This window comes from Lacticaseibacillus sp. 866-1 (genome assembly GCF_016861825.1).
In the GTDB taxonomy this organism is placed as follows: domain Bacteria; phylum Bacillota; class Bacilli; order Lactobacillales; family Lactobacillaceae; genus Lacticaseibacillus.
This window is the reverse complement of the sequence record NZ_BOLU01000023.1, coordinates 1-44,532: the sequence shown is the minus strand read 5'-3', so window position 1 is coordinate 44,532 and position 44,532 is coordinate 1. Positions and strand designations below refer to the sequence as shown.

Here is a 44,532-nt window from a genome sequence, read left to right as displayed (position 1 = left end):
CTCGCTTTCGTGATGGTTTTTGTCGACTCAACCTTAGCATATAGGCGCACCCAATGGGTGAAACACCAAAGCAGCGCAGTCCCGTGTGAATCGTGGGATTACGCTGCTTTTTTGAAATTCTATGAATAATCCAGGTTAGTCGCTTCAAACCGCTCATCGCGATTCGCGATGGGATCACCACCACGATTCCACTTATCATCGTCGGGTCATTCTTCATGATTCTGGCGAATTTTCCGGTCGCGGCCTGGACCGCCTGGATCGGCAGCGTCAGCATGCACGGCGTGGCCCTGCTCTCAATTTTTACCAAAATCACCAACGGGTCATTCGGGTTGCTGGGCCTGATCGGGTGCTTTGGCATCGCCTCTAGTTACGCCGAGCAGCACAATACCGACGGCAAGTCCGCCGGCATCATCGCTGTCGCCTCGTACTTTGTCGTCACCCCCAGCATTTTCACTGGGGCCAAGGCGCCGGCCGAGGGCATGCCGTACGACTTTCTGGGCTTCAAGGGTCTGTTCGTCGGCATCATCATCGGCCTGCTCGCCGGCGGCATTTTCCAATGGTTCATCAACCACGACGTGCAGATCCACATGCCCGATTCCGTGCCGCCGGCCATCGGGAAAAGCTTCTCTGCGCTGATTCCTGGGTTTGCCATTATTACCTTATTCGGTGCGGTGTACGCCCTGTTTTCTTGGACCGGGATGGGCAACATCCATCTGCTCATCATGCACGTGTTGTCGAAACCGCTGGGACTGCTCGGCGATACCCTGGGCGGCACCCTGGTCATCACGTTCTTGAACAGCGCCTTCTGGTTCGTCGGGATTCACGGCGCCAACGTGGTCAACAACATGATCCAGCCAGTGTGGCTGATGAACTCCGGCGCCAACCTGAAGCTCGCTCAGGCCGGCAAGCTGTCGCTCGACCACGGCGCCCACATCATCACCGAACCGTTCATCGACAATTTTGTCTTCATGGGCGGCGGCGGTGCTACACTGGGATTGGTCCTTGGCATCGGGATCTTGGTGCTCGTGCACCGCTCCAGCAAGCAACTGGAAACACTGGCGCCGTTGACCATCGTGCCTGGCCTGTTCAACATCAATGAACCGACCATGTTCGGGATGCCGATCGTGTTAAACATGACGCTGATCATCCCCTTCATCCTCGCCCCGATGTGGAACACGCTCACGACCTACATCGTCATGGCCACCGGCCTGGTGCCGCTGACCACCGGAACCATGGTGTCATGGACCATGCCGCCAATCATTTCGGGCTTTTTGACCACCAACAGTTTTGCCGGCGCATTGATCCAGATTTTTAACATCGTCATCGACACGCTAATCTATCTGCCATTCCTGCTGGTCGTCAACAAGTCGCAAAAAATCGAAGAAGCTGGCCAGGCTGCAGAAGACGCCGCCTGAGGGTCGGCCGCGTGCGAAAGGGAGTTTCTTATGGTTAAACGTTTGATCAGTACCACCAGCAGCGAGGTCCTCGCCATGAACGGGGCCGAGCTCAAGCAAAGCATCAAGGCCTCCGAAGGCCGCACCGTGTTGTCTGAAAATGTCGTGCTCACGCCACCCCAAGACGGCATCACGTACTCCGAAGTCGCCGCCGCGTTTGGCGCCGACCTGATCCTGCTCAACGGCATGGATGTCCTGAATCCCATTATCCTGGGGCTCTACCCGGGCGAGGACGATCTGGCAACGGCCAAACCGCGCCACGACGGCGAAAGCATTCACCGTCTGCAGAAGCTGGTCGGGCGCCCGATTGGGGTCAACCTGGAGCCAGTCGACCCGAACACCGACATGGCTGAGACCCGGCTGGTGATCCCCGAGGGCCGCATGGCTTCCGAGAAAACCCTGACTGAGGTTCAGCGCCTCGGTTTCAACTTCGTCTGCCTGACCGGCAATCCTGGCACCGGCGTCACCAACGCCCAGATCGCCGCGAACATCAAGGTCGCGAAGAAAGTCTTCAAGGGTCTGGTTATCGCCGGCAAGATGCACGGCGCCGGCGTCAACGAGCCGGTCGTTTCCGTAGAGGCCACCCAATCCTTCCTGGACGCCGGGGCCGACGTGATTCTGGTGCCGGCAGTCGGCACCGTGCCGGGCCTGGACGACGACGAGATCAAGAAGATCGTCAAGCTCGCCCACGAAAACGGTGCGCTGGTCATGAGCACCATCGGGACCTCGCAAGAAGGCTCCGGGGCCAGCTACATTGAGTCCGTCGCGATCCGCAACAAGATCGACGGGGTCGACATCCAGCACATCGGCGATGCCGGCTGGGGCGTTGTGCCGCCAACCGAAACCATTTACCCGCTGAGCAAGGCCATCCGTGGTACCCGCCACGCGATCGCCCGCATGGCCCGGTCGATCAACCGCTAATCCAAACTTCTCATCAAACAGTGACGCAATGATCATGCGCCGCTGTTTTTTTATTGTCATGCCGGCCCTTGACTGGGTACAATTGCCCCAAAGGAGGTGCGCCCATGACTTTTCTGAGCACGTTCACCCTGCCCGATGAGGACGCCGAGTGGGACTTTTTCATCAAACAAAAATCACGTGCGTACTCGACCTACTACCCGTTTCAAATCTTCCCGCAAAAGCATGTGCCAGAGCTGACCTTTGAACCCATCACAATTTTCTACGGCGACAACGGCTCGGGCAAATCGACGCTGTTGAACGTGATCGCCGAAAAACTGGGCCTGGCGCGCGGCACGCTGTACAACCGCTCGAGCTTTGAGGCCGACTACCTGGCGCTGTGCAATTTTGAACTCGCCGCCCCAATCCCAGATGAGTCAGCGATTATCTCCTCCGACGAAGTGTTCGACGCGATGCTGAACACCCGCGCGTTGAACCAGCAGATCGACCGGCGCCGCGATGACATGTTCGACGACTATCTTGACAACAAGTTCGCCAGTTTTCAGTACCACGACCTCAGCGACTACGATGAACTGAAGAAGGTCCTGGAGGCCCGCAGCAAGACCCAGTCTCGCTATGTGCGCGACAACCTGGCCAAAAACGCCCGCGAATTCTCCAATGGCGAAAGTGCCTTGCAGTTTTTCCAGGACAAGCTGCAGGACGAGCGGCTCTACCTGCTGGACGAACCGGAGAATTCGCTGTCGCCGGCCAACCAGCAAAAGCTGGCCGCCGACCTCGCGGACCGTGCCCGCTTTTTCGGTAATCAGTTCGTGATCGCCACCCACTCGCCGTTCCTGCTCGCGCTGTCACACGCTAAACTCTACGACCTGGACCAGGTGCCGGTCGCCCCGGGGCGCTGGCAGAACCTGCCCGAAGTGCAGACCTACGCCCAGTTTTTCGCGGCGCACGCGGCTGAATTCAAAAAGGAGCCTCACCATGACTGAAATTACCGATTACATTGACCAAGCCGCCCCGGCCGCTCAACCCCAGCTGCGGACCATGTACCAGCTGTTAAAAACGCTGCTGCCAACCGCCCAGGAGAAGATCAGCTACGCCAAACCGACCTTTTTCGAGTCGGGCCGGGACCTGGTGTACTTCGGCGCCAATGCGCACGACATTGCGCTGTACCCGACGAGCGGCCCGCTGACCGCGATCGCACCGGCCAAAATTGCGCCGTACCCGCATTCCAAAGGCGCGATCCGCTTTGCGTTTGACCAGCCGCTGCCTGAAGCGTTGATTGCTGAACTGGTGACTTTGCGCCTGAACGGGGCCGCCTCAGCCGCGCCAAAACGCCGGCCACCTGTGTCTGTCCCCGAAGCAATCACCCAAGCACTGGCGCAAGCTGGCCTCAGCAAGGCGTTCGCCGCCCGGCCGCAATACCAGCGCACCGATTACCTCAACTGGATCGCGCAGGCCAAGCGCCCGGCGACTCGCGCCAAGCGCCAGGCCCAGATGCAGGCCGAACTCAAAGCCGGCAACGTCTACATGAAAATGGCCTGGCATCCCCGCAAAACGCAGGAATGACCAGGCCGATCGCCTTATAATGCCAGCAGCCGCTGGCGCAGCGCCGCATTCACGGCGTACAAGCCCAGCCCCATGCGGCCACGTTTGAGCAAAATATTGATGACGTGAAAAATGATGGCGGTACGATCGGCAGTTGAATCTGTCCCATCGGGCCGCCGCCGAAACGCTGTTTGGTCCTCGAAGCGGGCCGGGTCGATCGTAATCCGGTCCGTTTTCGCCTCATAATCCACACTGGGGCCCAGGATCACCCCGGCGTAATTGAGGTCAAAGCCCTGAATCGTGTAAATCGAGCCAACCTCATTGATGGTTTGCGGCTGGCTGGCCCAGGGGCGGTCGGTGAAGTTGACTCGGTCCCACGGCAGCCGCAGCTTGCCGGCCTGCACGTACCAAGGGTCCTTCGTGTACACGCGAAACGGAAAATCCGCTGTGGCCAGCACTCGCGCCAGGCCGTGCTGGCGGTTCATCTCCTTGATCCAGTCGTACAAGGGGACCCCGTCTTCAAACACGCGCAGCTGATAATTGGCCGGATGCGGCGGCGGGAGCAGGCGCCCAGAGGCGAATGCATCTACCCACGCTGCGACTGTTGGGGACTGCATCCGCAGTTGCCCCGTCAGCTGCACCCGCTGAACGACATGGCCGGCCAGCGTTTGCTTGATCATCGCCGGAGTCCACAGACTTTTCAACTTGGTGACCTGGTGCAGGTCCAAGACCAGCACGACCACATGGGCCAGCTTTAAGAGCTCTGTGAGCTGGTTAGTTTGGCGGAACCTGTTGAACGGGTCGGGCTGGCTGAGCAGCAGCTGGGCCTCATCGATGAACACGACATCCGCCTTGTGGCCAGCGTTGATAAACGGCGTCGGTTTTTGAAAATCAGCCTTGTGCAGCCACTGGGCCTGGCTGGCCACTTCCCAGTAGATTTTCAGCATTTCGTTATGGTTGACCAGCAGCCGGTTGGTGGTGCCGGCAAGCTTACCGCCAGAGGTTCGGGCCTGCTTTTGCACGGCACTGAACACGGCGCTGAGCAGCGCACTTTTGCCCGTGCCGGCATCGCCTTCGAGCACGAACACGGCGGCTTGGGAGTCGCGGCGGTGCGCGGCAATAAAAGCCAGCACCTGTTGCTGAATGGTTTGCTGTTCGCAAGTCAGCTGCGCCTTTTCAGGCAACATAAACGTCGATTCTGCAAGCGTCAAACTAGTCCTTCTTTCCCGTCATGGCGGCTAATTCCGCCGGAGTGTATCGGTAAGGCACATGCGCGGCGGCCGGCACGTCCTCCCACGCCACCGGGTACCCGGCGCCGTGCGCGCAAAATACAGAGCCCGGCAGGTTGGCGGTATCGCCGATCTCCGTGTAGCCAATGTCCTTGATCACATCCGCCGCGTTGTGGCACGGCCGGTAGCCCGCCACCAGCAGCTCCAGCTGGCCCTGGCCATGGGTGTAGGTGCTGACGGTTTGGCCATAGTCTTGCATGGCCGCAACCGGTGCAAAACCGGTCAGCGTCACGGTGCCATTGCGGTCCGGGACGGTGGGCGGGTCGACCGTGCCGGCCATGCGGTCGACGTCGGCCATGGCGCGCCCCACCTGGTCTTGCGCGACCACCAGCCGAAAACTGTACCACGGCTCCAGCAGCAGGTCGCCGCCGGTTTGCTTTAGTTCCATCAGCCCCTGCCGCACGGCGCGCCAGGTGGCCTCGCGAAAATCGCCGCCCACCGTGTGGACGTTACTCCCGCGTCCGCCGACCAGCGTGATTTTCACGTCGGTTAAAGGCGATCCGGTGAGCACCCCAATGTGCTGCTTGGCCGTCAAGTTGGCCAGAACCAGGTGCTGCCAGTTTTTGCTCAAGGCTTCGACCGGCAAGTCGCTCGCGTAGGTCATGCCGCTGCCGCGCGGCGCCGGTTGCAGCAACAGGTGGACTTCGGCGTAATGGCGCAGCGGCTCAAAGTGGCCGACCCCTTCGACGGCCTGGGTGATCGTCTCCTGGTACAAAATGCTGCCAGTGCCAAACGCAACGTGCAGGTCAAAGCGCTGGGCGAGCAGCTGGGTCAAAATCTCCAGCTGCACCTTGCCCATAATCGACACACGCAACTCCTGCAGCCGTTCGGACCAGCTCACCTTCAGCGCCGGGTCTTCGTCTTCCAGCTGCCGCAGCGCGGTCAAACACGCCCGCGGGTCTTCTGCTTGCGGCGCCAGCTTGTAGGTCATGACCGGCTGCATCACCGGTGGTTTGGCGTCTGGCTCAACGCCCAGGCCAAGCCCCGGGTGCGTGTCCTGAAGGCCCGGGATCGCGCACACTTGGCCGGCACTCACTTCCTGCACCACCGAGAACTTTTCCCCATTGTACAAGCGCAGCTGGTTCGCCTTTTGCTCGCCAAGCAGCACCTGCTTGGGTTTCAGACTGCCGCCGGTGACGCGCAGCCAGGTCAGCCGCTCGCCTTTGTCGTCATATGAGATCTTGAACACGCGCGCCCCAAAATCCGCAGTCGGCTGCAACGGCTGGGTCCAACGTTCAAGCCCGGCAAGCAGGTCATCAATGCCCTGCAGCTTCAGGCCCGAGCCGAAGTACACCGGCGTCACCTTACGGGCAGCAATCAACCGCTGAATCGTGGCATCCGCCAGCTGGCCTGTGGTTGAAAACTCGTCCAGCGCCGCGTCATCCTGCAGCGCAATGGTCTCCTGCCGGTCCTGGTTCAGGTCGGTAAAGGCGATACAGCCGTCCCCGAACGCGCCTTGCAGCTGATCCAGCACCTGGGCCTGGTCGGCACCAGGCACGTCCATTTTGTTCACAAAAATAAACGCCGGCACCTGGTAGCGCGCCAGCAGCCGCCATAAAGTCCGCGTGTAGCCGGGAATGCCGTCGGTCGCTGAAACCACCAGCACCGCACAATCGAGCACGGACAACACCTGCTCGGTCGCACTGGCAAAGTCCACGTGTCCCGGGGTGTCCAAGAGCGTCAGTTCCAGGTCCTGGTATTGAAGCTTCGCCTCGTGCGAAAAAATCGTGATCCCGCGCGCTTTTTCCAGCGCGTCGGAGTCCAAAAAGGCGTCCCCGTTGTCGACGCGGCCGAGCTGGCGCAGCGCGCCAGTTTTGTATAAAAGGGCTTCTGACAGCGTCGTTTTCCCGGCGTCCACATGGGCGATGATGCCGGCGGTAATTTTTTTCATCAAGCTGCCTCCGATTTAAAATGCGTAATCTCATTTTAGCGCAAGGAAAGGAGATCCGCTGATGATCAAACGAGATTACGCGATGGAAGTCTACGAACTGCCGCTGCCGGCTGGCGCCGCGAAAGACACCAAGCCGCTGCGGCGCATCCGAGTGGTCGATCCCATCACGCACGCCGTCCTCGAAGACGCCCGCGGCTTTGGCTACCGGTCGTTCCACAGTGCCAACATCGGCTATTATTATCACCGCCACCCGGAAAAGCTGGTGGCGGCGAAGGCCAAAAAGGCTGCGATTCTGCTGTGGGAAAGCCAGCACCCCGACCTCACGGAAAGGTTGACGGCAGCGGTGTTTCAGGCTCAAAAGGCCGGCCATCCGCTGGACGCCAAGCAGCGCCGCGCGCTGTTTGCCGAGCTGACTGCCGGCCTGAAGGAACCGCCGGGCTTTACCGCCGCCGACTTTTTCCGCCGCCATGCCTAAGCCCACGCCTGCCAGGATCTGGCAGGCGCTTTTAGCGGTTGACCTGCGTCTTCAGCCACTGGCGCAGCGTCTGCGCAACGGCGCGCTGCTGGGCGCCATCAGACACCGGGCTTGGGCCGTCGCCGCGTTGCTTGCCGTAGCTGCCAAAACCGGCGTGGTTGCCAACGAGTTCCACGAACTGCGTGGTCTTAGGCAGATTGGCCTTCGCCTTGCGGTACGCGGTCCAGTTCAGCACCTGATCATGGTCGGCGGTGACGGCAAGCACCGGCAGCCCGCGCTTGGTCAGCCGGCCCTTTTGGTCCGCGTAGCTCGCTAGAAAAAACACCCCTGCCAGGCGCTTGGTTTGGTGCACCTTGGCGTAGCGCGCCGCCATGACACCGCCCAGCGAGTGCCCGCCGATGACGACTGGCCCCTTGGTTTCTGCCAGCACCCGGTCGGCCTGGTTGCCGCGCAGCACAGCCAAGTTGAGCGGAAAGCGGACAATGTACACCGAGGTCCCTGAGGCGGCTAAGCGCTTAGCCCAAATACTGTAGCTGGCCGGCGCGACCAGTGCCCCGGGATAAAAGAGCACCCCGGCGCCTGCCGGGTGCTTGGCCTTGAACGCCAGCCCGTAGTCCGTCTTGACGGCACTGCGCGCGGCCTGTGCCGCTGCGGGACTGGGCTGGTGCATGGTCGCCTCAAGCGCGCCCCAGCCGACGCCCACCAGCAGCACCAACCCAATCAGCACGCCCAGCCAAATCTTCGACCTTCGTTTCACGTGAAACAGCCCCTTTCACCGCACCTAGGTTGACGCAATTATAACCCACGGGGCCGGTCAGGAAAAAATCACGCCAAAGACTTGCTTTTTGCCTCGTCAGCAGGTACGATACATTTAAACTTACAAAAAGTAAGCAATCGGAGGCGCAACTATGACTGACACAAAGTATGAGTTTGGACTCGACACATTCGGCGACCTGGCATTCCAGGATGACGGCACCCCACTAAACGGCGATGAAACCCTGCGCCAGGTGATCAAGGAGGCCAAGCTGGCTGATGATCTGGGCATTTACCGCATTGCGCTGGGCGAGCACCACCGCCCGGAGTTCGCCATTTCCAGTCCCGAGGTGGTGCTCGGCGCAATGGCCGCCGTGACCAAAAACATCAAACTGGGCACCGCGGTGACCGTGCTGTCCTCTGACGATCCGGTGCGCGTCTTCGAACGCTTTTCCACGCTGCATGGGCTAAGCCACGGCCGCGAGGAGATCATGTTGGGCCGCGGCTCATTCACGGAATCCTTCCCGCTGTTTGGCTTCAACCTGGAAGACTACAACGGCCTGTTTGAGGAAAAAATCGCGATGTGGCAAAAGTTGCTGGAAGGCAAGCCGATGAACTGGACCGGCAAGTACACCCAGAAGCTGACCGACACCACGGTTTACCCGAAGCTCCCGAGCGGTGAGACCATTTCGACCTCGCTGGCCGTCGGCGGCTCGCCGGAGTCGATCATTCGCGCCGTGGCCTACGACATCCCCGTCGTCATCGCCATCATCGGCGGCGAGCCGATTCGCTTCCGCCCGTATGTGGACCTGTACAAAAAGGCCGCCGCGCAGTTCAAGAAGCCGGAGCACCCGCTTGGCATGCACGCCCATGGCATCATTTTAGACGACGAGCAAGAGGCGGTGGAAGTCGGCTTCAAGTACATCAAGGCCGAAATGGACCGCATCGGCATCGACCGCGGCTGGGCGCCAATGACGCGCGACCGCTTCGAGTTTGAAATCGACAAGGGCTCGTACTACGTCGGCACGCCGGAGCAGGTCGCCCAGAAAATCGCGCATAACATGAAGGCGCTGGACATGAAGCGCTTTGACCTGGTTTACGGCACCGGCGGTCAGCTGCTCAGCCAGCGCGAAGCCACCATTCGCAACTTTGGCGAGCGGGTCATTCCCCGGGTCAAAGAACTGCTGGGAGGCGAGTAAAATGACAGAGCCAGTAATCGGGATTCTCGGCGCCGGCAAGCTCGGCTCCACGCTGGCGCGCATCGCCACCAGCCGCCGCTTACCGACCATGATTGGCAGCACCCATTCGGTCGCGGATCTAAAGTGGGTCATTGATACCTTGGCCCCCGGCGCAGTCAGCGCTACCTCGGCCGATGTGGTCAAAAAGGCCGACGTCATTATCCTGGCCATTCCGCTGAGCCGCTACAAGGACCTGGACCCCGCCGCTTTTGCCGGCAAGGTCGTCCTTGACGCGACCAACTACTGGAAGGAAGTCGACGGAACCCACAACAGCATCTCCGACTTCACGCGTTCCAGCTCCGAGGTCATCCAAGATTGGCTCAAGGACGCTAAGGTGGCCAAAGCCTTCAACCACATGGGCTACCACGACCTGGAAATCGAAGTCGACCGTCATCCGGACGTGCCGCGGGCCATGGCCTTCGCCACTGACCACGACGACATTCGGCCGCTGGTCAAACAAGTCCTCACCGCGTTCGGCTTTGACCCGTTCGACCTCGGGCCCTTAAGATTTGGCCTGGTGCTGGAGCCAGGCAGCCCGCTGTTCGGCGAAGCCATCCCGCGTGACCAGTTTCAGGCCAAGCTCGACGCAGTCTACGACAGTCCGTTCGGCAAGGAAATCATTGCCAAGCGCGGCGGTCCAATCAAGTAAGCCTCCCCATCCCTGCCACCTCGGCAGGGTATTTTTTTGTCCTCGATCGTAAAAAGACCTCGTCTGCATCGCGGCAGCGAGGTCTTAAGCCATGAGGGCCACTGGCCGGGTCCGGTGCCGGCCAGTCGCCATTGCGCCGCTCGGGGGAGAAAGCGCCATTTGAGATGACTAGCACCTTCCTAGTCTCAAACAGTTTAACGAAAACAGGCAAACTATACAATGGGGTTAACAAACAATTTTACCCCTCAAGTCCGACTGTGATCCGCCGGTCCGCAAGCAGCATGAACAGCCCCCACAAGACGGCGAGGGCGCCGATGACCAGAAAATACCCGGACTCGTGTCCTGGCGTGTAAAAGTTTGCGGCGATCGCCGACAGGCCGGAACCGGCAGCCTGCGACAGCGTGAACACCGTCATCATCTGGGTCACAAACGCGGCCGGGGCCACCTGGCTCGCCAGCGCCGTACCGATCGGTGAGGTCAGGGTCTCACCTGCGATAATCAGGACGTAGAACATCACGATCCACAGCGGCGACACCTTCACGCTCGGCGGAAACAGGCGCAGCGGCAAGATCATGAACAGCGGCCCGGCCCCCCAAAACAGCATGCCCAGGCCAAATTTTCGGCTGGCGCTGGGCTGCCGCCGCCCCAGCCGCGCCCATACGCCGCTGATCACGGTGCCAAACAGCACCGCCAGGACCGCGGGAATGGTTTGAAAACTAGCGGCCGACAGGTGCAGTCCCCACACGTTCAGGTTCACCTGATCCAGCGTGTACAGCGACAATATCCCCGTCGCCTGGCCGTACACCAGCATCGTGATGCTGTTGCCGATGAGAAACAGCCCATAGGCTTTGACGTGCCGCGCCTCGGCCGCCTGGACCTTGGGACTGCGCACAATGGTGACCAGATACCATACCGGCAGAACAATCCCCAGGATGCCGACGGCGCTGCTAAAGCGACTAGCGGTGAGCCAGCCCAGCTTCAGCGTGCCGCCAATCAACGCGGCCGCCAACAAGGTGCCGATCAGCACCCGCCGGCCCAGCTGCCGGCGTTCACTGGCGCGCAAGGGATCCGGCACCGCCACGCCCAAATCACCGAGAAAGCGGTGATTCAGGATGAGGTACGGCACCGTCGTTACCAGCAGGACGAACACGGCCACCAGAAACCCGGCGTGGTAGCCGAAGCGCACCGCCACCGCGCCGGTGATGACCGGACCCGCAGCGCCGATGTTTGAGACGATGTAAAGCAGCGTGAACGCTGTGCTGCGCATCATTCCGCGATCGCGGTAAATCAAACCGACCAAGGCGTTCAGGCTTTGCCCGGTCACCCCGGACGCGACCACCTGCAGGACCAGACTGGCGAAAAATAACGCGCGCCCGCCGCGCGGCACGGCCAGCAGCGCGATGGCGACAATTTTCAGCAGCGTGCCGTACAGGTAAGGCTTGCGCAGGCCCACCAGCCGGTCGGCCGCGTAACTGCCCGCGATCCCAGCCACGTAGCCCAAAGAGGAGAACACCGCCATGATCTGCGTTGCCGTGATGCGATCCAGTCCGAGCCCGCCCAAGTGCAGCGGCTCGTACAGGTACAAGATCATGATGGCGCTGACTGCGTACGTTGCAAACCCCGTGCCCAACGACCCCAGTGCCATGAGTTTGAATGCCGGCGGCTGCCGGGAAATGCTGCTTTGCTGTGCCACAATTCGCCCCTCTTTGTGCCCAATTATGTTTCAATATAGCACAAGCCAAGGCGTCCGCGATGCTTTTCCCTTGACGCTTTGCTAAGGTTAAGGTAACGACTTTCGAAAGGAGTCCGCGATGCGCAAACGACACTGGCACCTCTCCGCCCCGCAGGCAATCCTGGTCAGTTTCGCCGCAATGATCGGCATCGGTAGCGCGCTGCTGGCGCTGCCGTGGGCCAGCCAAACCGGCCAATCGGTCGGCTGGCTCACTGCGCTGTTCACCGCCACCAGCGCCGGCTGCGTGACCGGGCTCGTGGTGGTCAACACGATGCAGCAGTGGACCCTGTTTGGCCAGCTGGTGATCCTGGCCTTGATTCAGCTTGGCGGCATCGGCTTTATCACCGTGGTCGCCGGCAGCCTGCTCCTGTTTCGCCAGCGCATCGGGCTCCGCCAGCGCCTGGCCATCCAAACTCTGTTCAACCAGGACGCGCCGGGCGGCATGGGACGGCTGGTCCGTCAGGTGCTGCGCTACACGCTCGTGATCGAAGGCGCCGGCGCGCTGTTGCTCACGCTCGGCTTTTTTGCGGCAAACCGCGGCTACGGCATGGGCGAGGCGCTGTGGTACGGCGTTTTTCACGCGGTGTCAGCCTTTTGCAACGCCGGTTTTGACATTATCGGCATGAATTCGCTGGCCGATTTTCAGGGCAGCTGGCTCATCAGCCTCACTGTCATGGCACTGATCACGCTCGGCGGGCTGGGCTTTCCGGTTCTGTACGAGCTTAAGCGCCTGCGCCAAAAAGGCCGCACGCCGCTTCACCGGCGCGGCCGCCTCAGCGTCAACGCAAAGCTGGTCTGCCTCACCAGCCTGATCTTGGTGGGCGCCGGCACCGGGCTGTTTGCCTTGCTGGAATGGGGAAACCCAGGCACCCTGGGTGAACTTGCCACCCCGCAGAAGTGGCTGACGGCGGCTTTTGAGTCCGTCACCCTGCGCACCGCCGGCTTTTCGACGCTGGATCAAAGCCAGCTGGGCGACCTCAGCAAGCTGCTTGCCTGCGGGCTGATGTTCATCGGCGGCTCGCCGGCGGGCACGGCCGGCGGCGTCAGAACCATCACGCTGGCCCTGCTGGCCGCGGCGGTGGTGTCCGGCCTGCGCGGGCGCCTCGGCATCGTGATTTTTGGTCGGCGCATTCCGATGGCACTGCTGCAGCGTGCGTTGGCCGTGTTTTTCGCGCTGTTTGCGGTGGTTGCCGCGGCGGTCCTGCTGCTGCATTTTACCGAGGCCCAAAGCGCGTTTCAGCCGGGGCTACTCGACCTGATTTTCGAGGCGACCAGCGCGACTGGCACCGTCGGCCTCACCACCGGCCTCACGCCGCACCTGAGCAGCGCGGGGCGGCTCATCATCGCCGCCTGCATGTTCATCGGCCGCCTGTCGCCTTTGACCCTGGCCATCGCCTTGACCGCGCGGCAAACGCGCGCGGCGCACACCGTCGACTACCCTGCCGCCACGCTTTTCGTTGGTTGAATCAGAAAGGAGAGCGCCATGACAATCGCCCAGGCTCACTCGTTTGCCATCTTTGGGCTCGGCCGCTTCGGCACCAGTATCGTTTCTCACCTGGCGGAAAATGACGTCGAGATTCTGGCCGCGGACCGCAACCTGGCCCGCGTCGAGGCCGTTGCCGACTGGGTCGACCGGGCCGTGGTGGGCGACGCCAGCGACGACGCGTTTCTGGCGCGCGTGGCCATCGAGCACTTCGACGTGGCCGTGTTTGCCATGGGCGAGCAGTTCGAAGCCAGCGTCATGGCCACCATGCTGGCCAAGGAGCGCGGCTGCCGGCGGGTCGTGGTCAAGGCCCTCGACGCCCGTCAGGCCAAAATCCTCAGCCGTATCGGGGCGGACCAGGTCGTCCTGCCGGAGGTGGAAATGGGGGCAAAAATCGCCCACACGCTGGTCAACGCCAACATCCTCGGCGTGCTCGACCAGATTCCAGGCGTTGACATCACCGAGCGCCGGCCCGACCCTCAGTGGGTGGGCAAGACCCTAGCCGAGGCGGACATCCGCCGCACGGCCGGGCTCGAGGTGCTGGCGCTGATTCGCGCCGGCCGGCCGCAGATCCCGGTGCCGCCCAGCACCATCTTGAGCGCAGACGATGTCCTGCTGACGGTAAATACCCAATGACAAAACGGCCCCGCGTCAGGCGATTGTTCGCCTGGCGCGGGGCCGCTGCTTTTGGGCTCATCATGATTGATCAGGAGTTACTTTGCGGCCTTGCGGGCCTCTTCACACGCCTTGATGATGGACGGGTTCTTGGAGTGGCAGTCCTCGATCATCTGCAGGTCTGCTTCGCTGAGCTTCAAGTCATATGTCATGTCGTTTACCTCGCTTTAGTTTAAAAGATAGTTTTACTGTACCACGATGGCAGACAGTTGCAACCCACACGTGAACACACGGCCGCCTTGACGCCTATTGACAGTGCCACGCGACTTGGCCACACTGAAACTATCGGTGTTAGGAGGCTTTTTCGTGGACTGGCTGCTCATTCTCATCCCCGCGTTTTTCGCGGCGCTCGTGCAAGGCATCACCGGCTTTGGGTCGGTGATCATCATGATGATCTTTTTTCCGGCAATCCTGCCCATCGCCGAAGCCGCCGGGCTGGGCGGCCTGGTCATGCTCAGCTGTACCGCCAGCCTGGCGTGGCGCTACCGGCGCGATTTTCACTTCAAGCAAGTGATTGGGCCGTTTCTGATCTACGCAGCGGTCGCCACCTGGTCGGTCCGCCTCGGCAAAGTGTTGGACACGCATGTGCTGCGGCTGTTGCTGGGCGTGCTGCTGGTTGCGCTGGCGCTGTACTTCATCCTCGCCAAAACTGCCGGCGACCGGCGCTACCCCTGGTACATCGCCGTTGCCTTCATGATCATCTCGGGGTTTTTTAACGGCCTGTTTGGCATCGGCGGCCCGCTGATGGCGCTGTATTTTCTCTCGCTGTCGACTTCGGTGCCGACCTACATGGGCAACCTGCAGGGCTTCTTCCTGCTCGACACGATATACATCACCAGCGTGCGGGTGGCCAGCGGCATCATCACGGTCAGCCTTATCCCCTACATCCTCGGCGGAATCATCGCGGCGACCCTCGGTACTCTGCTCGCCACGCGGTTAGCCGCCAAGTGGGATCTGGCGCAGATCAAGCCGCTGATTTACGGCTTCATCGGCCTCAGCGGACTGTATTACCTGTTCTTCTAGCAAGCGGCAAAAACCGCACCAACCGGGTCGACCCTGCAGTTTAGGGGCGTGCCCGATTGATGCGGTTTTGATGTCTAATGCCTCAAAACACTACCACAAGTGCGTCATCGGCCCGACCATGTACAGCCCAAAAGCCATCACCAGCAGACACAAGGTCGTGGCAACCACCCGGTACCAGCCGTGCATCCGATACTGATCTGGCAGCGCCTTGGCCTCCAGCAGCAACAAGAAGCCCAGCACGATCGGGACCAGCAGCGCGTTGATCACTTCAACCGTGACTGCCAGATCCACCAGCTGAATGTTCGCCAGCACCAGCACCGCGCCAATCACGTGCGCTCCGATATAAATCAGGTAAAAGCCAGCGCTTTTGCGGTTAAACGGCTCGTTGAGGCTGTGCGGCCAGCCGAGCACCTCGGTCAAGCCCCAGGTGCCGGCCAAGGCGACCACCAGGGCAGCGACCAGCGACCCGCCCAGCAAACTGGTGCCAATCAGCAGATTGGCGGGCAGCTCGTCGAGGTACGGCGCCAGCGCAGCCGCCATTTGGCCCACCGTCGCGAAGGCCTCACTGCCGCCGTGCTTGCCGACGGTCGCAGCGAAAGTCACGATGAACACGATCATGATGGCCTGCGTGATTAAGGTGCCAACGGCGGTGTCGCGCCGCTCCTGCGGAATGTCGGCGGCCGTCAAGTGCTTGTCGACCACCGCGCCCTGCTGGTAAAACAGCATCCAGGGCATGATGACCGCACCGACGTTGGCTGCCACCAGGTACACATAGCTGCTATTACGCCAAGGCACGGTCACCAGCCCGCGCATCAGGTCGCCGAGCTGCGGTTTGGCCATGATCATCGCGATGACAAAGGCGAACTCGGCGAGGCCGACCATCACGCCGATTTTTTCCACGCGCCGGTATTCGCCCAAAAAGGCGATGCCGACCAGAAACGCCGTCGCAATTGGAATGGTGATCCACTTTGACACCCCGAACAGTTCACCAACCCCGGCGATGCCGATGAACTCAGTCAACAGCGCCCCGACGGCGGAAATCCCCAACGTCACCGCCGCCAGCCACGCCCAGCCGCGCCCGAAGTACTTCCGGATAAGCGTGCCGTGGCCTTCCTGAGTGATGATACCCAGGCGCACGGTCATTTCCTGGGCCATGAACAAGACCGGGATCAGCACCAGCTGCGGCAGCACCATGGTGTAGCCCCACTGCGCGCCGGATTGGGCCGCCGTGATCAGACAGCCGGCATCCGTGTCGGCCAGCATGACCAAGAGACCCGGTCCCCAGACCGCAAGCCAGCCGTGCCCGCGAAGGCGAGTTTTGATTAAATTGTCATTTTTTTCGATAATTGCCACTCCGCTCTGTCGGCACTTCGCCGCGCATTCAAGAATAGGCTTATTGTACTACCAGAACGGCGGGCACTTGATCCAGAAATAGAAAAGATTCCCACCACTGGTCGCGTCACTCGACATATGCAATGTCATTAGCCTGGCACCACTGCCGAGCCTGTTCCTGGTACGCGGCAGCTTGAAACTCATACCAGCGGTCAAGCAGTCCGGCCGCCTCAAGGACGCGGCGAAACCGTTTAAAGACCCCACGACCATGCAGCGCACGCTCAAATTGAGGGCGCTGCACCCCTGTTGCGACCCTGGCGGTAAATTGAACCATAAGCTGGTAATCGTCTCGGTCATATTGTGTCGGCAGCGCGACATACCGCTCATCATCATCGGCCTCAAAGAGGGCCTCCGCCTCGTCGTCATCGTCCGGAACCGGGATGATTGTTCCCGCTTCGCGATCGTACAAGAACTCTAATTCTTCATCGGTCATCTCGATGGCTTCGCTGACCGCACTTAACTTGATGGGCATCTGAGCACCTTCTCTTCTATTCCGCAGTCTTCCCGCGCATCAGCCGCGTCTGCCAAATCAGCACCCCGGCCATCAGCACCGTGAAGACCAAAATGTACACGGGATACAGCCCGATGGACACTGCGCCGGTCAGCAGGCCAAACAGCGGCGGCGCAAAGGTGGAACCGACATAGGCCGACGCCATTTGCAGCCCGATCACCGCCTGCGACTGATCTGCGCCAAACGAGGCCGGCGTTTCGTGAATGATCGTCGGGTAGATGGGCGCACACCCCACGCCAAAGACCACAAGACCAACCAGCGCGGCCATCACGGGCAGCGGCAAGAGGATCAGCAGCACGCCCACCAACATGATGCCCGTCCCCAGTCCCAGCATGTGCCGGTCGCCCAGCTGATCGGCGATGATTCCGGACAAGAACCGGCCCACTGTGATCCCAATGTAGAACAGCGCGGCGAACCGGGCAGCCGTCGTGACTGCGACCCCGCGGGCCTGAACCAGGTAACTGGCGGCCCAAATGCCGGCCGTTGCCTCGAGCGCGCAGTATGCGAAAAAGGCCACGAGGACCTGCTTGATGCCGCGCAGGCGCAACAGCTGGCGGATTTTTAGCGGCGCGCTGGCGGTTTTCCCGCTTGCCGGGGTTTGGGGCTTGGCCCATAGCGGCAGACTTGCGATCAAGATAAAGGTCAAGACGACCTGAATGATGCCGATGATGCGGTAGCCTGCCTGCCAGCCCAGCTGGTGAGTCAGCGCAAAGCTCATCACGTTCGGGCTGATCGCCGCGCCCACGCCCCAGAAGCAGTGGAGCCAGTTCATTTGCCGACCCTTGTAGTGCAGTGCGACGTAATTATTTAGCGCCGCATCGACCGCGCCGGCGCCGAGCCCGTACGGCACCGCCCAGACACACAGCCAAATGAAACTGGGCGACAGCGAAAAGCCAAACAGCGCCAAAGCCGTGGTCGCGACGCTGGCCGCCGTGACCCTGCCTGCCCCGAATCGCCGCGTTAGCCGATCCGACAGCAAACTTGAAATGATCGTATCCGCCGAAATCAGCATGGTGATGATGCCGACATAGCTGGTCGGCACGCCGAGCTGCGTGTGCATCGCCGGCCACCCGGCTCCGATCAGCGAGTCCGGCAGGCCCAGGCTGATAAATGCCAAATAGATGATCCCCAACAGTAAAGAAAACATAAGCCCCTCCGCATGCGTCAATACCGGTAATTCTAGCGGAGTGGCAAGCAATGTCAACGGTTACAGCGTGACTACTTCGTCACTGGTGTCAAAGCACAAAAAAGACCGCTAGTAAACTTCTGGCAGGAGGTTTAGCGGTCTTCGACTATTCAAACTAAATGCCAACCGTCTTCAGCGGTCTGCAGGGCGACGCGCGGAATGGCACGCCGCCTTTTCTATACCTAAAGTGTAACATGGGTGAGTCCCGAGAGAAAGCCAACGAATGGCGGTTAGACTAGCTCAGCCGACCCAACGACTTGGTTCAGAACTTGCGGTGTTAATCCGCAACCTCGACTGTCGAGTTCTCCCCGCCGATTGTGACTTCCGCCTGCTTAAAGCTCAGGGCGAAGAAGTCGGAGTGGGCGGCGTACTTCGCAGTTTGTGGGTACTTCGCGTTGTACAAAGCCAGCTGCTCCGGCGTTGGGTCGATTTTCTGTACCGTTGCCTTGCGGACACGGGCCACATCGTTGCTGCCAAACTGCGGCGTCGCAAACGATGCCTGACTGTGCTTGCTGATTTCCGCAACCTTTTCCGCGTTCGCGGCCGTCATGAACAGCTCCTGGTTGTTGACCTTGTCGTAAACACCCAAGACAATGCGTACGTCAGGCGCAGTGCCGTCTTCGGTCAATGTCGCGACCGCGATTTGTGATGAGGCGTTAAAAATTCTCTCTAGATCTTCTGTATTAGCCAAAATAATCCCTCCAATAGGTATTTTCGGGCGAGCTATAGTCGTTCGTCACAATAAATGGTAAGCGGTTACGGCAGAGATTACAAGGCTCACCGCTCATGTGTCATGTTCCCCAATAAAAATCTTAGGCCACCGTGATAACTGCCTGAGCAATCCACACCAGCCTTCTCAGCGAATCATTACCGCCCACCCACTGGATTTTACTGCTGTCCTGATACGCTGATTGGATGGACGGCACCCATTAAACGATGGAGGAAAAGACATGAAAAAACGACTAACAGCCGCAATTATCAGCAGCATTTGCGTCATTGGCATCGCCGGGTTCTCGGTTCACCAACTGCGCCCAGCGCATCGGGCCGAGTCCGAAACCGTCATCTATGACAAGAACGGCAAACAGCTCAAGTGGCGGCATGCAACCGGCTCGATCCGACGCGTTTACGACAACAAGACCCATAAGATGATTACGATCGAAGAAAACCCCGACGGCAGTGAAAAGAAATAACTGCCGGCCAAACCAACAGCAGCAGCGCAGCTCATTGCCGCGCCGCCACTGGTCAAAAAGGCGGCCATCACTTGTGGTACGGGCTCCCAATCTGGATCATGAACGCTCGGTAGATCTGCTCCATGAGCACCAGTCGCATCAGCTGGTGCGGCATGGTCAGCTTGCCGAAGCTCAGGGTGTCATTGGCGCGCTTCATCACGGCCGGCGACAGGCCCAAAGAACCGCCAATGACGAAGGTGATATCGGAATGGCCGTACGTGCCCAAGTCCTCAAGCTCCTTAGCGAAGACCTCACTGGCCCGCTGCTTGCCTTCAATGGCCAGCGCGATGACCCACTCCTTGTCCTTGATTTTGGCCAGGATGCGCTCGCCTTCAACTTCTTTGACATGCGCCATCTCAGCTTCGGACAGCGACTCCGGGGCTTTTTCGTCGGCGACTTCGACGATCTGCACCTTGGCGAACTTATCCAGCCGCTTGCGGTATTCGGCGATGCCGTCCTTGAAGTACTTCTCCTTGAGCTTGCCAACCCCTATCACTTTGATGTTCATCCGCTTCACCTCTCAGGCCCAGTATACCCGAAATCCGCTCGCCTCAAAACGGCGCGCTGTGTTCATCAAGCAAGGACAATGTAACGATTTATTTGATGCTTTTTACACACCACCCATGACATAATTCAGGCCGACCATTCATGGTATGAAAAATCTAAATGCCGGTTTTTCAGCTTTTTGTTGCCGTTTCTTACACGTATTTAACCTTCACCACCCATTTTTTCAATGTTCGCTATTTACATGAGTTTTACACAGCGCCCGTTGTACGACCTGCGAAATAAGCGCAGAATAGAAGCGTTGAGTCATTTTTGGAGTGTGTAAACTTATGACTGTAATCAAAAACATTGCAAAGGACCGGGTGCTGCAGATCACCGCGTTCCTAGTAGTGCTGAGCTTGTTCGCGGCCAGACCGAAGCTTGAAGACATCAGCTTCGATACGCTCTGGTCGATTCTCGGGATGATGACTGTCATCCAGATCTTCGAGTACCTGCATGTCCTTGATTATTTTGCCTACCGGCTGACCAGCCTGGCTGCTGATTCACGCCAGCTGCTGCTGATGTTTTTGGGGCTCGCCATCGTCGCCGCCATGTTTCTCACCAACGACGTCACGGTGATCACCCTCATTCCGCTGTACCTTGAAATCGCCAAGAAATACAAGCTGCCCGAGATCCTGCCGGTCACGCTGATCGGCATGGCGGCGAACTTCGGCAGTGCCTTCACCCCGTTTGGGAACACCCACAACATTTTTCTGATGAGCCACTACACCATTGGCATCGGCCAGTTCTTCAGCTGGTCGATCCCGCTCTTGATCGCCTCGATTATCCTGCTGCTCGGCTTCACTGTTTTCGTTAAAAAGATTCCCCTGCCGGCAGTCGGGTTTCAGGACATTCACATCCAGACTCGGCCAACCGTGATCACGGCCATCGTGGCGCTATTCATCTTCGCCGGGGTGCTCAAAGTCATCCCCTCCTATGTCGGCGCCATCGCCGCGATCTTGCTGGCGGTGCTGTACAACAAACAGATCATGAAGAAAGTCGACTACGCGATTGTCTTGACCTTCGCCGGCTTCTTCGTCATCGTGTCCGTCCTGCAGCAGATGCCTTGGGTGGTCGACCTGATCTCGGGGCTGGTCAGCTCCGCGCACTCCGTTTTCCTGACCTCGATTCTGACCAGCCAGCTGATTTCCAATGTCCCGTCGACGGTTTTGATCGGTAAATTCACCAACTACGCCGCCGCGCTGTTTCTGGGCTCGAACATCGGCGGCCTGGGCTCTGTCGTCGGCTCGATGTGCAACCTGCTGGTCTACAAAGAATACGCCACCTGGGGCAATCATCACGCCGGCAAATTCCTGATTGGCTTCCTCGTGTTCAACGTGATCGGCCTAATCGTGCTCGCCGGCATGGGCTGGCTCATCTTGGATTTCGTTTATTAAGGGATCGCTGCGTCGTCGCCGTTCGCGGCGCTATTTTTTTGTCTGCGGTTAAAGGACATGGCGATAACTATTGTCCTTTAATCTCGCCGCTACCCTTATTAGTTGCCTCATTTGACTCCACTACGATAAGCTAAAATTAACCTAGGTTATCAATATTTCATTCAAGGAGGCTATTATGGGTAAATATGAGTCCGACGCCAGGCAGCTTCTCACGGCCCTCGGCGGTGCTGACAATATCACGTCGTTCATGCACTGCGCCACGCGCATGCGGTTCGTTCTGAAAGACGACGCCAAGGCAAACAAGGCCGCGATTGAAAAAATCGGCGCCGTGCGCGGCATGTTCACCAACGCCGGGCAGTTTCAGGTGATCATTGGCAATGAAGTCCCTGACTTCTACCACGACTTCACCACTGTTTCTGGCCTGAGCGGCGCCAGCAAGGAAGCGACGAAAGCCGCTGCCAAGACGCACCAAAATGTGATCCAGCGCGCCGTCGCGACGCTGGCCGAAATCTTCACGCCGCTGCTGCCGGCCATCATCGTCGGCGGGTTGATTCTCGGCTTCCGCAACATTCTCGAAGGCGTCCAGTTCGGCGGCGCGACGATCGTTGAACAGTCGCAGTTCTGGGCGGGCGTGAACGCCTTCCTGTGGCTGCCGGGTGAAGCAATCTTCCACTTCCTGCCGGTCGGGATCACCTGGTCGATCACCCGCAAAATGGGCACGACCCAGATTCTGGGGATCGTCCTCGGGATCACGCTGGTTTCGCCGCAGCTGCTCAACGCCTACGCTGTGAGCAGCACGGCCGCCAGCAAGATCCCGTTTTGGGACTTCGGCTTCGCGCAGGTGAACATGATCGGCTACCAGGCGCAGGTCATCCCCGCGATGCTGGCCGGCTTCATGCTGGTCTACCTGGAACGCTTCTTCCGCAAGCACATCCCACAGGCGATCTCGATGATCTTCGTGCCGTTCTTCTCTTTGCTGCCGACGATCCTGGTCGCCCATGTGGTCCTCGGACCCTTCGGCTGGTGGGTCGGTGATGGCCTTTCCGCCATCGTCAACGCCGGTTTGACCAGCAACTTCAGCTGGCTGTTCGGCCTGGCCTTCGGGCTGCTGTATGCGCCGGTCGTGATCACCGGGCTGCACCACACCACCCTGGCGATCGACGCCCAGCTCATTTCCACTTACGGCTCGACCAACCTCTGGCCAATGATCGCCCTGTCCAACATTGCGCAAGGCTCTGCGACACTGGCCGTGGCGATTGCCCACCGTGGCAATAAGCAAGAGGAAGGCATTTCGGTGCCGGCCACCATCTCGGCCTACCTGGGTGTGACGGAGCCGGCGATGTTCGGAATCAACTTGAAGTACGTTTACCCGTTCATCGCGGCCATTATCGGCTCAGGCATTGCCGGCATGTTCGTCACCATCATGGGCGTGCGCGCCTACTCGATCGGAGTCGGCGGCCTGCCAGGGATCCTGTCGATTGTCGGTCAGTTCATCGGCGTCTTCGCCATCGGCATGGTGATCGCCGTAGCCGTACCATTTGTGCTCACCTTCGTCCTGCGCAAGGTGCCAGCGCTGAACAAGATCGAAGCCGTGGATGAAGCAACCGGCGCAATCATCGACGAAGACGAAGCCCCGGCGGCCCAGCCGCTGGCAATGGACGCCGAATCGATCCAGTTCGACTACCTTTATGCCCCGACCACCGGGCAGGTGATGCCACTGGCCGCTGTGCCAGATCAAGTTTTCGCCCAGAACATGATGGGCGAAGGGTTCGCCGTTGATCCTCAGGACGGCCACATCAACTCACCGGTCGTCGGCACTGTGACTTCAGTATTCGACACCAAGCATGCGATCGGCATTCGGATGCAAAATGGGCTCGAGGTGCTGGTCCACATGGGCCTGGATACGGTTGCGCTGAAAGGCGCCCCGTTCACGGTCCACGTGCAGCCCGGCGACGCGGTCGACCCAAGCGTCACCTTGGCGGTCATGGACATCGCCGCCGTCAAAGCCGCTGGCCACTCGGCGGAAGTCATCGTGGTAATCACCAACTCCGACCGCCTCGATGAGTTCAAGCTGCTGGCCACTGGCGCCCACCAGATGGGCGACGAGATTGCCGCAGCCAAAACCGCCGAGATGCCGGAAAAAGCGACCGGCAGTGCGGTGGCGCCTGCGCTTTAACTAATCGTACCTACAGCAAACGCCCGGATCAAATTTTGATTCGGGCGTTTTTTGCGGTCACTGCGCTAGTTTTCTGCGGGCAGCGCTGGGGAGCGCGCTGGCCTTGACCCGGTGCCAGGAAAGCACGGTTTGGCCTTTGGTGCGAACGGCCAGATAGGCGTGTGGCGTCAGCGGCGCGTCCGTCACTTGCAGCAGCACCTGGCGGGCAGTCCCCATGCGCGAGTAGCTTTGCAGGCGGTAGCGATAGTCGCGGCCGCCGTGGCGGTTGGCGACCCACTCGACAGAGCAGCCGCCAGTGGCCACGTACACCGTTTCTTCCGGGACGACGGGATTATACCGGTCAAGCATCCCCGCCGCCTCAGTGGGCTGATTGCGGGTAAATAGCGGCAAGCCAAACAGCACGACCGCAATGATCAGTCCCAACCCGCAAACGTTACACCAGACCCGCTTCATTTGACTCGCCCCTTCCACCCAATAGTTTACCGGGTGAAGCGCGTCGGCTCATAGGGCTTGAGGTCGAGTTTGAAAGAGGCCTGAGAATGATTTTAACGCAAATGCACGCCGCTCAATGACCGAGTGGCGTGCATTTTAGTGCTTACAGATCCTCGCCGCTGCTTGCGATGACCTGCTTGTACCAGTTAAAGGAGTCCTTGCGGCTGCGTTTCCACGTGCCGTGGCCCTGATCGTCGGCATCGACGTAGATGAAGCCATAACGCTTCTTCATTTCACCAGTGGAGGCGGAAACGATATCGATGGCGCTCCACGGGCAGTAGCCGAGCAGGTCGACGCCGTCTTCGGCGACAGCCTTTTCCGCCTGCAGCAGATGGTCGGCCAGGTACTTGATGCGGTAGTCGTCATGAACGCTGCCGTCAGCTTCGACCTTATCGAAGGCACCAAAGCCGTTTTCGACGATCATCATCGGCTTGTGCCAGCGTGCCGTCATCCAGTTCAGACTGTAGCGCAGGCCGATCGGATCGATCTGCCAGCCCCAATCGGAGCGCGGCACGTAGGGGTTCTTCGTGTCGTTTTTGGCTTCGTCGAAGTCCATGTCCGGATTGTCGTCGCTGTACTTGACCACGGCGGAGTTGTAGTAGGAAAAGCCCACAAAGTCCGCAGTGCCGGCCTTGATGATGGCCTCGTCCGCCGGCGTGATGCCAATGTCGTAACCCTTTTTCGCCCAGTACTTCTTGAGCCAAGCCGGGTACTCACCCAGCGCCATGACGTCGCCGAAGTAGTAGCGGTAATTCATCGCGCGCTGGCAGTACATCACATCTTCCGGCCGCGCGGTCAGCGGATAAATCGGGTTGAAGGCGATCATGTCGCCGATCTGCAAACTCGGGTCGATTGCGTGGCCGATTTGCACGGCCTGCGCCGAAGCGACAAATTCGAGGTGCGCTGCCTGGAACATTTTCTCTTCCCAGTTGTCGTCCTTGCCCAAGATCAGGCCGGAGTTTTGCAGCAGCGGGTGCGGATCGCGCCAGGACGTCTGGTTGTTGATCTCGTTGAAGGTCATCCAGTACTTAACCTGGTTGTGGTAGCGGCGGAAGCAGGTCTCGGCAAACTTGGTGAAGCAGTCGACGACCTTGCGGCTGCCAAAACCGCCATAGGCCTTGACCAGGTGCAGCGGCATTTCAAAGTGCGACAGGGTCACGATGGGCTCAATGTTGTACTTGTGGAGCTCGGCAAACAGGTCGTCGTAAAACTTCAGACCGGCCTCATTCGGCACGGCCTCGTCGCCGTTCGGGTAGATCCGGGTCCAGGCGATGGACGTCCGAAACGCCGTCATCCCCATTTCGGCAAACAGCTTGATGTCTTCCTTGTAGTGCGAGTAAAACTCAACACCCCAGTGGTTCGGGTAAATCTGGCCATCTAGGACTTTGTCATCCTCTATGCGCGGTACGCCGTTTTCTCCGGCCCGCATGGTGTCGGCAATGCTCAGTCCCTTGCCGCCTTCTTGCCAGCCGCCTTCCGCCTGGTGCGCCGCAATCGCGCCGCCCCACAGGAAGTCTTTTGGCATTTTGTATCCTTTTGTCATTGGTCTGAAACTCCTCACGTTTTATCTGTAATTGGAACTAAGTGCATGAAATCGGGGCACCTTGTAATCGGGCTCCGGGTTCGCAGCTAAGTGCGCGAACCATGCGCACCTTGCCTAACTGGGCTCCGGGTTCGCAACGCGGGAGTGGCTAGCTACGCTCAGGGCCTCGAAGCCAAAGTACGGCTTCAATGCCCTGAGCTAGGCTACCCATCCCGCTAAGTTCGCGAACCCTGCGCACCTTGCACCTTGCAAAAAAAGCCGGAACATCGCTGTTCCAGCCGCTTGCAATGTAAAGATTACTTGTCCTCGACCTGTTTGCCGTCTAGGCGCTTGTATAGGTCGACAATTTCGCCCGCAAGATCGCGGAATGTGATGCTGGTCATCAAGTGGTCCTGTGAGTGGACCATCAGCAGCGTGACCTTGGCGTGCTCGCCGTTTGCTTCGGCGGTCAGCATCTTGGTCTGTGAGTTGTGCGCATCCACCAAGAAGCCATCCGCTTCCTTGAGTTTTGCATCGGCGGTTTCAAAATCGCCCTTCTTCGCTGCCTGGATCGCTTCGAACGCGGAACTCTTTGCATTCCCGCCGTTCAAAATGAGACCCATGATCGCATCCATGTTCTGATCTTGTTCTTCTTCAGCCATTGTATTCTCCAATCATCCGTGTCAATTAGTCTAGAAAGCGGTTGCGGTTTACCGCAGCTTACTTGCCGGCCTTTTCGATTGATGACAGGGCTTCTTTGAGCACCTTTTCGCCGTTCATCATGCCGTAGTCCTGCATGTTGATGACTTCAACCGGCAGCTTGCCGTCAACCTTGCTTTGGAACTGACCCAGCAGGTAACGAACCTGAGGCCCGAGCATTAAAATGTCTGGGTTCTTGGTTGCCAGTGCGTTGTCAGCATCGGAGGCAGCGGTTGCAAAAATGTCCGCTTCAACACCCTCGGCCGTTGCGGCCTTTTGCATCTTAGAAACCAGCAGGCTGGTGGACATACCAGCAGAGCATACCAACATAATCGTTTTCTTGTCAGCCATAATTAAAACTCCCCTTTGTGTGAGAATAAAATTTTGCGGCTAGAAGTTTAACCGCTTTCATTGCTACAATGCTATAATAATACGTGGGTACGAAATAAACAAGTCCCATGACTTAAAATTTGTTGGGAGGGGCAACTCATGTATCACGAAATCGCGGAAAAACTGCTCCAGGCGATCCAGGCCGGAGAGTATCAAACCAAATTGCCGACTGAGCAGGAGCTGATGAAGCAGTACGGGGTCAGCCGCAACACGATCAGGCGCGCCATCGATGTGGTTTACCAGCATGGGTTGCTGCGCCGCATCCAGGGCTCCGGCTACTACATCAACAACGTGCAGCTGCAGGGCTCGATGACGATCAACCTCTCGATTGGCGCCGGCAAGTCGCTGGCCAAGCGCGGCCCGCTGACCTCCAAGGTCGTCACCTTTGACCGCGTGCAGGCCAGCGAGATCCCGCTGGCGCAAACGATGAAGGTCAAGGACGACACCGAGCTGTGGCGCATCATTCGCCTGCGTTACTTCAACTCAGTGCTGTACTGTTTGGAAGAGGCGTACTACCTGCGCGATCAGATTCCATTCATCTCGACTGACGCCCTGGATGACTCGATTTTTGACTTCATCAAGGAGACTTACGACATCGATCCTGAATCCTCCGACGATTTCCTGTCTTTGACCACGCTGGGCCCCGACAAGGCCGACTTGATGAACCTGGCCGCCGGCACTTCCCTGCTGACGCTGGCACAGATCAATTACACGCATAACAACGTGGTCTTCAATTTCTCCCAGACCGTGTACAGCTACCCGGGGCTGGACTTTTACTTCCACTCCGCGCACCTCAGCAGCAATTAGCTGCCGCTTGAAAACGCAAAAACGCCGCCGCAAAACTTTTTTCGCAGCGGCGTTTTGTTATGCCTTGGCCGGTTTGGCCGGCTCGTACATATCGGCGTTGCGCCGCCCGGAGCGGGCCCGCAGCGCGTACAAAATGGTGATGGTGTCGACGACTTCCTGCAGCATCGCGCCGATAATCACCGGGATCACCCCAAACGCCGCAATCAGCATCAGGCCGGTACAGATCCCGATGCCGATCCAAACGGCTTCCTTGGCGATGCGCATGGTATCTTGCGAAATGATCACCGCGCAGGCGACCTTGGTCAGGTCGTCGCGCAGGATGACCGCATCGGCGCTTTCGCTGGCAGCTGTGGCGCCGTGTGCGCCCATGGCGATGCCGACATCGGCGACCGCTAGCGAAGGCGCATCGTTGACCCCGTCGCCGACCATGACGACTGGCCGCGCGTTTTTCGGCGTGTTATCCAGCACCTTGATCTTGTCTGCCGGCAGCTGCTCGGCAAACACTTTATCCACCCCGACCTGCTGCGCGACATCATCCGCAATGGCCTGATTATCGCCGGAGATCATCATGGTGTTTTCAACGCCGAGTTCGTGCAAGGCGCTGAGGGTCTGCTTGGCTTCCGGCCGGATGCGGTCAGTGAACGTGATGACGCCAGCAAACTGGCCGTCGACGCTGACGTATACCGCTGTGCTATCGACGCTGGCGTCTGTGCCGGCAAAGCTCGGCTTGCCGACCTTGACCAGCTTGCCGTCAACGGTGGCCTGGACCCCTTCTGCGGTGACTTCCTCGGCGGCGGTGGCGGCCAAAAGTTTGCCACTGCCGACTTCGCTGACTAAAGAACGCGCCAGAATGTGCGTCGACTGCTGCTCCGCACTGGCGGCCAGCTTCAGAAGCTGCGCTTGGTCGAAGCCCGGCTGTGCTTGCACCTGATCGACAGCGAGCACGCCTTGCGTGATCGTCCCGGTTTTATCAAACGCCACGGTCTTAGCGGAAGACAGCTTCTCGAGCGCCGTCCCGGACTTCACAATAATCCCGGCGCGGCTGGTGCGGCTCATCCCCGACACCATTGCGACCGGCGCCGCCAAAATCAGCGGACAAGGGCTCGCGACGACCAGCACCTCGGCAAAGCGCAGCGGGTTGCCGGTGACGGCCCAGGCTACCCCGGCAATCACATACGCCAGCAGCGTGAACGGCAAGGCGTAGCGGTCGGCCATGCGGACAAAATGCGCCGGCCGGGCTTCGGATTCCTTGACCAGCTGCACGATCCCCTGGTACTGGCTGTCTTCGGCACGCTTGGTGACGCGCACGGTCAGGGCGCTGTCGCCGTTGACCGTCCCGCTCATCAGCTCGTCCTTGGGATTTTTTTCAACGGGCTTGGATTCACCGGTCAAGCTGGCCTCGTCGACCATGCTGCTGCCTTCGGTGACAACCCCGTCGACGGGCACGACCTCCTGCGGCTTGACCAGCACGATGTCATCCACGTTGACGTCATCAACCGAAATGTCTTCCTGCTTACCGGCCACCAGCCGGTGCGCCGTGGTTGGGGTGTTGTCGAGCAGCTGCTTGAGGTCGGAGTTGGCCTTGGTGGCCGCGAAGTCCTCCAGCGCGTCACCGCCTGTCAGCATCAACAGGACGATCAGCGCCGCCCAGTACTCGCTCACGGCCAGCGTCGCCACCACCGCCGTGATGGCAAGCAGGTCCACGCCAAACGACCCGCTGCGCAGCGTCTTAATCATGTCCCACAGCATCAACAGGGCAATGGCCGCCCCAATGACCGTGATCACGATCTGCGCCCAGGTCGGCTGATGCAGCCCGAACTCCAAGATCAACGCCACGATCCCGACCGTTAACACCGCCCACAGCCGCCGATAATTTCTCAACGCGCTCACTCCCTTGTTTTATCTAGGCTTAATTATAATCATTCTAATTAAGAAAGTCCAGTTAGTTGCGCGGGGAATTTTCTTTGTCTGGCTCACACTCAATGACGATCGGCCAGGCGACCGTCCCCTCAGCGATCAGCGCCTGAAGCCGGTTGAATAAAAAGAGCAGCCAGGCGAAGCCGATCGCGAAGCCTTGAATCTCAAAGGCGGTCAGGCTCGGGTAACCGAAGACTCGAAAGCCCATGTTCATCAAAAACTCGACCACCCCGATAGCGTACGACGCCCACAGAAATTCCTTGGAGACCTCCGGCAACAGCCACCGCAAGCCGATGATGATAATCAAGATGATGGTGACCAGCATCCCCGCGATCTCGTCATGCAGCACGTGAAACTGCGCGTTGTTCGGGAACACCCCGATGCAGCCCAGATCGATCGCCGCCAGCGTCAACAACGCCCGCAGCGTCGTCAGCCGCCAGGACTTGCGGTGCTGCGCGTTCAACTGCACGAATAGGTAGTCGATCAGGCTGATCATCACCAGCGCGGTCATCACCAGCGTGAGGTTGAACTGCCAGGCGTTTGAGGCCAGCTTAGTGCCCAGAAAACTCAGGTTGTGCTGCCACCACTGCCGGCTGCCGTTTGAGGCCATCGAGATGACCGCCCCCGACACGATCACGATGGTCAGCAGGCTGGACAGCGTAGCCGCGTTGATCCGCAGCGCCATCTGCACCATGAACACATTCGCCAAGATCAGAAAGACCAGCACCTGCAGCACCGCCGTGAAGGGATCAAAGGTCGCCCCCGGAAACAGCGTGCCCAGCACCCAAAAGGTGCCCAGCAGGGCCATGCCCAAAATAATGGCAAACGCCAGCAAGATCACCGGGAAGTTCCGCCAGTACACGGCTTTGGAGAACCGGTTATCCGGATCGTTGCGCGACTGCACAAAGAAGCCGGCAAACAGTGCGATGCCGCCCACGACCCCAAAACCGATGGTGAAACTGGCGATCGACACATCCCCGGTCATCGGGATCACGTGCACCCCGATGTGCAGCCAGTAGAGAAAAATCGCCACCGTTGACACCAGGCTGACCAACAGCGGCCAGATAAAGGCCAGCCGCCCTGACCGGAGGCGGTCCGCTGGGGCCGGCTGGATCACGATGCGATCATTTTTAATAGTCAGTTGCATGGGCGTCTCCAAGTCCCCGCGCAGCTGCGCATAGACGCCAGCCGGCACCGTGACCTTGAGTTCGCTTTTTTCTTTCATGACTGTCTCTCCCCCGTATCCTCTTCCATCATCATACCGTAACGCGCCGGCAAACGCTGGGCAAGACCTTTAAAAATCGCCTGTGAGCCGGGCTTTTCGCCTCTTGCTCAACTCAATTTACCATGGCTGAACGGCGGCACCAAAAAAACGGGCTGCCCGGAGGCAACCCGTTTCCTATAGAGGCGGTAATTCAGTTAGAGGCGGTTAATTAGTCAATATCGATTTGGTGAGGGTCTTGTTCCTGCTCGGTCAGTTTTGGCAAGGTGATGGTCAGAACCCCCTTGTCGTATTGCGCCTTGATGTTCGACTCATCCACGTTCGGCAGGCGGTAGCTGCGGCTCATGGCGCCGTAGCTGCGCTCGCTCATCAGGACGTTGCCCTTGTTATCGGCGTGATCATTAACTTCCTTCTTGTTGACGGAAATATTCAGCACATTGTCTTGATAATTCAGGTGAATGTCCTGCTTGTCGATCCCCGGGACATCGACCTTGGCAACATAACTCTTGTCGGTTTCTTGAATGTCAGTCTTGAGCACCCGGCTCGTGTCGCTAGGCATGAAACGATCGAAGAAACGCGCGCCCAGATCATCGAAGAACGGATCCGTCAACCAGTTGTCACGATTCATAATCTCATTAGCCATGATGCAAAACTTCCTTTCATAATTGTCTGTTGGGTTAGTTCAAACAGGGAAAGCAGCCGCCCTGGCAACCGTCCGGCTCACACCTGCTCGCCTGTCGATCGGGGCTTTAGCTTCTTACCTTGTTTACATAAAGTATTATGCCACGGCTTAGCACTCTTGTCAACAGAGTGCTAACTTTTTTCGAAAAAAATCCCAACGATCCAGCAGAACCGTTGGGGCTGTACTGTTTGTTAGATTAGATAAAGTGAGAAAAGCGTTGGGCTAGGCAAGGCGTAGGCGCGCTCAGCTGGCCAACGCGGGAATGGCTGGCTGCGGTTGTCCTCCGCTAAAACCGGCCATTGTCGCAGCCCGGGTTAACAAACTTTTGCACCGAGCGCCTTCATTTCCTCACGGCGGGCCTGTTCGTCGGCCGGGAGCGGCTGGGCGAAGTCGATCGTGACGGCGCCGTCCAGCACGCCGGAGTCGTCATGCAGGTTCAGCATGCCGCTGTGATAATCCAGCGCAAGGCCGTGGCCGAGGTAGGACAGCTCAAGCGGCCCAGTGGTCAGGTTTAACTTCGTATTGCTGGCCAGCGGCTCGGCATAGTCTGGATCCGGGGTGTCCGCAATCACCAACTGAAACTTGTTGCCGATCGCACAGGTCCCGCCGAGCTTAGAGTATTTGCTGGAGCCGTCGTCAAGCGCCAAGAACAGACGGTCGCCCGGCACGAGCTTGTGGTTCAAGTATTCCTTTGCTGCCTCTGTAATGGTAATTTCCATATCGGTCACCCTTTCAACTAGATTGAACACAACTATTATGTCTTCATCATACCGGCTTGTTCACGTCCTGTCAATTATAACTAACCAAATACTAGTGATTGCTGCTTTCACACACAGGCTTACACCAACTATCCCCAGCAGTTATCCACATCACCCCCTTGATCAACCCTAGCGCTGGTGTTCAGAACATTTTTTGATACCAGATTTCGTGCCCGGAAAAATCAAGCACTTTATTTTTGGCCGGGAGTTATCCACGGTTTTGAACATCGGCATTTCACAAAGTGAGGCGTCCAAAATCGCGTCCTCATCGCCCGTACACGCGTTTGGTTCACAAAGAAAAAAGTTTATCCACCGGCTTTTGACCCCCTGTGGATAAGCCTGTGCACGGGCTGAAAAGTGAGTTATAAACACTATCCACAGAGTTATCCACAGGCAAGGGGTGTGATTATCCTCAAGGCGAATTCACACTTGACAACCCTCACCCGAACAATCCTGGCCATTGGGTGTCCAACTGCCGGAAATTGCCGAAAATAACGCATCAAAAAACCGCGCATCACTGCGCGGCTGATCTCACCCTAATTCAGTTATTTCGCGTTCCCGGTGGTGCCATCCAGCTGATCCGTGGTTTGTGACAGCTTGACGTTGACTGTCTTCTTGTCGCTGCCGCGGTAGTAGGTCAGGGAAATGGTGTCGCCGATCGCGTGCTTGTAAAGCTGGGTGTGCAGGGTCGCGACGCTGTCCACCGCGTTGCCGTCAACGGCGACGATCACGTCGTACTGCTTGAGCCCCGCCTTTTTGGCGATACTGGTCGACGTGAAGCCGGCCACTACGACCCCGTTGGTCACACTGGCAGGCACCTTCAGCAGACTGGACTGCTGGCTGGCCGAAACGCTGGAAAGATCCCGCGCCTCGATGCCCAGTGCCGGCCGAACCACTTTACCGTTGGCCACCAGCTGATTGATGATGGACACGACCTCGTTGCTTGGAATGGAGAAGCCCATCCCTTCGATGGTGGCGTTCGAGTTGCTGGTGCCTGACAGCTTCATCGAGTTGATCCCAATGACCTGGCCGTTCAGGTTGATGAGCGGGCCGCCGGAGTTCCCCGAGTTGATCGCGGCGTCGGTTTGAATGACGGTCGCCTGACCGGTCACTTGGCCGGTTTGCTCGTCGCTGACGTCAACGGTGCGGCTGGTGGCGGAGATGATCCCTTGCGTGACCGAGGTCGCATACTGGGAGCCCAGCGGCGAGCCAATGGCAAGGACCGTTTGCCCGGCCTTGATCGCGCTGGAATCACCGAAACTGGCCACGGTATCGACCTTGCTGCCATCGATCGACAGCACGGCGAGGTCAGAATCCTCATCGGTGCCGACTAGTTTTGCGGTGACCTTAGACCCGTCAGCCAAAATGACCTCCAAGGCGTCTGAGCCCTCAACCACGTGGTTGTTGGTGACAATGTAAGCCTTGCCGTCCTTTTTCTCATAAATGACCCCGGACCCTTCGCTGGCGTCCTCGAGCTTGCCGCTGTCTGAGCTTGACGAGCTCGAATCGCTGCCGGAGTCGCCGAACAGGTCACCGAAGGCATCTAGGCCACTGGAGGTCGACTGCGTCTTTTGCATGTTCACAACTGAAACCACGGCGCCTTTGACCTTCGCGAAGGCCGACGAACTGGCGCTGCTTTCGTTCACGCTGACGTTAGAGACCTTGGTGGTCCCGGGCTTGCCTTCGCTGACGGCCTCGTTGACCGAGTTGGTTGGATTGCTGCTCATGATGCCGTATGCGACACCGCCGCCCACGCCACCACCGACGACGGCCGCCACGACCGCCACCAGCGCAAGCTGCTTGATCCCCGACCGCCGCTTTGGCGGCTGCGGGGTCTGCTGCTGATTTTCTTCGGAAAAGTGATGTGATTGGTTATCCATAATGACCCTTCCTCTCTTTTTCTACATAAACCAGTGTACGGGATTGGTTTGACGAAAGTATGAAAAAGCCTGGGCTTTTTCGGCGATGATCCGCCTTAAGCTCAGGCTCCGACGGTAAATAAGGGATCGGCCACGGCGGGATCGGTGTCGAGCACCTGAAAGTCATGCCCAACAGCTAAGCCCTGCGCCTTCAGCAGGTTGACCACGGTCACATGCGCCAGCGGCTTCATGTTATTGTGCGGCGACAGGTGCCCCAAGTAGACGCGCTTGGTTTTCAGCCCGATCACATCCATAATCGCGTTGGCCCCGTCCTCGTTGCTCAAATGCCCAAAATCGCCCAAGATCCGCTGCTTCAGCGGCCACGGATAAGGACCCTCGCGCAGCATTTCCAAATCGTGGTTGGTTTCCATCACGTAGGCGTCAGCGTCTCTGATCGTGCCTTCGACGCGGTCGGACACGTACCCGGTATCCGTCACGATGGCGAAGCGCTTGCCGTCGTGCTGGAACTGGTAGAACTGCGCCTGCGCGGCATCATGGGAGACCCCGAAGCTTTCAACGTCCAGGTCGCCCAAATCGAGCTGGGTCCCTTCGTCAAACACGCGGATCTGATCCTGCGGCAGCACGCCGACGCTTTTCGGCAGCGCCGCAATCGTTGGAGCGTTAGCGTACACCGTCAAGTTAGGGTACTTGCGGGCCAACACGCCCACGCCGCGGCAGTGGTCGGTGTGCTCATGCGAAATAAACACCGAATCGATGTCCTTGAGGTCGCGGCCGATGCTGTGCAGCAGCTCATTCAGCTTCTTGCCGGACAGGCCGGCGTCCATCAGCACGTGATGCTGAGGCGTTTCAATGTAAGTTGCGTTGCCCGAACTGCTGGAGGCCAAAACGGACACACGCATGCCAAAATCTTCTGTCACTCTGCTCACTCTTTTCGCGGCTATTGTACCATACGAACAACCCGCGCTAAACTGAGCGGGCTCGCCCACCAAAAAACGGTGGTGATGAGCTGCCCCACCCCACCGCGGTTTGCGTTATTCTTCGGTGCGTGTTTTCAGCACCGTTTTATTGATGGCGTTCACTTTTTTCACGGTCAAGTTCTTGGAGCCCTGACTTTCGATGCCCACCGACCAGGCCGGCACGTACACGATGCTGCCCTTGGCGTTCAGCAGGTAGGTGTATGACAGACGCGTCCAGAGTACCTTCGAGTTGCTGGTAATCTCGTTTTCGCGGTACAGCGTGGTGACCGCGTCCTGGGCCGAGCACAAGTTGACGTCCTGGCGCAGGGTGATCAGGTTCGGCAGGTAGGTCTGCGTGTACCCGGTCAAGCGCCCGTCGCTCACGTGAAGGGTCAACTGCGCGTGCGGATCATTGACCAGGTGGCCACTGATTTTTTGCGCGAACACGTAGCTGGTGGCGGTGGACAGGTCTTTCTGGTAAACATAGGCGCTGCCATGCGCGACGTTGTCAGCGCGCGCGACCCACCGCTGCAGCCGCGCCGCCGCGTCGGTCTTGACGTTCAGCGCAGTGGCTAAAGTCGCTGTCAGCGTGGTGCCGTTCACGTCGCTGAAGTGCAGCTCCTGACCCTTGACGCGGCTGGCATCCTGGCGCAGCGGCGACGGGGTCGTGTTGGCCAGATAAGCGCCGCGCTCGGTGCTGGTGCTCAGCTTAGGCAGCTTGATGTCATCGCGCTTGATGTCTGCCAGAATCGCGGTCGTGCCGGCGGCGTCCGTTGCCAGATCGACCTGCTGACTTTGAAAGAAGCTGATCCCCAGGAAGACATTCAGCGCGATGAAGACGAAGAGAAAAATCATTTCGATGCGGCGAAAATCCATAAGCCTGCTCCTTTCTAGCGAATTGCCTGCGCGGCGGATTGGTTCTGGTTTTCCGCAGTTTGCGGAGTCAACCACTCGGTGTAGCGCTTGTACTGCCCATTGAGCTCAACGAAGTACGTCGGCGTCAGGTCCACGACCTGCGAGCTTGCGCTTTGCGGCCGCCAGTAGTAACCCAGGCGAATGTCTTGAATGGTCGATTGCGCGTAGCCGGCGGTGGCCAGCTGATTCAAAACGTCCTGCGTGGTCGGCAGAGTCTTGGACGCCTGCGCGGTTGGGATGGCCACAGTCAGATTGTTCAGCGAGAAGGTCGTGGTTAAACCACTTTCGCTGCTGACCGTTTGCACCAGCCCGTTATCCAGGCTGTTGAAAATTGGCAGCCCCTGAGCATATGACCGGAAGCTCACGGTGCGACTGCCCTTATCGTAGCTGAAGTAATGCATCGAGGTGATGCCCTGCAGATTCAGCTGCGAAATGGCCGCCTCTCCTTTGGTCAAGGCCGTGCCCAGACTTTTACTCTTGGTAATCTTGCCCGGGTCCTCGTACTGCATCACACTGGACGAGCTGTTCAGAGTCATGCGCGTATCCCCAAGCGTGTATATCGATTCGTTGCCAATCTCTCGGCTGTCGACCGCCGTGGCGGAATTGGCCGGCATCAGCAGCGACACAAAGTGGTTAGCGGTTTGCTGATCCAGTAAGAAGGCGTAGGGACTCAGCGCCACCGGTTGCGCATAGTACGGAATCAGCTTCCCGTTTAGGCGTTTCTCCACCACCGGCAGCCCACTGGATTGGGCCTTGTTGAGGTAAGCGCGCAACTTGGTGGTCGGGCTTTTGGCGAGGGTCGCGGTACGGCTCATGCGCGTGGCGTCATCCACCAGCGTCAGTTTGGGCTTACTCTTTTTCAGATCGATGATCAGCCGGTCAAACTGAAAGGCAGGCGGATTCTTCAGCGGCTGGTTAAAATAGTGCGCGTTGAACACGCCAAAGGTCACCGGGGCGCTGAACGTCATCTGCAGCGTCTGATCCTGCGTCAACAGCGCCGAAAATGCGCTGGTGCTGAGCTGAACGGAGCTGCTGACTTTTTTAATCTGCCACGGCCGAATCGTCCGGTGAATCTGGCCGGTCGCCGACTGGTCGGCCTGCATCAGCTGCACCTTCTGACTGCCTGCTTGATAGTAGGCGGTCGTGGGGACAAACAGGTAGGCCGCCTGCTGATTGGCTGACGCGGTCTGCGTGGTTTTCAGCGCACTAGAAGTGTCGGTGCGGCCCAACCGAGACGGATTGCGCCAGATCAGCGCCGAGAACACGAGACTGAGCAGCACCATGGCGGTCAGTGAGACCCGTAAAATCAAGCCACTAAGCTTCATCCCAATCGCCTCCCTCATCAAGCGGCTGATACGGCAGCGAAATGTAGAACGTGCTGCCCTTGCCCTCCTGGGAATCGACCCAGATGCGGCCGCCCAGCGCCTCGACAACTTCCTTGGAAATCGCCAGGCCTAGGCCCGTGCCGCCTTGCTTGCGCGAACGGGCTTTATCGACCCGGTAGAAGCGATCGAAGACCTTGTTGATGTCCTGGCGCGGAATGCCCAGGCCCTGGTCCTGAATCGACAAAATCACGTGGTTGTGCGTTTCAAGCAGGCGTGCCGTGATCACGCCGCCATCCGGGCTGTACTTGATCGCGTTATTCATAATGTTGTCGATCACCTGCATAAACTTGTCCTGATCGATGTCGACCCACAGATCGCGCTTGGTAATTTCGCGGCGTAGCGTGTAGTGCTTATGCGGCGTGGTCTTCAGCGGCTCAACCTGATTATTGTCGGCACCGGCGGATTCGTTGTCGGTTTTCAGCATCATGTCAAAGCGGTCCAGAATGTAGTTGAAGAACTCATTCAGGTTGACGGTTTCCTTTTCGATTTTGGCTGTGCCGGAATCCATCCGTGATAGCGACAGCAGGTCGTTGATCATGCGGATCATGCGGTCGGTTTCCTCTTGGGTGACCTTGAGAAACTGCGGCGCAATTTTGGGATCCTTCCAGGCCCCTTCGTTCAGTGCTTCAATGTACGAACGCATCGAGGTCAGCGGTGTGCGCAGTTCGTGCGAAACGTTAGACACGAACTCGCGGCGCTCCCGTTCGTTTTTCTGCTGCTCGGTGACATCGTGCAGCACGGCCACGATCCCGGAGATGAACCCGGTTTCGCGCTGAATTAGGCTGAAGTCGACGCGCAAGATCAGCTCGTGATTGAGCTGTTCGGTGAAGTCCAGGAGCAGCTCCTTCTGGTTTTCCAGGAGGTCCCGCAGCGTGTAGTCCTTTTCGATGTTCAGCAGGCGGAGGATCGACACGCCGATCACGTCTTCATTTTTGGTCGCCAAAAATTCCAGCGCGGTTTCGTTGATAATGATGACATTGCCGCGGCGATCCGTGGCGATGACGCCATCAGTCATGTGGGCCAAAACGGAATCCAACCGCCGCCGCTCGGCCTCGCTGGCTTCCTGGGCTTCTTCGACCCGGACACTCAAGTTGTTGACCGCAACGGCCAGCTGGCCCAGCTCGTCCTGCCCGTAAATCCGGACCTGGCCGGAATAGTCGCCACGAGCCATACGAATGGCCTGCTTTTTCATTTCGTCGATGGGCCGCGTGATAGCGCGGGAGATGACAATGGAGATAATCACCCCGAGAAGGCCGGCGACCAGGCTGGCAATCAGGAAAATGCGGACGATTTGATTGATGTTGTTGTACACCGTCTCCATCGAGGCCGTGATGGCCACCGCGCCAATCACCGCATTGCCGTCCCCGGTCGCGTTAGGATTTTTGATAGGAATAATCTTGGTGTACATCGACCCGGACGAATCGCTGTACTCGTAGCCTTCGAACAGTTGACCGCTATACAGGACGTTTTTAATGCTGTTATTGGCGGACTTGGTGCCGACATCGTTTTGGGAATTAATGTTGGAATTGGCGCGCACCGTCCCCTTGGCATCGACGACCACAATCGTCGCAGTGTTGGCGACATCAGCCTGAGAAATCGTTGACTTGAGGGAATCGTCGGCGGCTGAGGTATCTGACTTCATCAGATCCGTGGCGACCTTATCCTGCAGATAGGGATCAAGGTTGATCGCAGTCTTAAACGTATCGACGTTCTGTTGTTCCAAGGACCGCACAAAATACGCGCCAATGATCTCCACCGTCACCAAAAGCAGCAGAATAAACACCAGCGCGATCTTAAAGTTGATCGATTGAAAAAAACGAATCTTCTTGTTCAATGTAAATCTCCAAGTTGTGAGGCACGACGGTCTTAGCCCGACAGCTAGCCTAGCTCAGAGCATTGCCGCCGCTCTTTGCGGCGAGGCTCTGAGCGTAGCTAGATGCTCGGGCGTTGTCGTGCCGAGCACGATTACGCAAGTTGCGAGGAGCGGCGGGTTTAGCCCGATGCTCGAGCGTTGATCAGCCTGTCTCGCAAAGCGAGTTACAGGCTGACATGCGTTAGCTGCCGCTCCGAGCACGATTACGCCGCAGCGCTATATGCTTTGCACGCCTACTCCTCATTCGGGTTCTTCAGATAATACCCAACGCCGCGCCGCGTGACCAGCCACTCCGGATGGGACGGGTTGTCTTCGATTTTTTCGCGCAGCCGGCGGACCGTCACATCAACGGTCCGAACGTCGCCGAAGTAATCATAGCCCCAAACTGTTTGCAGCAAGTGCTCGCGCGTCATCACCTGACCCAGGTGCTGCGCCAAGTAATGGAGCAGCTCGAACTCCCGGTGCGTCAGCTCGATTTTTTCGCCGCGCTTCGTGACGGTGTAAGCATCCGGATGAATCGTCAGGTCGCCGACGGTCAGCTCCTGATTCTCCGGCTCCTGCGCCTCGGCTTGCACCGGCGTGCCGGAGCGGCGCAGGTTGGCCTTGACCCGGGCCACCAGCTCGCGGTTGGAAAACGGCTTTGTGACGTAATCATCCGCGCCCATTTCCAGCCCGAGGACCTTGTCGATTTCGGAGTCCTTCGCCGTCAGCATGATGATTGGGGTGTCGTGGTCCTTGCGCACCTGGCGCGCCACTTCCAGCCCGTCGATCTTCGGCAGCATCAAATCGAGGATGATGAGGTCGGGATTTTCCTCGCTCACCTTGGTCAGCGCTTCTTCACCGTCTTCTGCAGTGACGACGTCGTAACCTTCCTTATTCAGATTGAATTTGACGATGTCCAGGATCGGCTTTTCGTCGTCGACCACTAGGATCTTTTTTGCCATAATTGGCCTCCATAACGTATACGTGTTACCTACATTATAACGGTTTCGAAGAGAGGGGGCAAAAGCGGGGCAGACTGATTGCCCGTTGAATATATTTTGCATATTTCTCAATTTTGCTTGCATATTTCCTAAAATGGGTATATATTCATTAAAAATTCAAGTTTGAGGGGTTGGCACTTATGCATAAACTTTATCGTTGGGTCATCGGTCTGCTGGCGACGCTGCTGGTAGCCGGCACCGCATTAACCACATCTAACGCCCAGCCGGTCGCTGCGGCGGGCAGTGGCACGACTTCAGTGCAAAAAATCAAGCAGCGCGGCTACGTCATTTTGGGCGTGTCCGCGGACTACGCACCGCTGGAATTCCACGCCACCGTTGATGGCTCGGATACCATCGTCGGCGCCGATATTTCCCTGGCCAAGCAGATTGCCAAAGATATGGGCGTGAAGCTGCAGATCAAGGAAATGGGCTTTGACGCCTTGATCGGCGCCCTGAAGACCGGCAAAGTCGACATGGTCATCTCCGGCATGAGTGCCACGCCTGAACGCGCCAAGCAGGTCAACTTCTCCAAGTCTTACACAGAAGAGAAGCAGATCATGGTCGTCAAGAAAGACGAGGCTTCCAAGTACAAGAACATCGCGGACTTCTCCGGCAAAAAAGTCGGGGCCCAAAAGCAGTCCACGCAGGAACAAATCGCCAAGGCCGAACTGCAAGGCGCCAAGATTGTGCCGCTGGAAAAAGCCAACGACGTCATCGCGCAGGTTGAGTACGGCAAGATCGACGCCGGCGTCATGTCCAACATTGTGGCCGGCGCTTACGTCGAAAAGACCCCGAGCCTGAAGATCATCGATCCTAAGTTCGCCACTGGGAAAGCCCCGACCGTTGTTGCCCTGCCAAAAGGGGACACAGCCATGACCAACCAGGTCAACGGCACCATTAACAAGGTGCGTAAAGACCACCTGTGGGCCGGCTGGATGAGCCAAGCTTACAAGCTGCAGAACCAGAGCAACAGCTTCTGGTCCAAGTACAGCAGCTTCTTCATCAAAGGCGCCCTTTACACCTTACTGTTTGCGCTGCTGACCGTCATCGCCGGGACCATCCTTGGCACGATTCTCGCCTTGATGCGCCGCTCCAGCCTGTGGATCCTCAAGGCCATCGCCGTGGTTTATGTTGAATTCATTCGCGGCACACCGCTGATGGTTCAGGCCTTCATCGTCTTCTTCGGGCTGCAAGTCCTCGGCCTGAACCTCTCCGCCTTTGTTTCCGGCGCGATCGCCATGGGCATCAACTCCGGCGCGTATGTTGCCGAAATCATCCGCTCCGGCCTGAACTCCGTGCCGATTGGTCAAACCGAAGCTGCGCGCAGCCTGGGTCTGAGCAACGGGGAAACCACTCGTTACGTCGTCCTGCCGCAGGCCGTCAAGAACATCTGGCCGGCGCTCGGCAACGAGTTTGTCACTGACATCAAGGAATCGTCCGTCCTGTCCGTTATCGGCGCCACTGAGCTGATGTTTGAAGGCACCACCGTTCAGGGCGCGTCGTTTGAGCCGTTCTTCCCAATCATGATTGTGGCCTTGATCTACTTCGCCATGACCTTCATCCTCAGCCGGGCGCTGGGCTTCGTCGAACACCGCATGAACTAGCTTCAACTGGAACTAAATGGTCAAACGCGCCCCGCGGGCAGCCGCGGGGCGTTATGATGTAAGCGAGTACTAAACTTTTAGGAGGAATTCTTTTATGACTGAAAAAATCGTGTTGGCATATTCTGGCGGCTTGGATACTTCCGTAGCCATTCCGTGGCTGCAGGACAAGGGCTATGACGTGATCGCCGCCTGCTTGAACGTCGGCCAGCCGAACGCGGACATGGACTTCATTCAGAAAAAGGCCAAACAGGTCGGCGCCATCGAGAGCTACGCGATTGACGCGCAAGACGAGTTTGCTGATGAGTACGTGACCCCGGTCATCAAGGCCAACGCCTTGTATGAAGGCGACTACCCGCTGGTTTCCGCCCTATCACGGCCGCTGATCATCAAGCACCTGGTCGAGATCGCCCACCAGCACGGCGCCGTTGCCATTGCCCACGGCTCCACCGGCAAGGGCAACGACCAGGTCCGTTTTGAAGCCGCCATCCACGCCTTGGATCCGCAGCTAAAAATTGAAGACCCGATCCGCGACTTCCACTGGTCTCGCGAGGAAGAAATCGATTACGCCAAGGAACACAACGTGCCGGTGCCGATCGGCAAGAAGTCCCCATACTCGATCGACGCCAACCTTTGGGGCCGCGCCAATGAAGCCGGCATTTTGGAAAATCCTTGGAACCAGGCACCAGATGATGCCTGGGGCATGACGGTTTCCCCAGAAGAGGCCCCGGACAAGCCGACATTCCTCGACCTGACGTTTGAAAAAGGCATCCCCGTCGCCATCGATGGCAAGCAAATGAAGCTTTCAGACCTCATCAAGTCCCTGAATAAGCTGGCTGGCGCCAACGGCATCGGCCGCATCGACAAAATCGAAAACCGCATGGTCGGTATCAAGTCGCGCGAAGTCTACGAGGCGCCGGCCGCGGCCGTCATCATGGCGGCCCACCACGAAATGGAAAACCTCACGCTGGAGCGCGACGTCGCCCACTATAAGCCGCTGATCGAGCAGCAGCTGACCAACATGATCTACGAAGCCAAGTGGATCACCCCACTGTTTGACAGCTTGATGGCCTTCGTTGACGATACCCAAAAGGTCGTCAACGGCGTCGTCAAGATGAAGCTGTACAAGGGCTCGGCTGTGCCAGTAGCCCGCAAGTCGGACACCAACTCCCTGTACGACGAGAACCTCGCCACCTACACCTCTGCCGATACCTTCGACCAAGAGGCCGCAGCCGGCTTCATCAAGCTCTGGACCCTGCCGGCCACCGTTTACGAAGAGGTCAATCACGTGCACTCAAAGAAACCGGAGGATAAGTAATGACCGATAAGCTCTGGGGCGGCCGGTTTACCGCCAAGGCGGCCGAATGGGTCGATAAGTTCGGCGCGTCGATTTCTTTTGACCAGCAAATGGCTAAAGAAGACCTGACCGCCTCCATCGCCCACGTCAAAATGCTCGGCAAGCAAAACATCATTCCGGCAAAGGACGCCAAGACCATCGAAGACGGTCTGAACGTCCTGATGCAGCGCCTCGAGGCCGGCAAGCTGCACTTCACCGTCGAGAACGAAGACATCCACCTGAACATGGAAAGCCTTTTGACCGACCTGATCGGCCCAGTTGCTGGCAAGCTGCACACTGCGCGCTCCCGCAACGATCAGGTGGCCACCGATTTTCACCTGTGGCTGAAAAACCGCCTGCCAGAAATCAAGGAAGCCATCACCAACCTGCAAACGGTGCTGGTGGAAAAAGCCGAGGAAAATGCCGACACCATCATGCCGGGCTACACCCACATGCAGCACGCCCAGCCAATCACTTACGGGCACTATCTGCTGGCGTACTTTGAGATGCTGCAGCGCGACTACGAGCGCTTCGAATTTAACCAGAAGCACACGGACATGCTGCCGCTGGGCGCCGCCGCGCTGGCTGGCACCACCTTCCCAATCGACCGCGAGTACGTGGCCGATGAGCTCGGGTTCTATCAGGTGTACCACAACAGCCTCGACGCCGTCTCCGACCGCGATTTTGCCTTGGAATTTCTCAGCAACGCCGCGATGCTAATGGAGCACTTGAGCCGGCTGGCCGAAGAGCTGATCCTGTGGTGCACATACGAATTCAACTACATCGAAATGGACGACACCTTCGCCACCGGCAGCTCGATCATGCCGCAGAAGAAGAACGCCGACTTTGCCGAGCTGGTTCGCGGCAAGACCGGTCGCGTGTATGGCGCCTTGATGGGCCTGCTCACCACGATGAAGAGCCTGCCGCTGGCTTACAACAAGGACATGCAGGAGGATAAAGAGCCGGTGTTTGACACCTACAACACGATTCTCGGCTCCCTGCACATTTTCGCCGGCATGCTGGAATCCGTGAAGGTTCACAAGGAAAAAATGCACGACGCGACCAAGAGCGACTTCAGCAACGCCACCGAACTGGCGGACTACCTGGCGACCAAAGGGGTTCCGTTCCGCACCGCCCACGGCATCGTTGGCAAGCTGGTCCTGCACGGCATCGAAACGCACCAGAGCCTGCAGGACATGCCGCTGAAAGAGCTACAGGACGCTGCGCCACAGATTCAAGAAGACGTTTATCAGGAGCTGACCTCTGAGGCAGCCGTCGAGCGTCGCACTAGTCTGGGCGGCACGGCGGTTACGAACGTCAAGAAGGAAGTGGCCCGCGCAAAGCAAATCATCGCGGCACACCATTGATCTAACCGAGTAATAAAATGAGGACCCTGCACAATCGCAGCGTCCTCATTTTATTGGCGCTACGATATTTGGAGTTGAAAGGCATCTTGCCTCGAAACTCCTTTTTATATACCATTTTTATGTCTGAGCACACAAAGAGGACATTACACTGTCCCTTGTCTGCTCTCCGACCAAAGAAATTAGAAATGGAG

40 protein-coding genes are annotated in these 44,532 nt (G+C 58.5%); 17 read left to right on the top strand and 23 right to left on the bottom strand.

The window, feature by feature from the left end; translation table 11 throughout:
- Positions 1–125 precede the first annotated feature (125 nt).
- The 4 genes from JUE30_RS08220 to JUE30_RS08205 all read left to right on the top strand — a co-directional run bounded on the left by JUE30_RS08220 (position 126) and on the right by JUE30_RS08205 (position 3,935).
- A complete protein-coding gene (locus tag JUE30_RS08220; RefSeq protein ID WP_203624442.1) occupies positions 126–1,415 on the top strand; it encodes a PTS sugar transporter subunit IIC in 1,290 nt (429 codons plus the stop codon).
- Positions 1,416–1,445: 30 nt separating this feature from the next.
- The gene (locus JUE30_RS08215) at positions 1,446–2,375 is read left to right on the top strand and encodes a haloacid dehalogenase-like hydrolase (protein ID WP_203624438.1); all 930 of its coding nucleotides are present in this window, start codon (positions 1,446–1,448) and stop codon (positions 2,373–2,375) included.
- Between the two features lie 104 nt (positions 2,376–2,479).
- Positions 2,480–3,355 carry an AAA family ATPase gene (locus JUE30_RS08210; RefSeq protein ID WP_203624437.1) on the top strand — a complete coding sequence of 292 codons (876 nt, stop codon included), beginning with the start codon at positions 2,480–2,482 and terminating at the stop codon, positions 3,353–3,355.
- Positions 3,348–3,935 carry a YdeI/OmpD-associated family protein gene (locus JUE30_RS08205; protein ID WP_203624436.1) on the top strand — a complete coding sequence of 196 codons (588 nt, stop codon included), beginning with the start codon at positions 3,348–3,350 and terminating at the stop codon, positions 3,933–3,935. The genes JUE30_RS08210 and JUE30_RS08205 overlap by 8 nt, the downstream gene beginning before the upstream one ends.
- 14 nt (positions 3,936–3,949) lie before the next feature.
- Here the strand turns inward: JUE30_RS08205 and JUE30_RS08200 are convergent, their stop codons facing one another.
- Both JUE30_RS08200 and JUE30_RS08195 read right to left on the bottom strand, forming a co-directional pair.
- A complete protein-coding gene (locus JUE30_RS08200) occupies positions 3,950–5,101 on the bottom strand; it encodes a DUF2075 domain-containing protein (RefSeq protein ID WP_203624441.1) in 1,152 nt (383 codons plus the stop codon).
- A gap of 25 nt (positions 5,102–5,126) precedes the next feature.
- Entirely contained in the window at positions 5,127–7,094 is a 1,968-nt protein-coding gene (locus tag JUE30_RS08195) for a translation factor GTPase family protein (protein WP_203624435.1), read from the bottom strand.
- 61 nt (positions 7,095–7,155) lie between these two features.
- Here JUE30_RS08195 and JUE30_RS08190 point away from each other — a divergent pair, with 61 nt between their 5' ends.
- On the top strand, positions 7,156–7,569 hold the full coding sequence (locus tag JUE30_RS08190) for a hypothetical protein (protein ID WP_203624434.1): 414 nt from the start codon (positions 7,156–7,158) through the stop codon (positions 7,567–7,569).
- 31 nt (positions 7,570–7,600) lie between these two features.
- Here JUE30_RS08190 and JUE30_RS08185 read toward each other — a convergent pair whose 3' ends face one another.
- On the bottom strand, positions 7,601–8,326 hold the full coding sequence (locus tag JUE30_RS08185) for an alpha/beta hydrolase (RefSeq protein WP_239061388.1): 726 nt from the start codon (positions 8,324–8,326) through the stop codon (positions 7,601–7,603).
- Between the two features lie 151 nt (positions 8,327–8,477).
- Here JUE30_RS08185 and JUE30_RS08180 point away from each other — a divergent pair, with 151 nt between their 5' ends.
- Positions 8,478–9,521, top strand: a complete 1,044-nt coding sequence (locus tag JUE30_RS08180) for an LLM class flavin-dependent oxidoreductase (protein WP_203624433.1) — start codon at positions 8,478–8,480, stop codon at positions 9,519–9,521.
- Between the two features lies 1 nt (position 9,522).
- On the top strand, positions 9,523–10,209 hold the full coding sequence (locus JUE30_RS08175) for an NADPH-dependent F420 reductase (protein ID WP_203624432.1): 687 nt from the start codon (positions 9,523–9,525) through the stop codon (positions 10,207–10,209).
- Between the two features lie 238 nt (positions 10,210–10,447).
- On the opposite strand, the gene JUE30_RS08170 is transcribed toward JUE30_RS08175, so the two are convergent.
- A complete protein-coding gene (locus JUE30_RS08170) occupies positions 10,448–11,902 on the bottom strand; it encodes a peptide MFS transporter (RefSeq protein WP_203624431.1) in 1,455 nt (484 codons plus the stop codon).
- 118 nt (positions 11,903–12,020) lie between these two features.
- On the opposite strand from JUE30_RS08170, the gene JUE30_RS08165 reads away from it, so the two are divergent.
- From JUE30_RS08165 to JUE30_RS08155, 3 genes are all read left to right on the top strand, one after another.
- A complete protein-coding gene (locus JUE30_RS08165) occupies positions 12,021–13,406 on the top strand; it encodes a TrkH family potassium uptake protein (protein ID WP_203624430.1) in 1,386 nt (461 codons plus the stop codon).
- Positions 13,407–13,424: 18 nt separating this feature from the next.
- The gene (locus JUE30_RS08160; RefSeq protein ID WP_203624429.1) at positions 13,425–14,060 is read left to right on the top strand and encodes a TrkA family potassium uptake protein; all 636 of its coding nucleotides are present in this window, start codon (positions 13,425–13,427) and stop codon (positions 14,058–14,060) included.
- A 345-nt stretch (positions 14,061–14,405) separates the two neighbouring features.
- Positions 14,406–15,122, top strand: a complete 717-nt coding sequence (locus JUE30_RS08155) for a sulfite exporter TauE/SafE family protein (RefSeq protein WP_203624428.1) — start codon at positions 14,406–14,408, stop codon at positions 15,120–15,122.
- 90 nt (positions 15,123–15,212) lie between these two features.
- On the opposite strand, the gene JUE30_RS08150 is transcribed toward JUE30_RS08155, so the two are convergent.
- From JUE30_RS08150 to JUE30_RS08135, 4 genes are all read right to left on the bottom strand, one after another.
- Positions 15,213–16,469: a divalent metal cation transporter gene (locus JUE30_RS08150; protein WP_308439841.1), complete on the bottom strand. Its 1,257-nt coding sequence runs from the start codon at positions 16,467–16,469 to the stop codon at positions 15,213–15,215.
- Positions 16,470–16,581: 112 nt separating this feature from the next.
- The gene (locus JUE30_RS08145) at positions 16,582–16,986 is read right to left on the bottom strand and encodes a UPF0158 family protein (RefSeq protein ID WP_203624427.1); all 405 of its coding nucleotides are present in this window, start codon (positions 16,984–16,986) and stop codon (positions 16,582–16,584) included.
- A gap of 16 nt (positions 16,987–17,002) precedes the next feature.
- Complete coding sequence (locus JUE30_RS08140; RefSeq protein ID WP_203624426.1) at positions 17,003–18,172, bottom strand: sugar MFS transporter; 1,170 nt, start codon at positions 18,170–18,172, stop codon at positions 17,003–17,005.
- Between the two features lie 316 nt (positions 18,173–18,488).
- Positions 18,489–18,902, bottom strand: coding sequence for a pyridoxamine 5'-phosphate oxidase family protein (locus JUE30_RS08135; RefSeq protein ID WP_203624425.1), 414 nt, complete (start codon positions 18,900–18,902; stop codon positions 18,489–18,491).
- A 259-nt stretch (positions 18,903–19,161) separates the two neighbouring features.
- Here JUE30_RS08135 and JUE30_RS08130 point away from each other — a divergent pair, with 259 nt between their 5' ends.
- Positions 19,162–19,401 carry a hypothetical protein gene (locus JUE30_RS08130; protein ID WP_203624424.1) on the top strand — a complete coding sequence of 80 codons (240 nt, stop codon included), beginning with the start codon at positions 19,162–19,164 and terminating at the stop codon, positions 19,399–19,401.
- Between the two features lie 67 nt (positions 19,402–19,468).
- On the opposite strand, the gene rlmH is transcribed toward JUE30_RS08130, so the two are convergent.
- The gene (gene rlmH / locus JUE30_RS08125) at positions 19,469–19,948 is read right to left on the bottom strand and encodes a 23S rRNA (pseudouridine(1915)-N(3))-methyltransferase RlmH (protein ID WP_125755716.1); all 480 of its coding nucleotides are present in this window, start codon (positions 19,946–19,948) and stop codon (positions 19,469–19,471) included.
- Between the two features lie 325 nt (positions 19,949–20,273).
- Here rlmH and JUE30_RS08120 point away from each other — a divergent pair, with 325 nt between their 5' ends.
- Both JUE30_RS08120 and treP read left to right on the top strand, forming a co-directional pair.
- Complete coding sequence (locus JUE30_RS08120; protein WP_203624423.1) at positions 20,274–21,380, top strand: SLC13 family permease; 1,107 nt, start codon at positions 20,274–20,276, stop codon at positions 21,378–21,380.
- 175 nt (positions 21,381–21,555) lie between these two features.
- A complete protein-coding gene (gene treP, locus JUE30_RS08115; RefSeq protein ID WP_203624422.1) occupies positions 21,556–23,556 on the top strand; it encodes a PTS system trehalose-specific EIIBC component in 2,001 nt (666 codons plus the stop codon).
- A 57-nt stretch (positions 23,557–23,613) separates the two neighbouring features.
- On the opposite strand, the gene JUE30_RS08110 is transcribed toward treP, so the two are convergent.
- The 4 genes from JUE30_RS08110 to JUE30_RS08095 all read right to left on the bottom strand — a co-directional run bounded on the left by JUE30_RS08110 (position 23,614) and on the right by JUE30_RS08095 (position 26,620).
- Positions 23,614–24,009: a DUF1093 domain-containing protein gene (locus JUE30_RS08110; RefSeq protein ID WP_203624421.1), complete on the bottom strand. Its 396-nt coding sequence runs from the start codon at positions 24,007–24,009 to the stop codon at positions 23,614–23,616.
- A gap of 142 nt (positions 24,010–24,151) precedes the next feature.
- Complete coding sequence (locus tag JUE30_RS08105; protein WP_203624420.1) at positions 24,152–25,591, bottom strand: 6-phospho-beta-glucosidase; 1,440 nt, start codon at positions 25,589–25,591, stop codon at positions 24,152–24,154.
- 296 nt (positions 25,592–25,887) lie between these two features.
- Positions 25,888–26,232, bottom strand: coding sequence for a PTS lactose/cellobiose transporter subunit IIA (locus tag JUE30_RS08100; RefSeq protein ID WP_125755726.1), 345 nt, complete (start codon positions 26,230–26,232; stop codon positions 25,888–25,890).
- 58 nt (positions 26,233–26,290) lie between these two features.
- Positions 26,291–26,620, bottom strand: a complete 330-nt coding sequence (locus JUE30_RS08095; RefSeq protein WP_125755728.1) for a PTS sugar transporter subunit IIB — start codon at positions 26,618–26,620, stop codon at positions 26,291–26,293.
- A gap of 138 nt (positions 26,621–26,758) precedes the next feature.
- Here JUE30_RS08095 and JUE30_RS08090 point away from each other — a divergent pair, with 138 nt between their 5' ends.
- Positions 26,759–27,466, top strand: a complete 708-nt coding sequence (locus JUE30_RS08090) for a GntR family transcriptional regulator (RefSeq protein ID WP_203624419.1) — start codon at positions 26,759–26,761, stop codon at positions 27,464–27,466.
- A 57-nt stretch (positions 27,467–27,523) separates the two neighbouring features.
- On the opposite strand, the gene JUE30_RS08085 is transcribed toward JUE30_RS08090, so the two are convergent.
- The 10 genes from JUE30_RS08085 to yycF form a co-directional block, all read right to left on the bottom strand.
- A complete protein-coding gene (locus JUE30_RS08085; protein WP_203624418.1) occupies positions 27,524–29,347 on the bottom strand; it encodes a heavy metal translocating P-type ATPase in 1,824 nt (607 codons plus the stop codon).
- A gap of 61 nt (positions 29,348–29,408) precedes the next feature.
- Positions 29,409–30,608 (bottom strand): hypothetical protein, encoded by a 1,200-nt coding sequence (locus JUE30_RS08080; protein ID WP_239061387.1) that lies wholly within the window; start codon positions 30,606–30,608, stop codon positions 29,409–29,411.
- Between the two features lie 208 nt (positions 30,609–30,816).
- Positions 30,817–31,248 carry an Hsp20/alpha crystallin family protein gene (locus tag JUE30_RS08075; protein WP_203624417.1) on the bottom strand — a complete coding sequence of 144 codons (432 nt, stop codon included), beginning with the start codon at positions 31,246–31,248 and terminating at the stop codon, positions 30,817–30,819.
- A 353-nt stretch (positions 31,249–31,601) separates the two neighbouring features.
- Complete coding sequence (locus tag JUE30_RS08070; RefSeq protein WP_203624416.1) at positions 31,602–32,006, bottom strand: iron-sulfur cluster biosynthesis family protein; 405 nt, start codon at positions 32,004–32,006, stop codon at positions 31,602–31,604.
- A 584-nt stretch (positions 32,007–32,590) separates the two neighbouring features.
- Positions 32,591–33,925, bottom strand: coding sequence for a S1C family serine protease (locus tag JUE30_RS08065; RefSeq protein ID WP_203624415.1), 1,335 nt, complete (start codon positions 33,923–33,925; stop codon positions 32,591–32,593).
- Between the two features lie 101 nt (positions 33,926–34,026).
- Positions 34,027–34,824 (bottom strand): MBL fold metallo-hydrolase, encoded by a 798-nt coding sequence (locus JUE30_RS08060; protein ID WP_374706431.1) that lies wholly within the window; start codon positions 34,822–34,824, stop codon positions 34,027–34,029.
- A 132-nt stretch (positions 34,825–34,956) separates the two neighbouring features.
- The gene (locus tag JUE30_RS08055) at positions 34,957–35,757 is read right to left on the bottom strand and encodes a two-component system regulatory protein YycI (protein ID WP_203624413.1); all 801 of its coding nucleotides are present in this window, start codon (positions 35,755–35,757) and stop codon (positions 34,957–34,959) included.
- A gap of 14 nt (positions 35,758–35,771) precedes the next feature.
- On the bottom strand, positions 35,772–37,121 hold the full coding sequence (locus JUE30_RS08050) for a YycH family regulatory protein (protein ID WP_203624412.1): 1,350 nt from the start codon (positions 37,119–37,121) through the stop codon (positions 35,772–35,774).
- A complete protein-coding gene (gene walK / locus JUE30_RS08045) occupies positions 37,111–39,015 on the bottom strand; it encodes a cell wall metabolism sensor histidine kinase WalK (protein WP_203624411.1) in 1,905 nt (634 codons plus the stop codon). Before walK ends, JUE30_RS08050 begins: the two co-directional genes overlap by 11 nt.
- A 272-nt stretch (positions 39,016–39,287) precedes the next feature.
- A complete protein-coding gene (gene yycF, locus JUE30_RS08040; protein ID WP_125756463.1) occupies positions 39,288–39,998 on the bottom strand; it encodes a response regulator YycF in 711 nt (236 codons plus the stop codon).
- A gap of 179 nt (positions 39,999–40,177) precedes the next feature.
- Between yycF and JUE30_RS08035 the strand changes: the two genes are divergently transcribed.
- The 3 genes from JUE30_RS08035 to argH all read left to right on the top strand — a co-directional run bounded on the left by JUE30_RS08035 (position 40,178) and on the right by argH (position 44,341).
- Entirely contained in the window at positions 40,178–41,641 is a 1,464-nt protein-coding gene (locus tag JUE30_RS08035; protein WP_203624410.1) for an ABC transporter substrate-binding protein/permease, read from the top strand.
- Between the two features lie 94 nt (positions 41,642–41,735).
- Complete coding sequence (locus JUE30_RS08030; RefSeq protein WP_203624409.1) at positions 41,736–42,956, top strand: argininosuccinate synthase; 1,221 nt, start codon at positions 41,736–41,738, stop codon at positions 42,954–42,956.
- Positions 42,956–44,341: an argininosuccinate lyase gene (argH, locus tag JUE30_RS08025; RefSeq protein WP_203624408.1), complete on the top strand. Its 1,386-nt coding sequence runs from the start codon at positions 42,956–42,958 to the stop codon at positions 44,339–44,341. Before JUE30_RS08030 ends, argH begins: the two co-directional genes overlap by 1 nt.
- Positions 44,342–44,532 lie beyond the last annotated feature (191 nt).

Excerpts from the sequence above, each read along its gene's own strand:
- JUE30_RS08080 (WP_239061387.1), bottom strand. The coding sequence starts at position 30,608 with ATGAAAGAAAAAAGCGAACTCAAGGTCACGGTGCCGGCTGGCGTCTAT.
- JUE30_RS08090 (WP_203624419.1), top strand. The coding sequence starts at position 26,759 with ATGTATCACGAAATCGCGGAAAAACTGCTCCAGGCGATCCAGGCCGGA.
- JUE30_RS08030 (WP_203624409.1), top strand. The coding sequence starts at position 41,736 with ATGACTGAAAAAATCGTGTTGGCATATTCTGGCGGCTTGGATACTTCC.
- JUE30_RS08180 (WP_203624433.1), top strand. The coding sequence starts at position 8,478 with ATGACTGACACAAAGTATGAGTTTGGACTCGACACATTCGGCGACCTG.
- JUE30_RS08190 (WP_203624434.1), top strand. The coding sequence starts at position 7,156 with ATGATCAAACGAGATTACGCGATGGAAGTCTACGAACTGCCGCTGCCG.
- argH (WP_203624408.1), top strand. The coding sequence starts at position 42,956 with ATGACCGATAAGCTCTGGGGCGGCCGGTTTACCGCCAAGGCGGCCGAA.
- JUE30_RS08100 (WP_125755726.1), bottom strand. The coding sequence starts at position 26,232 with ATGGCTGAAGAAGAACAAGATCAGAACATGGATGCGATCATGGGTCTC.
- JUE30_RS08055 (WP_203624413.1), bottom strand. The coding sequence starts at position 35,757 with ATGGATTTTCGCCGCATCGAAATGATTTTTCTCTTCGTCTTCATCGCG.
- yycF (WP_125756463.1), bottom strand. The coding sequence starts at position 39,998 with ATGGCAAAAAAGATCCTAGTGGTCGACGACGAAAAGCCGATCCTGGAC.
- JUE30_RS08140 (WP_203624426.1), bottom strand. The coding sequence starts at position 18,172 with ATGTTTTCTTTACTGTTGGGGATCATCTATTTGGCATTTATCAGCCTG.
- JUE30_RS08095 (WP_125755728.1), bottom strand. The coding sequence starts at position 26,620 with ATGGCTGACAAGAAAACGATTATGTTGGTATGCTCTGCTGGTATGTCC.
- rlmH (WP_125755716.1), bottom strand. The coding sequence starts at position 19,948 with ATGAACATCAAAGTGATAGGGGTTGGCAAGCTCAAGGAGAAGTACTTC.
- JUE30_RS08120 (WP_203624423.1), top strand. The coding sequence starts at position 20,274 with ATGACTGTAATCAAAAACATTGCAAAGGACCGGGTGCTGCAGATCACC.
- JUE30_RS08205 (WP_203624436.1), top strand. The coding sequence starts at position 3,348 with ATGACTGAAATTACCGATTACATTGACCAAGCCGCCCCGGCCGCTCAA.
- JUE30_RS08075 (WP_203624417.1), bottom strand. The coding sequence starts at position 31,248 with ATGGCTAATGAGATTATGAATCGTGACAACTGGTTGACGGATCCGTTC.
- JUE30_RS08215 (WP_203624438.1), top strand. The coding sequence starts at position 1,446 with ATGGTTAAACGTTTGATCAGTACCACCAGCAGCGAGGTCCTCGCCATG.
- JUE30_RS08105 (WP_203624420.1), bottom strand. The coding sequence starts at position 25,591 with ATGACAAAAGGATACAAAATGCCAAAAGACTTCCTGTGGGGCGGCGCG.
- JUE30_RS08200 (WP_203624441.1), bottom strand. The coding sequence starts at position 5,101 with ATGTTGCCTGAAAAGGCGCAGCTGACTTGCGAACAGCAAACCATTCAG.
- JUE30_RS08195 (WP_203624435.1), bottom strand. The coding sequence starts at position 7,094 with ATGAAAAAAATTACCGCCGGCATCATCGCCCATGTGGACGCCGGGAAA.
- JUE30_RS08110 (WP_203624421.1), bottom strand. The coding sequence starts at position 24,009 with ATGAAGCGGGTCTGGTGTAACGTTTGCGGGTTGGGACTGATCATTGCG.
- JUE30_RS08065 (WP_203624415.1), bottom strand. The coding sequence starts at position 33,925 with ATGGATAACCAATCACATCACTTTTCCGAAGAAAATCAGCAGCAGACC.
- JUE30_RS08175 (WP_203624432.1), top strand. The coding sequence starts at position 9,523 with ATGACAGAGCCAGTAATCGGGATTCTCGGCGCCGGCAAGCTCGGCTCC.
- JUE30_RS08070 (WP_203624416.1), bottom strand. The coding sequence starts at position 32,006 with ATGGAAATTACCATTACAGAGGCAGCAAAGGAATACTTGAACCACAAG.
- JUE30_RS08145 (WP_203624427.1), bottom strand. The coding sequence starts at position 16,986 with ATGCCCATCAAGTTAAGTGCGGTCAGCGAAGCCATCGAGATGACCGAT.
- JUE30_RS08130 (WP_203624424.1), top strand. The coding sequence starts at position 19,162 with ATGAAAAAACGACTAACAGCCGCAATTATCAGCAGCATTTGCGTCATT.
- treP (WP_203624422.1), top strand. The coding sequence starts at position 21,556 with ATGGGTAAATATGAGTCCGACGCCAGGCAGCTTCTCACGGCCCTCGGC.
- JUE30_RS08035 (WP_203624410.1), top strand. The coding sequence starts at position 40,178 with ATGCATAAACTTTATCGTTGGGTCATCGGTCTGCTGGCGACGCTGCTG.
- JUE30_RS08165 (WP_203624430.1), top strand. The coding sequence starts at position 12,021 with ATGCGCAAACGACACTGGCACCTCTCCGCCCCGCAGGCAATCCTGGTC.
- JUE30_RS08060 (WP_374706431.1), bottom strand. The coding sequence starts at position 34,824 with ATGCGTGTGTCCGTTTTGGCCTCCAGCAGTTCGGGCAACGCAACTTAC.
- JUE30_RS08210 (WP_203624437.1), top strand. The coding sequence starts at position 2,480 with ATGACTTTTCTGAGCACGTTCACCCTGCCCGATGAGGACGCCGAGTGG.
- JUE30_RS08050 (WP_203624412.1), bottom strand. The coding sequence starts at position 37,121 with ATGAAGCTTAGTGGCTTGATTTTACGGGTCTCACTGACCGCCATGGTG.
- JUE30_RS08160 (WP_203624429.1), top strand. The coding sequence starts at position 13,425 with ATGACAATCGCCCAGGCTCACTCGTTTGCCATCTTTGGGCTCGGCCGC.